At 41.6% G+C, this 57,108-nt stretch carries 61 protein-coding genes, 3 pseudogenes and 1 riboswitch (1 of these 65 only partly in view); of the genes and pseudogenes, 14 read left to right on the forward strand and 50 right to left on the reverse strand.

Features of this window, described 5'->3' with window-relative positions:
• Nucleotides 1-312: 312 nt before the first annotated feature.
• Both M3205_RS11295 and M3205_RS11300 read right to left on the reverse strand, forming a co-directional pair.
• On the reverse strand, nt 313-1,878 hold the full coding sequence (locus tag M3205_RS11295) for a PTS transporter subunit EIIC (protein ID WP_251170007.1): 1,566 nt from the start codon (nt 1,876-1,878) through the stop codon (nt 313-315).
• A gap of 98 nt (nt 1,879-1,976) precedes the next feature.
• On the reverse strand, nt 1,977-3,302 hold the full coding sequence (locus M3205_RS11300) for a 6-phospho-alpha-glucosidase (RefSeq protein WP_251170008.1): 1,326 nt from the start codon (nt 3,300-3,302) through the stop codon (nt 1,977-1,979).
• A 140-nt stretch (nt 3,303-3,442) separates the two neighbouring features.
• Between M3205_RS11300 and M3205_RS11305 the strand changes: the two genes are divergently transcribed.
• Nucleotides 3,443-4,252: a MurR/RpiR family transcriptional regulator gene (locus M3205_RS11305; protein ID WP_251170009.1), complete on the forward strand. Its 810-nt coding sequence runs from the start codon at nt 3,443-3,445 to the stop codon at nt 4,250-4,252.
• A gap of 55 nt (nt 4,253-4,307) precedes the next feature.
• Here M3205_RS11305 and M3205_RS11310 read toward each other — a convergent pair whose 3' ends face one another.
• Nucleotides 4,308-5,759 carry a serine hydrolase gene (locus tag M3205_RS11310; protein WP_251170010.1) on the reverse strand — a complete coding sequence of 484 codons (1,452 nt, stop codon included), beginning with the start codon at nt 5,757-5,759 and terminating at the stop codon, nt 4,308-4,310.
• A gap of 334 nt (nt 5,760-6,093) precedes the next feature.
• On the opposite strand from M3205_RS11310, the gene M3205_RS11315 reads away from it, so the two are divergent.
• Nucleotides 6,094-6,699 (forward strand): cupin domain-containing protein, encoded by a 606-nt coding sequence (locus M3205_RS11315; RefSeq protein ID WP_251170011.1) that lies wholly within the window; start codon nt 6,094-6,096, stop codon nt 6,697-6,699.
• A gap of 187 nt (nt 6,700-6,886) precedes the next feature.
• On the opposite strand, the gene M3205_RS11320 is transcribed toward M3205_RS11315, so the two are convergent.
• Nucleotides 6,887-7,291, reverse strand: a complete 405-nt coding sequence (locus tag M3205_RS11320) for a DUF4181 domain-containing protein (protein ID WP_251170012.1) — start codon at nt 7,289-7,291, stop codon at nt 6,887-6,889.
• 199 nt (nt 7,292-7,490) lie between these two features.
• On the opposite strand from M3205_RS11320, the gene M3205_RS11325 reads away from it, so the two are divergent.
• Nucleotides 7,491-7,946, forward strand: coding sequence for a YusW family protein (locus M3205_RS11325; RefSeq protein ID WP_251170013.1), 456 nt, complete (start codon nt 7,491-7,493; stop codon nt 7,944-7,946).
• A gap of 67 nt (nt 7,947-8,013) precedes the next feature.
• Here the strand turns inward: M3205_RS11325 and M3205_RS11330 are convergent, their stop codons facing one another.
• On the reverse strand, nt 8,014-8,721 hold the full coding sequence (locus M3205_RS11330; RefSeq protein ID WP_251170014.1) for a DNA alkylation repair protein: 708 nt from the start codon (nt 8,719-8,721) through the stop codon (nt 8,014-8,016).
• Nucleotides 8,722-8,879: 158 nt separating this feature from the next.
• Nucleotides 8,880-9,377, reverse strand: a complete 498-nt coding sequence (locus M3205_RS11335; protein WP_251170015.1) for a DUF6518 family protein — start codon at nt 9,375-9,377, stop codon at nt 8,880-8,882.
• Nucleotides 9,378-9,988: 611 nt separating this feature from the next.
• Here M3205_RS11335 and M3205_RS11340 point away from each other — a divergent pair.
• On the forward strand, nt 9,989-10,243 hold the full coding sequence (locus M3205_RS11340) for a YiaA/YiaB family inner membrane protein (RefSeq protein WP_251170016.1): 255 nt from the start codon (nt 9,989-9,991) through the stop codon (nt 10,241-10,243).
• A 51-nt stretch (nt 10,244-10,294) separates the two neighbouring features.
• On the opposite strand, the gene M3205_RS11345 is transcribed toward M3205_RS11340, so the two are convergent.
• Nucleotides 10,295-10,564, reverse strand: coding sequence for a hypothetical protein (locus tag M3205_RS11345; RefSeq protein WP_251170017.1), 270 nt, complete (start codon nt 10,562-10,564; stop codon nt 10,295-10,297).
• Between the two features lie 417 nt (nt 10,565-10,981).
• Between M3205_RS11345 and M3205_RS11350 the strand changes: the two are divergent.
• Nucleotides 10,982-11,179: pseudogene (locus M3205_RS11350) on the forward strand (DUF1259 domain-containing protein); the annotation flags it as partial.
• Between the two features lie 53 nt (nt 11,180-11,232).
• Here the strand turns inward: M3205_RS11350 and M3205_RS11355 are convergent.
• A complete protein-coding gene (locus M3205_RS11355) occupies nt 11,233-12,360 on the reverse strand; it encodes a bifunctional cystathionine gamma-lyase/homocysteine desulfhydrase (protein WP_251170018.1) in 1,128 nt (375 codons plus the stop codon).
• A complete protein-coding gene (locus M3205_RS11360; RefSeq protein ID WP_251170019.1) occupies nt 12,357-13,283 on the reverse strand; it encodes a PLP-dependent cysteine synthase family protein in 927 nt (308 codons plus the stop codon). Before M3205_RS11360 ends, M3205_RS11355 begins: the two co-directional genes overlap by 4 nt.
• A 219-nt stretch (nt 13,284-13,502) precedes the next feature.
• Here M3205_RS11360 and M3205_RS11365 point away from each other — a divergent pair, with 219 nt between their 5' ends.
• Both M3205_RS11365 and M3205_RS11370 read left to right on the forward strand, forming a co-directional pair.
• Entirely contained in the window at nt 13,503-14,138 is a 636-nt protein-coding gene (locus M3205_RS11365) for a class I SAM-dependent DNA methyltransferase (RefSeq protein WP_251170020.1), read from the forward strand.
• 213 nt (nt 14,139-14,351) lie between these two features.
• Nucleotides 14,352-15,371, forward strand: a complete 1,020-nt coding sequence (locus M3205_RS11370) for an aliphatic sulfonate ABC transporter substrate-binding protein (RefSeq protein WP_251170021.1) — start codon at nt 14,352-14,354, stop codon at nt 15,369-15,371.
• A 52-nt stretch (nt 15,372-15,423) separates the two neighbouring features.
• Here the strand turns inward: M3205_RS11370 and M3205_RS11375 are convergent, their stop codons facing one another.
• From M3205_RS11375 to M3205_RS11420, 10 genes are all read right to left on the reverse strand, one after another.
• On the reverse strand, nt 15,424-16,764 hold the full coding sequence (locus tag M3205_RS11375) for an LLM class flavin-dependent oxidoreductase (protein WP_251170022.1): 1,341 nt from the start codon (nt 16,762-16,764) through the stop codon (nt 15,424-15,426).
• A gap of 18 nt (nt 16,765-16,782) precedes the next feature.
• On the reverse strand, nt 16,783-17,637 hold the full coding sequence (locus M3205_RS11380; protein ID WP_396105609.1) for an ABC transporter permease: 855 nt from the start codon (nt 17,635-17,637) through the stop codon (nt 16,783-16,785).
• 11 nt (nt 17,638-17,648) lie between these two features.
• Nucleotides 17,649-18,419, reverse strand: coding sequence for an ABC transporter ATP-binding protein (locus tag M3205_RS11385; protein ID WP_251170023.1), 771 nt, complete (start codon nt 18,417-18,419; stop codon nt 17,649-17,651).
• A 219-nt stretch (nt 18,420-18,638) separates the two neighbouring features.
• Nucleotides 18,639-19,184 (reverse strand): NADPH-dependent FMN reductase, encoded by a 546-nt coding sequence (ssuE, locus tag M3205_RS11390; protein ID WP_251170024.1) that lies wholly within the window; start codon nt 19,182-19,184, stop codon nt 18,639-18,641.
• A gap of 79 nt (nt 19,185-19,263) precedes the next feature.
• A complete protein-coding gene (locus tag M3205_RS11395; RefSeq protein WP_251170025.1) occupies nt 19,264-19,419 on the reverse strand; it encodes a YezD family protein in 156 nt (51 codons plus the stop codon).
• Between the two features lie 28 nt (nt 19,420-19,447).
• Complete coding sequence (locus tag M3205_RS11400; protein WP_251170026.1) at nt 19,448-20,518, reverse strand: sulfate/molybdate ABC transporter ATP-binding protein; 1,071 nt, start codon at nt 20,516-20,518, stop codon at nt 19,448-19,450.
• A 27-nt stretch (nt 20,519-20,545) separates the two neighbouring features.
• Nucleotides 20,546-21,415 carry a sulfate ABC transporter permease subunit CysW gene (gene cysW, locus M3205_RS11405; protein WP_251170027.1) on the reverse strand — a complete coding sequence of 290 codons (870 nt, stop codon included), beginning with the start codon at nt 21,413-21,415 and terminating at the stop codon, nt 20,546-20,548.
• A gap of 66 nt (nt 21,416-21,481) precedes the next feature.
• Nucleotides 21,482-22,327 (reverse strand): sulfate ABC transporter permease subunit CysT, encoded by an 846-nt coding sequence (gene cysT, locus M3205_RS11410; protein WP_251170028.1) that lies wholly within the window; start codon nt 22,325-22,327, stop codon nt 21,482-21,484.
• Nucleotides 22,328-22,356: 29 nt separating this feature from the next.
• Nucleotides 22,357-23,415 (reverse strand): sulfate ABC transporter substrate-binding protein, encoded by a 1,059-nt coding sequence (locus tag M3205_RS11415; protein ID WP_251170029.1) that lies wholly within the window; start codon nt 23,413-23,415, stop codon nt 22,357-22,359.
• 330 nt (nt 23,416-23,745) lie between these two features.
• Nucleotides 23,746-23,916, reverse strand: coding sequence for a Fur-regulated basic protein FbpA (locus M3205_RS11420; RefSeq protein WP_251170030.1), 171 nt, complete (start codon nt 23,914-23,916; stop codon nt 23,746-23,748).
• Nucleotides 23,917-24,349: 433 nt separating this feature from the next.
• Between M3205_RS11420 and M3205_RS11425 the strand changes: the two genes are divergently transcribed.
• The 3 genes from M3205_RS11425 to M3205_RS11435 are packed head-to-tail and all read left to right on the forward strand — an operon-like array spanning nt 24,350 to nt 25,771.
• Entirely contained in the window at nt 24,350-24,778 is a 429-nt protein-coding gene (locus M3205_RS11425) for a MarR family winged helix-turn-helix transcriptional regulator (protein WP_251170031.1), read from the forward strand.
• A 36-nt stretch (nt 24,779-24,814) separates the two neighbouring features.
• Nucleotides 24,815-25,450: a nitroreductase family protein gene (locus M3205_RS11430; protein WP_251170032.1), complete on the forward strand. Its 636-nt coding sequence runs from the start codon at nt 24,815-24,817 to the stop codon at nt 25,448-25,450.
• 21 nt (nt 25,451-25,471) lie between these two features.
• On the forward strand, nt 25,472-25,771 hold the full coding sequence (locus tag M3205_RS11435) for a putative quinol monooxygenase (protein WP_251170033.1): 300 nt from the start codon (nt 25,472-25,474) through the stop codon (nt 25,769-25,771).
• 43 nt (nt 25,772-25,814) lie between these two features.
• Here M3205_RS11435 and M3205_RS11440 read toward each other — a convergent pair whose 3' ends face one another.
• Nucleotides 25,815-25,958 carry a hypothetical protein gene (locus tag M3205_RS11440; protein ID WP_251170034.1) on the reverse strand — a complete coding sequence of 48 codons (144 nt, stop codon included), beginning with the start codon at nt 25,956-25,958 and terminating at the stop codon, nt 25,815-25,817.
• 409 nt (nt 25,959-26,367) lie between these two features.
• On the opposite strand from M3205_RS11440, the gene M3205_RS11445 reads away from it, so the two are divergent.
• Complete coding sequence (locus tag M3205_RS11445; RefSeq protein ID WP_251170035.1) at nt 26,368-26,637, forward strand: hypothetical protein; 270 nt, start codon at nt 26,368-26,370, stop codon at nt 26,635-26,637.
• A 75-nt stretch (nt 26,638-26,712) separates the two neighbouring features.
• Here M3205_RS11445 and M3205_RS11450 read toward each other — a convergent pair whose 3' ends face one another.
• The 9 genes and pseudogenes from M3205_RS11450 to M3205_RS11490 all read right to left on the reverse strand — a co-directional run bounded on the left by M3205_RS11450 (nt 26,713) and on the right by M3205_RS11490 (nt 34,214).
• Nucleotides 26,713-26,868: a DUF1540 domain-containing protein gene (locus tag M3205_RS11450; RefSeq protein ID WP_251170036.1), complete on the reverse strand. Its 156-nt coding sequence runs from the start codon at nt 26,866-26,868 to the stop codon at nt 26,713-26,715.
• Between the two features lie 96 nt (nt 26,869-26,964).
• Nucleotides 26,965-27,065, reverse strand: a pseudogene (locus tag M3205_RS11455) (GNAT family N-acetyltransferase); the annotation flags it as partial.
• Nucleotides 27,066-27,275: 210 nt separating this feature from the next.
• The gene (locus M3205_RS11460) at nt 27,276-27,635 is read right to left on the reverse strand and encodes a hypothetical protein (protein ID WP_251170037.1); all 360 of its coding nucleotides are present in this window, start codon (nt 27,633-27,635) and stop codon (nt 27,276-27,278) included.
• Between the two features lie 119 nt (nt 27,636-27,754).
• Nucleotides 27,755-28,948, reverse strand: a complete 1,194-nt coding sequence (locus M3205_RS11465) for an ABC transporter permease (protein WP_251170038.1) — start codon at nt 28,946-28,948, stop codon at nt 27,755-27,757.
• Nucleotides 28,945-29,637, reverse strand: coding sequence for an ABC transporter ATP-binding protein (locus tag M3205_RS11470; protein ID WP_251170039.1), 693 nt, complete (start codon nt 29,635-29,637; stop codon nt 28,945-28,947). Before M3205_RS11470 ends, M3205_RS11465 begins: the two co-directional genes overlap by 4 nt.
• Nucleotides 29,634-30,752 (reverse strand): efflux RND transporter periplasmic adaptor subunit, encoded by a 1,119-nt coding sequence (locus M3205_RS11475; protein ID WP_251170040.1) that lies wholly within the window; start codon nt 30,750-30,752, stop codon nt 29,634-29,636. The genes M3205_RS11470 and M3205_RS11475 overlap by 4 nt, the downstream gene beginning before the upstream one ends.
• Complete coding sequence (gene yknW, locus M3205_RS11480) at nt 30,753-31,418, reverse strand: YknW family membrane protein (protein ID WP_251170041.1); 666 nt, start codon at nt 31,416-31,418, stop codon at nt 30,753-30,755.
• 116 nt (nt 31,419-31,534) lie between these two features.
• Nucleotides 31,535-32,869, reverse strand: coding sequence for a polysaccharide deacetylase family protein (locus M3205_RS11485; protein ID WP_251170042.1), 1,335 nt, complete (start codon nt 32,867-32,869; stop codon nt 31,535-31,537).
• A gap of 247 nt (nt 32,870-33,116) precedes the next feature.
• Complete coding sequence (locus M3205_RS11490) at nt 33,117-34,214, reverse strand: serine hydrolase (protein ID WP_251170077.1); 1,098 nt, start codon at nt 34,212-34,214, stop codon at nt 33,117-33,119.
• A gap of 284 nt (nt 34,215-34,498) precedes the next feature.
• On the opposite strand from M3205_RS11490, the gene M3205_RS25620 reads away from it, so the two are divergent.
• Complete coding sequence (locus tag M3205_RS25620; protein ID WP_285886263.1) at nt 34,499-34,630, forward strand: hypothetical protein; 132 nt, start codon at nt 34,499-34,501, stop codon at nt 34,628-34,630.
• A gap of 25 nt (nt 34,631-34,655) precedes the next feature.
• Here M3205_RS25620 and M3205_RS11495 read toward each other — a convergent pair whose 3' ends face one another.
• The 15 genes and pseudogenes from M3205_RS11495 to M3205_RS11565 all read right to left on the reverse strand — a co-directional run bounded on the left by M3205_RS11495 (nt 34,656) and on the right by M3205_RS11565 (nt 48,032).
• The gene (locus tag M3205_RS11495; RefSeq protein WP_251170043.1) at nt 34,656-35,015 is read right to left on the reverse strand and encodes a hypothetical protein; all 360 of its coding nucleotides are present in this window, start codon (nt 35,013-35,015) and stop codon (nt 34,656-34,658) included.
• A 547-nt stretch (nt 35,016-35,562) separates the two neighbouring features.
• A complete protein-coding gene (locus M3205_RS11500) occupies nt 35,563-36,066 on the reverse strand; it encodes a VOC family protein (protein ID WP_251170044.1) in 504 nt (167 codons plus the stop codon).
• Nucleotides 36,067-36,185: 119 nt separating this feature from the next.
• Nucleotides 36,186-37,205 carry a MoeB/ThiF family adenylyltransferase gene (locus M3205_RS11505; protein WP_251170045.1) on the reverse strand — a complete coding sequence of 340 codons (1,020 nt, stop codon included), beginning with the start codon at nt 37,203-37,205 and terminating at the stop codon, nt 36,186-36,188.
• On the reverse strand, nt 37,202-37,969 hold the full coding sequence (locus tag M3205_RS11510) for a thiazole synthase (RefSeq protein WP_251170046.1): 768 nt from the start codon (nt 37,967-37,969) through the stop codon (nt 37,202-37,204). Before M3205_RS11510 ends, M3205_RS11505 begins: the two co-directional genes overlap by 4 nt.
• Nucleotide 37,970: 1 nt before the next feature.
• Entirely contained in the window at nt 37,971-38,174 is a 204-nt protein-coding gene (gene thiS / locus M3205_RS11515) for a sulfur carrier protein ThiS (RefSeq protein ID WP_251170047.1), read from the reverse strand.
• Nucleotides 38,171-39,313 (reverse strand): glycine oxidase ThiO, encoded by a 1,143-nt coding sequence (gene thiO, locus M3205_RS11520; protein ID WP_251170048.1) that lies wholly within the window; start codon nt 39,311-39,313, stop codon nt 38,171-38,173. The genes thiS and thiO overlap by 4 nt, the downstream gene beginning before the upstream one ends.
• Nucleotides 39,310-39,918 carry a thiamine phosphate synthase gene (locus M3205_RS11525; protein WP_251170049.1) on the reverse strand — a complete coding sequence of 203 codons (609 nt, stop codon included), beginning with the start codon at nt 39,916-39,918 and terminating at the stop codon, nt 39,310-39,312. The genes thiO and M3205_RS11525 overlap by 4 nt, the downstream gene beginning before the upstream one ends.
• Nucleotides 39,914-40,237 (reverse strand): annotated as a pseudogene (locus M3205_RS11530) (phosphomethylpyrimidine synthase ThiC); the annotation flags it as partial. The gene M3205_RS11525 and the pseudogene M3205_RS11530, both read right to left, overlap by 5 nt.
• Before the next feature lie 128 nt (nt 40,238-40,365).
• Nucleotides 40,366-40,480: riboswitch (TPP riboswitch) on the reverse strand.
• 210 nt (nt 40,481-40,690) lie between these two features.
• Complete coding sequence (locus M3205_RS11535; RefSeq protein ID WP_251170050.1) at nt 40,691-40,975, reverse strand: hypothetical protein; 285 nt, start codon at nt 40,973-40,975, stop codon at nt 40,691-40,693.
• A 180-nt stretch (nt 40,976-41,155) separates the two neighbouring features.
• Nucleotides 41,156-42,577, reverse strand: coding sequence for an aldehyde dehydrogenase family protein (locus M3205_RS11540; protein WP_251170051.1), 1,422 nt, complete (start codon nt 42,575-42,577; stop codon nt 41,156-41,158).
• A gap of 36 nt (nt 42,578-42,613) precedes the next feature.
• Nucleotides 42,614-43,963, reverse strand: a complete 1,350-nt coding sequence (gene gabT, locus M3205_RS11545) for a 4-aminobutyrate--2-oxoglutarate transaminase (RefSeq protein ID WP_251170052.1) — start codon at nt 43,961-43,963, stop codon at nt 42,614-42,616.
• A gap of 42 nt (nt 43,964-44,005) precedes the next feature.
• Nucleotides 44,006-45,265 (reverse strand): peptidase, encoded by a 1,260-nt coding sequence (locus M3205_RS11550; RefSeq protein WP_251170078.1) that lies wholly within the window; start codon nt 45,263-45,265, stop codon nt 44,006-44,008.
• A gap of 44 nt (nt 45,266-45,309) precedes the next feature.
• Nucleotides 45,310-45,972, reverse strand: a complete 663-nt coding sequence (locus M3205_RS11555; protein ID WP_251170053.1) for a 3-oxoacid CoA-transferase subunit B — start codon at nt 45,970-45,972, stop codon at nt 45,310-45,312.
• Nucleotides 45,957-46,655: a CoA transferase subunit A gene (locus M3205_RS11560; RefSeq protein WP_251170054.1), complete on the reverse strand. Its 699-nt coding sequence runs from the start codon at nt 46,653-46,655 to the stop codon at nt 45,957-45,959. Before M3205_RS11560 ends, M3205_RS11555 begins: the two co-directional genes overlap by 16 nt.
• Nucleotides 46,656-46,670: 15 nt before the next feature.
• Nucleotides 46,671-48,032, reverse strand: a complete 1,362-nt coding sequence (locus M3205_RS11565; RefSeq protein ID WP_251170055.1) for an aspartate aminotransferase family protein — start codon at nt 48,030-48,032, stop codon at nt 46,671-46,673.
• A gap of 274 nt (nt 48,033-48,306) precedes the next feature.
• Between M3205_RS11565 and M3205_RS11570 the strand changes: the two genes are divergently transcribed.
• Nucleotides 48,307-49,947 (forward strand): PucR family transcriptional regulator, encoded by a 1,641-nt coding sequence (locus M3205_RS11570; RefSeq protein WP_251170056.1) that lies wholly within the window; start codon nt 48,307-48,309, stop codon nt 49,945-49,947.
• Nucleotides 49,948-49,990: 43 nt separating this feature from the next.
• Here M3205_RS11570 and ablB read toward each other — a convergent pair whose 3' ends face one another.
• The 5 genes from ablB to M3205_RS11595 all read right to left on the reverse strand — a co-directional run bounded on the left by ablB (nt 49,991) and on the right by M3205_RS11595 (nt 54,340).
• Nucleotides 49,991-50,803 carry a putative beta-lysine N-acetyltransferase gene (gene ablB, locus M3205_RS11575; protein WP_251170057.1) on the reverse strand — a complete coding sequence of 271 codons (813 nt, stop codon included), beginning with the start codon at nt 50,801-50,803 and terminating at the stop codon, nt 49,991-49,993.
• 14 nt (nt 50,804-50,817) lie between these two features.
• Nucleotides 50,818-51,594 (reverse strand): amino acid ABC transporter ATP-binding protein, encoded by a 777-nt coding sequence (locus M3205_RS11580; RefSeq protein ID WP_251170058.1) that lies wholly within the window; start codon nt 51,592-51,594, stop codon nt 50,818-50,820.
• Entirely contained in the window at nt 51,591-52,262 is a 672-nt protein-coding gene (locus M3205_RS11585) for an amino acid ABC transporter permease (protein ID WP_251170059.1), read from the reverse strand. Before M3205_RS11585 ends, M3205_RS11580 begins: the two co-directional genes overlap by 4 nt.
• 63 nt (nt 52,263-52,325) lie before the next feature.
• Nucleotides 52,326-53,123, reverse strand: coding sequence for a transporter substrate-binding domain-containing protein (locus M3205_RS11590; RefSeq protein ID WP_251170060.1), 798 nt, complete (start codon nt 53,121-53,123; stop codon nt 52,326-52,328).
• Between the two features lie 95 nt (nt 53,124-53,218).
• On the reverse strand, nt 53,219-54,340 hold the full coding sequence (locus tag M3205_RS11595; protein ID WP_251170061.1) for an NAD/NADP octopine/nopaline dehydrogenase family protein: 1,122 nt from the start codon (nt 54,338-54,340) through the stop codon (nt 53,219-53,221).
• Nucleotides 54,341-54,428: 88 nt separating this feature from the next.
• Between M3205_RS11595 and M3205_RS11600 the strand changes: the two genes are divergently transcribed.
• Nucleotides 54,429-56,051 carry a PucR family transcriptional regulator gene (locus M3205_RS11600; protein WP_251170062.1) on the forward strand — a complete coding sequence of 541 codons (1,623 nt, stop codon included), beginning with the start codon at nt 54,429-54,431 and terminating at the stop codon, nt 56,049-56,051.
• Between the two features lie 37 nt (nt 56,052-56,088).
• Here the strand turns inward: M3205_RS11600 and M3205_RS11605 are convergent, their stop codons facing one another.
• Nucleotides 56,089-57,108 carry the 3' portion of a Rossmann-fold NAD(P)-binding domain-containing protein gene (locus tag M3205_RS11605; RefSeq protein ID WP_251170063.1) on the reverse strand. It continues 66 nt past the right edge of the window, so 1,020 of the gene's 1,086 nt are visible here — the last part of the coding sequence; its start codon lies off the right edge, out of view — the gene reads right to left on this strand; the stop codon is at nt 56,089-56,091.

Raw genomic sequence — 57,108 nt, forward strand, 5'->3', positions numbered from 1 at the left:
GTAACTTAATTGTATCAGAAGTGGTCCTTATTTTTCTCAAAAACAATCAAAGCCGGTGACATTTTACTCGTCGTAAAATGTCACCGGCTTTTTCATTTCAGAGGTGGGTTTTGTCCCAGCCTCTTTTTGTTTACTATTTGTTTTACTTTTTGACGTTTTCTCCCTGTCAACCGAACCCGTTAAACTGATGTAGACAGGCTTTTTCATTACTAACATAAGTTCCGGCGATTAACTCAGGAATTCCCCTCTTGTCTTCTCTAAATATGATAATTGGGGTCTTTCCCTTGTAGCGCGGTTAAAAACGTTTTACTTTCAAGCTGACTTGTTTTTATCAATGATGTCTATGATCTGGTTCTTGAGTATTTCCGCAGTTGGTCCGAATATAGCTTGTACGCCGTTACCTACTTCCAATACTCCCTTTGCACCCAGCATTTTCAACTCGTCGTGATTTACTTTAGACTTGTCTTTCACACCGACTCTTAGTCTAGTGATACATGCATCAATATTATTGATATTTGATTCTCCTCCGAGTGCGGCCAAGACACTGTATGCCTGCTTATTTTTAGAACGGTCCTGGTAATCCTGCTTGGAGTAAAGTCTGTTTGAATCATCATCCCCGCGTCCTGGTGTCAGCAGGTTCCATTTGCTGATAGCAAAGCGGAATACGAAATAGTAAACGAATGACATCACAAGACCTGTAAGAATGACATACCACCATGGCTCGCCAACACCCGGCAGTATTCCAAATAAAGCAAAATCAATAACGCCTGCCCCGCCTGCATACCCGATGTTTACATCAAGTATGTACATAATCATAAATGACAATCCTGCCATCAAGGCATGGAATACATAAAGCAATGGTGCCACAAACAAGAATGTAAATTCAATTGGTTCTGTTATACCTGTCAGGAATGCTGTACCCGCTGCTGTCAGTAATAGTCCGCTAACTGCTTTTTTATTTTCAGGCTTGGACATATGGTACATAGCCAATGCAACTGCCGGCAATCCAAACAGGATGAATGGATATTTACCTGTCATAAAGCGGCCTGCTGTAATTTCAATCGCTGAGTTCACTTGTCTATCAGCTAGCTGTGCCATGTACATCGCTGTGTCACCCGAAACGACTGAACCAGCTAGAGTTGTATACGATCCTCCCACTTCTGAAAAGCGGATTGGAATATAGAAAATATGATGAAGTCCAAATGGAATAAGCGATCTTTCCACCAACCCATATAAGAACATATAGAATGGTGGGGTATTCGGTCCGGATAGCGCCTTACCAAGCGAGAAAATGCCATCCTGAACATATGGCCATACATAGGATAAAACCAAAGCAATGATAATTGAGACACCGGCTGTGATAATTGGAACAAAACGCGATCCGCCAAAGAACGACAGCATTTCAGGCATTTTGAAATCATGGTACTTTTGATATAAAGCGGCAGCAACGAAGCCCATTAAAATACCGCTGAAGACCCCAATTTGAAGGGTTGGAATCCCTAACTCTATCGTATTACCGGGAACTGAAGCATTTTCCGGCGTAATTCCAAGCACTATCCCGATTACCGTATGCATAACGACATATCCAACGAAGGCAGATATACTCGCCCCAGCCTTTCCGCCTGTCCAACTCCCGGCGATTCCTATCGCAAACAACACTCCAAGGTTTTTAAAGACTACGTTACCTGCTCCCTTCATCAATGAAGAAAAGGTGTGCCAGAAGCCACCATCCAAAAATGGCATGTACTCAATCAAATACGGCGACTGAAGCGTTGTCCCTATTCCTAATAATAATCCCGCTGCTGGTAAGAGAGAAATAACAACCATAAACGATTTTCCAATACGCTGAAAAAAGTCAAAATTGAGATATTTCTTCATATGGCTAACCTACCTTCCTATCGCCCATATAGTGTAAGCGGATACTCTGCTTGTTTTTATAATGCAGGGAAGTATGTCCTACTCCGTGCTAAATTACATCATTGAAGTTCTGGCCAATATTCTCGATTTGCTTCGATCAGTGCATCAAGCACTTCTCTTGCTTTTTCTGCCGATACCACGGTTCTGTTCAAGGTAAGGGCCTGTAGCGCTTTTTTGTAGGACCCCTCAATATAAGCTTCTACTGTAAGTTTCTCGTATGCGAACTGCCCCTCGATCAAGCCTTTGTAGAACGTTGGGATTTCACCTACGGCATAAGGGCGTGGCCCATTTATTGTAAGGCTGGCAGCGACCTCCACCATTGCATCGTTTGGTAAATTATCAACTATCCCATCATTCTTTAAAATAACTATAAAGTTGTCACCTTTATTATAGGCAATCGATTCTGCAACAATGAGGATGAATTCACCATGTGCGTCATTATGAACGACATTCGATTCTCTGGATGTACCAGCCTCGGTAACACGGCGGCATTCCTCAAAAACCCGTTTTTCACGTCCATTTATAACTTCATTTGCTCTTGTATAGTCAGGATTTAACTTCTTTAACACTTTATCAGGATACAGATAATATTGTAAATACGTGTTCGGCAGGTAATCCGGGAAGTCTCTTACCATCTGCTCTACCATCGCATAAGTCTCCAACCATGACTTATCTCGCTGTTCGTAATCAGCAGGTCGGAAGCCACCTTCTAAAATCAATTCTCTTAATTGAGGCAGCAGGTCATTGCCTTCTTTATCATAAAGATTTGTGAACCAGCCAAAGTGGTTAAGTCCAAAGTATACTGGATCAAAGTCCCTTGGGGTCAAACCAAGCAGCCTTCCATACGAACGCAGCAAGTTTTCCGGCTGGTCACAGATATTAAGGATTTTTTTATCCTCTGGAAAAATTCTTTGCAACGCATCTGCAACGATAGCAGCAGGATTTGTGTAGTTCAGAATCCATGCATTTTTAGCAACACTTCGTACATCGTTCACAAGTTCAACCATATCGTGAATCGATCTCATTCCATATGCAAATCCTCCAGGCCCGCATGTTTCCTGCCCAATTACTCCAAGGCTCATTGGAATCTTTTCATCCTTTTCACGCATGGAGTAGCCGCCGGTTCTCATCTGAACAAAGACAAAATCCAGGTCATCAGTAAAAGCTTCTTCTTTATTTGTTGTATATTTAAAATCAATTTCCGGATAATCTTCATTAAATAAAACCTTTGCATATTCCCCAATTACCTTCTGACGTTCTTCGTTTACATCCAGCATCACCAATCGATTGATCGGAAAACTCTTTTGACGAACACAGATGCTTTTAAGCAATCCAGGCGTCCAAGTACTCCCTCCGCCGACGATTAAAATGTTAAACTTTTTCATATGATCATCTCCTAGAAGAGTTTGTTATCGCTTTCATGGTTATCTTAACAAGTGATATTGTCTAACTTTCAAAAATTTCATTTTATGAAACTTTTTTATTTGTCTATAATGATAAAAAGGGATAAACGAGGAGCATCAAAATGTACAATTTCATTGCGAAACTACTAAACTTTATCGAGTCTTCAACAGACCATACCCATACAGAGATTGTTATCGCCGAGTTTATCATGCGAAGCGTACACCAGCTCCCGAGCATGTCCATCTATCAAGTAGCTGATGCATGCCATACTTCACCAGCGACCGTATCACGTTTTTGTAAAAAATTCGATAATATTTCTTTTAAGGAATTAAAGGAATATGCCAGAACTTATACAGAATTTAATGATAGTGAAGTGGATTACAAAAAAGTGGAAGCAAGCATTAATGAGGACCTTGTAGAAGATTACTTTGACAATGTGGCTGAATCATTAAAGGAAACAGCTGAATTGCTGCAATCAAAGGGATTGCTAAACATCGCAAAAAAAATCTATCAGGCTAAAAAAGTTTCTATATTCGGAGTGACATTCTCGCATTTACTTGCCCGTAATACCCAATTCAAATTTCTGCGTCTTGGAAAATACGCGACCGCTTACGGCAATCACGAAAACCAAATAACCGAGGCAAAATCTCTTACAACTAATGATCTGGCAATTGTAATCTCCTTTTCAGGAGAAACCAGATTCATTACTCAATTGGTAAAAGTTTTAATAGAGAGAAATATACCTATCGTCGCAATAACAAGCAACCCCGATTCCTTTCTGGCCAGAAATTCAAAGGAAATCCTCCAGCTGAGTAACCGCCGGATAGAAGCATATAAATCTCCAATATTAGAAGAAGTAAGTATGCTGGCAGTCATTAATTCAATCTATCTAGTCTATTCAGCTTTGATAAGTAGCATTGAGAATGAGTGATACAAGAGGACGATTCTTACTGTCATGAACACTAGAACCGTCCCTTGTTTATTCATCACCATGATTTTTTAAGAATTAAGCTAAACAGCAGCAGTCCATTGATGGCCAGGAGTATTACTGCTACTATAGTTAAAAGAGCAATATCAGGCGCAAAGACAGAGATGGAATGCCAAGGAAACGATGTGGTAAATGTGAAAAGAGGGATTAACACTGCTGATAGGCCGATAAATAGCACGCCTAAGAATAGTCTTGTTCCCTTTTTAAAATATTTCCGGATTCTGAATCTTTTCACTAAAAATATTGGAAGTATAACCAGCAACAAGATACATCCCAGCATAATGTATTGTATGGTTACACTATGATTAGGTACTTTTTCAGGTTCATCGTCATTTAATAGACTAACAATATGCTCCTTCAGATAGTAAAGACCCTCTTCCTCCAAAACATGATTCTTATTTGTCAAAATCACGCCGCCCCATCCGGTTTCCGGAATATAAAAGAATTCTGCATGCGAATCAGGGGTAGAGCCAGAATGCCAGATCAATTCTTTCGGGGTATCAGGATTGGAAATGCGAATTCCGTACCCATAATACCGGTCTTCACCTGTTTGGACCTGCGGTGTCTTAAATAAATCCAAAGTTTTATCACTAATAAAATGGTCCGGTCCATTTCCGCTTAATACTTTTACGAATTGGACCATATCTTCAGAGCTGGCCGTAATGTATCCGTAAGGTGCTCCAGCATCATCGTAGGCTACAAAACTTTTCACCGGAAATCCGAACCAGGATTGAAACCCTTTCAGGTAGCCCTTCTCATAAGCCCCCTTTTTATTAGCCGCAGTATATTTCATCCCTAAGGGGGCAAAAATCTGCTGCTCCATGTAATCGGCATAAGACATTCCCGTCAGTTCTTCAATCATCGCACCCAAGATTAAGAAATTGGCATTGCTGTATAGATGCTTTTCACCAGGTGCGGCAGTCAGTTCAACTTCTGACAATTTCTTGACTTGATTCTTAATAGCATCACTGCCAGTTAATTCTTTATCAGATAGTGCCAGCCCATCATAGGTGCTAAAGCCGCTTGTCTGCGCTAGCAATTGCGTCACTGTTATTTCGGCAGCTTTTCCATTTTTCAGTGTCAACCAGGGAAGATATTCTTGAATGCTGGCATCCAGGCTGATGGTTCCATTATCAGCTAACTTCATAATGGCCATTGCCGTTAACGATTTGCTTATGGAGCCAATTGTAAAAGGAGTTTGTTCTGTAACCTCCTCATCTGATTCTCCAGTAACTCCCCATGATTTTGAAAAAAACAGTTCATTATTACGGATGATGGCAACTGAAGCTCCCGGAACCTTATATTCATCCAGATAATCTTTAATTGCCTTCTCTATATTCATTTCTAATCCATTTTCAGCTGAAGCCGATTTTCCAAGAAAAACACTAAATGAAATGAACACATAAAGAACTGCTATTACCTTTAAAAATCTTGACCTTGAGACAGCCATATAACCTCTCCTCTATCAATGACCTTCTATCGTTAATATTAACTAATTTAATATTATTTTTATTTGGAAGGCTCTAAAATGAGCCTCAGTATGATTTTGCAGTAGTTCTTGAGGTGTAATAGGCTGGATTCTTACCACCAGAATAGATTTTGGAAAAGTGCAGGTTATTGCGAATTAATGAAGTGTATACACGGGGCAGACAGACAAACGAAAGCAGCAGGCCATACTTCCTTCATTGCTCGTCTTTTATTTCGTTACTGGGGTACATGCACTGGTTGTGGGCGAATGCATACTTTATATGAGACACTTATTTTCCCAGGAGGACTGAGCAGAAATGGTTAAATATTTAGATTACACCTCACCATCTTTAAATTACTTTTTTGATTTGAATAAAAGCACCCTGGTGAAAAAAGACAGCAGAAACTATATAAATGTAATGGGAATTCAGCAATTAAACACGCTGGAGGATGTCTCGCTACTTGACATCTATCTAAGCCAAAATAATGTAATAGAACCGCATTATCATCAAAATGCTGCTGAGTTGGTTTATTGTATATCCGGGGCAGCTACTGTATCATTGCTTAACCCATTCACCAAACAAATCCAGAACTATTACATTACACCCGGACAGGTAGCCAATGTCCCTCAAGGCTGGTGGCACTATGAGGTAGCACATACCGACGGCACTCATCTGCTGGCCATCTTCAATGCTCCTTCTCCGGAGGTCATCCTAGGATCTGATATTCTCAAATTAACACCTTCCAATATTATGGCGCACACTTATTGCATGGATGAAAAGCAATGGAAAAAGACCATAGCACCTGTCCAGCCTTCCAGCTTTATTGGGCCAACCAAAGACTGCAGCAGGAATGCTCAGGAACCAACCCTGCAATACCAATACAATCAGCCATATTTCCCACAGCAAATGTATTATTATTAAAGGCTGTTTTCGTATAAATTGTTGTTTTTCACTTGTAAATTTTGCCCGTTGATTGCAGCGAAAGGCACGAAGCGAACCCGCGGGGAGGAAATGCGTCTGCATTTCTGAGGATCAAGTGCCCACAGCGAAGATCAACTCATTAAATAAAATTAGGTTATAAAAAAACAACAAACATTGTGGGAACAGCCTAATAAAAAAATGCTGTTGTCACATAATAAGTAATCAAGACCATAAGTGGTGTCCAAGCCGCAAAAGCAAATTCCAGCATATGCTCGTTGGAATGACTGGCATATTTTCTGACCATAACCCCTCTGCAAATTCCTATTGCCAATACCAATAGCGCCAGCCACCAATGATAGGGTATCGGATTTAAAGAAATTTGTACACCATTCTCTTCAACCGTAATGCTTGCTGTAAAGATGCCTAAAATAAAGACAAACAGAATTAAAGCCTCTATTACCTTATGCTGTCTGTTAAACTTTTTGGTATACCTCCGCTTCTTTGGGATACTCCACTTCCTTTTCACCATTTTCTCCAAAGCAAAAGCACTGGAAAATAAAAGACAATATATAATAATAGCTAACCACTTCACTGTCACCCTTCTCCTCTCTATAACTTCTTACTCCCGCTATGATAATCATGAATTTTCCACCGAAATTCAAGATATGAAAGCACGGCATGCTAACCGACTTATTTCCAATTATATGAAAAACCATCCATTTTCAACAAGGTGATTGTTTCAGTAATAGTTGGGTACATTATAAACAACATCGTGATTAAGGAGGATTTTTATGAAACTAAAACTTATAATCTCTGCAACTCTATCTGCATTATTGCTAACAGCCTGCAATGATGAGAAAGTAGAAAATCCGCCTGAAAATGCACCTGCTAAAAATCAAAATAATGAAACTTCCGATGAGGCTTCATTTAATTTTACGAAATTTGACCTTGAGGTGGAGTACCAGGATAAACAAACTATTGATGTGGATTATGAAAATGAAAAAAACGGAATGGAAGCCGCATATCAGGATGACCTTGCTGATCAGAAGTTAACTTCTGATGAAGCGATGGAGAAGTTGACTCCAATTTTTGAGGGGCTATCGTTCGATCAAAATACAGAAGATCAAGAGGTCATTAAACAGGTTAAGGACGCATTTTCAGTAGATGACAACTACCAAAAATTCGAATTGGAAGTAAAATTCCCGGGTGGAATTGAAAAAGAATATTCAGAAACGAAAACTCAATAAAAATCAAAGGAGCTCAGAAGCCTTTTTCTTGAGCTCCTTTGACGTATGTATCCTACAAAAATTATTCTTAACAAATACAAGTCTTCCGCTTTAGCCCAACCCGGTCCTTTAATTCCACTCTCTCAATATATTCCTTGGCCAAGGGCACTTTACAGGCTGTATTTCCGACATCTACATGCACTTTCCCAATATGCTCAGCGACATTCTTTGCTTCCTCATTCAGCTCTGGCACATAAGAGCCCACCGATATCACAAAGCCATTCATAACATACCTTACCCTGTTCTTCTCTGCATGAATAGTATCTTTAACTTGTTCTAATAAAGTCCTTATTTCACTAATATGAAGCTCGTCATCAGGTGTGATGGACAAATAATTAGAATACGTGCTCCAGCCGCAGACAGAAACCATTTCATCCTCAGATTTGATCCACTCCCGGGCCAAATCAAGAGCATACTCACTTTCAGCTGCCACTTGGGCCACAGTATACTCCGCAATCATGTACCAATAGGCTTTTTCAGCCCATTCCTGTAAAGTCTCTTTTGTCATCAGCTTTGGATTGACAGATAGTCCTGCAAGATACATCGCATCATGATTTCCTGATTCATATAATTGAAGCGCGAGCTCGTGATCCTTCTTTACAAACTTCATCAGCTTTTTCAAATCTCCAACCTTTACACCAAAGAAAGGCTCCTTCGCCCCGTGATTCTTGAAAGTCCGCTTCGTCTGCTCTGTACCAAGCTCCTCAAGCTTTTGCATGATTTCTTCATAAGTCAAGATCCTCACCCTTTCAACCAATTACTTCCTAAACATTATTAGCCTTAATCCTTTACTTTAAGCCGATATTTTTATGTTCTTTAAGAACTGAATATCATAGGGATACAACCAGCCTGCTGCATGGTCATCACCCTGTTTAACAATCCACAGAAACAATGCTAACCGCAAAATAAACCCTTATTGAATGGAGTAAGTATATAGATAAAGCTAAAGCTTTCCCCAATAAGCAGGCTGATCGGCATAGCAGCACAAAACGCTGCACGCCACCCTTCCCCTCTCGCAAACCATATTGCATAGCCGCAAATAGGAGAAAGTAAGGCAATGCCTCCCCAAAATATAAATTGGGATTTAGGAAAAAATCCGAACAGAATCATAGAATACAAATAGTAAGCCGACAGCATCGCAGAAAAGAACGCTAAAACATGCAGACCGGCATCCTTTGGCGTTCGGCTCCAGGCTGCAAGCAAAGAAGCTGCTGCTATCCAGAATCCAAGCCCAGAGCCAATTAACCCCAAAACTGTGCCGTCCGTATATTTTGCAAGCAACCCTAACAAAGCCCCTGTCAGGAATATGACCAAAACCATACCCATTTTCCGCTTGAATGCCAATTGTTCTATATTTTTAGCCCTTACATACTCCAGACTTTTTATCAGCACATTTCATAAGCCTCCTATACAGTCGCCATAGTGCTAAATAAAACTGCATACAAAATAAATCTCAGGTCTATGAATCTATACTTCTCTTACCTTCCTGTAAACATAAATCATTTCATAGCTACCTATCTTCATACGAGTCTTCATTCCTTGCTTCAATTTTATGAGATGCCCTGCTGCCTTTCCTTATCAGACCATTATCCAAGTCATCGATTGGGGTAAAGTCGCTGCTTGAGATGCCTCTCCCGGACTTGAATAGGCGAAAAAGAATATAGATCATAAAACCTATTACAGCAATTAACAAAAGATAGAGAACTGTCCCCACCTCTAATCAATTATTTCTTAAGCGTCCCTATAACAAAAAATACCCCCAATAAAAGTAAACACAGAATAATTCCGGGAACAACTATATTAGACAACATATATGTACCTCCTTAGAAAAATACAAGCTTAGCAATCTCTGTTTTTCTAAACTTGTAATTAAAAAACAGTATAAAGCACTTATGGATATTTGTTTCATTTTTTTACAAAAATGGATATTTGTTAATTATCAAGAATAAATGTTACAGCTTTGCAAAAGGAAACGCAAATCGCTTAAAAAGGGGATTGAAACCATGCAAAAGTACAGAAGGAGAAACACGCCAGCTTTTACTTTTTTGGCCTACTTTACATTAATTGCCGGTGTTGGTTTGTTTCTAATCGGCCTCTATAATGCCGATATGCAACTCAATGAGAAAGGTTATTATATTGCGGTCATGCTCTTGGTTGCAGTTGGATCCATTCTGACCCAAAAAGTGACACGGGATAATGCTGAAGATGCGGAAATCCTGACAGAGCAAGAGCGCAGATCGGCTAAAATTGATCCATAACTAACTCGATCATGTTGAATAAACAAAGTGCCTGTTAGAGATGACAGGCACTTATTTTTCCCTTGTATCAAGCGGGATTTCATAATCCCTAAGCATCTCATAAAACGCACTTCTCTTCGCATACCAGTCTACATCCAAATGCAGCACAATTTTTTTATCCCCTTTTAAACTAACCTCAATCTGGACCGGAGTACCTCTCTTGTTTAACTGAGTGACTGATTCCACCTCTTCCCACGGATAACTTTCAACAGTTCTTATATTCGATGCGCTATTTATATGAATCCCTTTTTCGTCCACATAGGTATACACATCAAGAGACAACTAAAGTATGAAAAGAGACAAGCAGAACAAGAGAAGGGCTGCTAAAGTCAGCCATATTGAAGAATTTATCTCTCTGGAATACAAAAAAACTCCAGCGACAGCGAACAAAAGAAAAATCCCTGCACTAAAAATCACATATGATTGTTTATTGGTGCTAAATACTAAGAAGTATTGAGGATGAAAGTAGAATTTATGAATGAAGTTAACACAAATGATGCTAATGGGGATGACACTTAAAATGTAAATTAGGCTTAGGCTGAATAACTTAGGGATTAAACCTTTTTCATGAGCAAGCTGAATATTCATCACCTCTTTCGTTTTCCTTATATTACCACATACACACAATTATTTATATAGCCCATTTTGCGTTTTAATACTGCCAGAAATATTATTAGGGCAGGTTACTACTAATAAGACAAGGCTTTATGTCTGGGCAGGGTAGCCCTTATACAAAAGGAGGTTGATAGTTTTGCTGCTGCCATTATTAACCAGGGTATATCCGTTTCATCCGTACACAATGCGTGGCTATTCGATCAGCCCAGCCTCATTTACGTAGATATCCAAAATGTTGGTCATCCAATCAATTTTGCTAAGAAAGTCAGAAGAGCGGTTTAAGGCAAAACACACTCCATATAAATAACAAGCCCCATATAGAATGGGGCACTTTCTTATAGCGCTGACTGCAAGTCTTCAATTAAATCTGCCGCATCTTCCAGGCCAACTGATATGCGAATCAGCCCATCTGCAATTCCTAATTCCAGACGGCGCTCTCTCGGAATTGAGGCATGCGTCATTTTGGCCGGCAGGGAAATCAGGCTTTCCACCGCGCCCAAGCTTTCCGCAAGGGTAAAATATTTTACTTTTTTAAGCACCTCTTCTGCCTTTTCACCGCTGCCTGCATCAAATGAAATCATACCGCCAAATCCCCTGGCTTGCTTCGAATGAATTTCATGACCTTTATGATCTCTAAATCCTGGATAATAAACCTTGGAAACCTGCGGATGATCAGCAAGAAAGTCTGCCACTCTTTTCGCATTTTCTTCAATTTCTTCCATCCGAATGGCCAGTGTCCGAATTCCCCTGATTAACAGCCAGCTGTCCTGCGGCCCCAAAACAGCCCCAATTGAATTTTGGATAAAATGCATATCTTCTGCAAGCTGTTCAGAATTTACCACAACCAGCCCGGCAACCACATCACTATGTCCACCAATATATTTAGTAGCACTATGAAGAACGATATCAGCACCCAGTTCGATTGGATTTTGCCAGTATGGTGTACTGAATGTGTTATCCACAATCATGAGCAGGTTCTTGGACTTGGCCAGCTTGGAAATTTCGGCTAAATCAGTAATCTTCAGCAATGGATTTGTAGGAGTCTCGACATAGATGGCTTTTGTATTTTCCTGTATCGCCGCTTCCACCGCAGCCAGGTCGCTTGTATCCACAAAGGTAACTTCAATCTTATATTTCTTCAAAACCTTTGTTACTAAACGATAAGAGCCGCCATATACATCATCTGTAAAAATAACATGATCTCCTGTTGAAAATAAATGCATGACAGAAGAGATAGCTGCCATGCCGGAGCCGAAAGCGAAGCCGCGATAACCGCCTTCCAGATCCTTTATTAATTCCTCCAGTGCATGTCTAGTCGGATTTCCGGTTCTGGCGTACTCGTAAACGAAATTGCCCACACCATCTTGTTTAAAGGTACTAGCATGGTGGACAGGTATGGAGACTGCACCTGTATGTTCATCTCTGGAGATGCCTCCATGAATCATTTGTGTTTTCTTTCTCATTGTACATCCTCCTCATAAATAGATTTACTTAAATACCGCTCACTGCTGTCAGGAAAAATGGTCACGATATTTGTTCCAGACGGAGCACTTTCGGCTTCTTTCAACACTGCTTCAAAGGCAGCACCTGACGAACTTCCAACTAAGTATCCTTGCAGCAGCGCCAGCTCCTTCACTCGTTTGAACGCATCTTTATCTGATATGGTATGAATTGCGTCAAATAAACCCGGTTCCATAAACGGAGACAAAAACTCCATCCCAATTCCCTCAGTACGATGCGGTCCTGCCTTCCCTCCATTTAAAATGGAGCCTTCAGGTTCGACGATAACTGTCTTTATCTTTTGATTCTTCTCTTTAAGGTAATTGGCGCATCCCATGAACGTACCGCCAGTCCCAGCCCCAGCTGCAAAAATATCAATCTTCCCTTGCAGCGCTTTGTAAATTTCAGGTCCTAATGTTTCATAATACGTTTTGGGGTTATTTTCATTGCTGAATTGCTGAGGACTATAGGAATCAGGAATCTTCATGAGCAGTTCCTCAGCCTTCTTTATAGCACCTTCCATGCCTTCTTCAGTCGGTGTATTAATAACCTTAGCTCCTAGCGCTTTCATAAGATTCTGTTTTTCAACGCTGAATTTTTGAGGTACGACGCAGATGATTTTGATTTTCGTCCCAATAGCTGCAAGCGCTAAGCCTATGCCTGTATTCCCTGCAGTTGGTTCAATGACAGTCCCATCTTCCGGGAGAAGCCCTCCCTCTATCGCTGTCCGAATTAATTTTTGTCCTAACCGATCCTTTACACTGCCGCCAGGATTAAAATATTCAAGCTTCGCAAAAACATTTACCCCTTCCGGAATAGCATAATGGCTGATTTTCACAAGTGGGGTTTTCCCAATTAATTCTTTCACACTGCTGTAATAATTCATTGTCAGCACCTCTGTTTTTCACAAAGATTGTTTAGACTCTCCAATATATTGTTGGATATTATCTGCGTTTTATTTAATCCTTATTATTCCTACTCGTATAGTATGTTTTAACCGCGATTTTGTCAATTAAGAATTAAGAGATCCTGCGAGTTACCAAGCGATATCTTTATTCATAGTATACCAATAAGTATTATAAGAATTAAAAGGAGTGATTTTTCAATGGGCCGTGAATTTGTTGACTTGTTTGACCATTGGGCAGAATCCTATGATCAGGCTGTAACCGGTAAAGACCTTGAATATCATGAGGTGTTTTTGAATTATGAAAATATCCTTCAAGAAGTGGCCAATCTTGCAGATGGCAATGTAATTGAATTTGGTGCAGGCACAGGGAATTTGACACAAAAGCTTCTCGAAAAGGGCGCTAATGTAACTGGAATTGAACCCTCTGCCGCCATGAGGGATATTGCACGCAGTAAACTGCCTGATGTTCCAATGCTGAATGGTGATTTTCTGGACTTTCAAGTAAATGGGCCCGCAGATGCCCTCGTTAGTACTTACGCTTTCCACCACTTAAAGGACACCGAAAAAGCAGAAGCCATCAAAAAATACAGTTCTCTGCTTTCAAAGGGCGGCAAACTCATTTTTGCAGATACCATTTTTAAAAGTGAAGAGGTTAAACAGGATTTCATCAATGAGGCAAAAAGGGACCATTTTCTCAGTCTGGCACAGGACCTGGAAACTGAGTATTATACAACGATTCCTGTTTTGAAGGAGATCTTTCAATCCAATGGTTTTTCAGTCCAATTTAAACAGCTCAATCGGTTTGTTTGGCTCATATATGCTGTAAAACTATAAAATATAGTATTGTTCCCCTTTAAAACCGACTTGACAAATAGGAATTATAAGGATTAAAATATGGTTATTATTTAATTATTGCCGATCAGTCAGCTGAAGGCCCTGTGGAGTAGCGATTTGCTGCTCTGCAGGGCCTTTCTTTTTTATCGGGGAAAAAGGCAGGTGAAACCATTAAATTTTGTTTTCACTTTTAAAAATTAGGGGGAATGGAAAATGGAAAGCTGGAAGCATGTAAAGTATTTTATAATTTTTGTATTGATGATCGGTCTGCTGTCAGGCTGCCAAGCCCAATCAGCGAGCACCGGCAGTAAAGCTGAGGATGAAAAGAATAATAAGGCTCTAACAGTTACAATAGGAATCCAGCAAAGCATATGGCCAATTCTATTAGCCAAGCACAAGGGCTGGTTTGAAGAAGAATTTGAGAAAACAGGAGTAAAAGTAAAATGGGCGGAATTCCAAAGCGGCCCTTCTTACTTTGAAGCAATTGCCTCCAACCGCATTGACTTTGGCCGGGTTGGAAATATTCCAGTGCTTGCAGGACAAAGCGGCGGAATTAATTTTAAGGAAATTGCTGTAGCCAGTACAGGAGAAAAAGGCGACTCACTTCTGGTGCCTAAAGATAGCCCTATTACTTCGGTGAAGGATCTAAAAGGCAAAAAAGTGGCGGTTGCTAAAGGAAGCAGTGCATATGGCCTCCTCTACCGCCTGCTGGAAAAGGAAAACATCAAGCCCTCAGAATTGGAAATTATCCAGCTTCAGCCTGATGAAGCACAGCCGGCATTTGAAACAGGGAAAGTGGATGCATGGGCCATCTGGGAACCTTATCAATCCATTCAAGTAGTCAAAAACGGAGCAAAAGTCATCGCAAATGGAGAAACGATCGGAACCTTCAGTCCCGGATTCCAAATTGTCCGTACACAGTTCGCAAAAGAACATCCTGAACTAGTAGAACTTTATCTTAAGGTTACGGAGAAAGCAACAAGATGGCAGCTTGAAAACAAAGATGAAGCAATCGAAATTTATGCAGAGCTGAAAAATACGGATAAAGAAATAATTGAGAGAGTGCTGGAAAACTCCGTACCGGTCAACACACCAATAAGGCAGGAAATTGTGGAGACCCAGCAGGAATCTGCTGCACTACTATTAGAATTGGGAGGACTCAACAAAGAAATAGATGTTTCAGAAGTTGTTGATAACTCATATATCGAGAAAGTCTTAAAAGAATATAAATAACTCAAAGTGAAGAACCCCGCTCACCTTAACCGGAGCGGGGTTCTTCTTTAGCCTATCCTGCAGGATGAAAATTTTGAGCTTTGTCCGGAAAAGGCAGCCCAAGATTGCCCCTTAGTGTTTCACTTGTATATTCCGTTCTAAAATGGCCCCTATCTTGAAGGATAGGAATAACGTATTGAACAAAATCTGAAAAGCCTTCACTCATTAACTGGGGCATAATGTTAAAACCGTCAGCCCCCCCATTTTCAAACCATAGCTGAAGTTCATCCGCTACCTGCTCAGCCGTCCCTGCAATCGTATAATGCCCCCTGCCTCCTGCAAGTCTGAGAAGCAATTGTCTAATGGTAAGTTTCTCTTTTTCAGCCAGATCCCGAATAAGCTTAGTTCGGCTTTGATGCCCTTGAATCTCTTGGATTTCCGGCAGTTCAGGCAGAGGGCCATCCAGCGGATAGCCTGTTAAGTCAATGCCAATGCGATTGGAAAGCTGTAAAAGACTATACTCTGGATTGGTCAAATGATGCAGCTCAGCCTCTTTTTCTTTGGCTGCTTCTTCTGTTTCTCCTATAATAGGGCAAACGCCCGGCAAGATGATAAGGTTCTCCGGATTTCGGCCAAACTCGGCAGCCCTTGTTTTTAAAGATTTGTAAAATGCTCGTGCGTCAGAAAGTGACTGCTGTGCTGTAAAAACCACTTCAGCGAATTGAGCTGCGAAATCAATACCGGTTTTGGAGGAGCCAGCCTGTACAATGACAGGCTGCCCCTGAGGTGATCTCGGGCTGTTTAACGGGCCCCTTACCGAATAGCAGCTGCCTTTGTGGTTAATTTCATGGACTTTATCACTCAAGGAATATATGCCTGCTTCCTTATCCTTTATTAACGCTCCTTCTTCCCAGCTGTCCCATAATTTCTTTGTGACTTCCACAAATTCTTTCGCGCGCTCATAGCGCTCCTTGTGTGCCGGTATTTTCTCCAGGTTAAAGTTATTGGCCTCCGCATCTGTTCCTGATGTGACGACATTCCAGCCTGCACGGCCTTTACTTAGATGATCCAGTGAAGAAAACTTTCTGGCCACATTGAAAGGCTCATTAAAAGTAGTCGAGACTGTTCCAATCAGTCCAATTTTTTTAGTTGCAGCAGACAAGGCTGATAATAGAGTGAGAGGTTCAAAGCCTCCTCCGCCAAGCTCACCATATTTGACTGCTCTTGTTGACACCGAATACCTGTCTGACAGAAAGATAGAATCCAGCTTTGCTTCTTCTGCTTTTTGAGCAATTTCCATATAATAATTTATATCATGTGCCCGCTCAGGGTCTGATGAAGGGTGCCTCCAAGCTGCCTCATGATGTCCCATGCTTGTTAAAAATAAATTCAGGTGCATTTTACGATTTCCCATTCTCCCAGCCTCCATTATTTAGCCTTTATAGCTCTCCCGCCATTTAAGCCATCTTCTTTCGAAATACCTTACAAACGAGTCTGAAGCCTTTCCAAATACTGCGAAAATAATAATCCCTACAAATACAACTGTTGTTTGTGAAAACTGCCGGGCATCCGTAATTAAATACCCGATACCTTCACTTGACCCCATGAGTTCTGCAGCAACGAGCGCCAGCCATGCTGCGCCTAATGCAAGACGAAGCCCAAGCAGGATATTTGGCAGGGCTGAAGGAAGGATCAAATTCGTGATTTGCTTCCATCTGCTGAATTCAAGGACTTTGGCAACATCGAATAATTTGGCATCCACACTGCGTATGCCAAGGAAAGCATTAACATAGAGCGGAAAGAATGCTCCTTTTGCTATAAGAAGCACCTTAGAGACTTCACCAAAACCAAACCACAAGATAAACAGCGGAATGACGGCAAGAGTCGGAATGGTCCGAAGCATTTGCAGTGTCGGATCCAGCGTATGCTCCACCTTACTGGAAAAGCCAACAGCTAATCCCGCAATCAGTCCAAGGGTTCCTCCAATGAGGAATCCTCCCACTGCCCGCAAAAAGCTTACTTGAAAATGATAAAGTAGATTACCTGCAGTCAGCAGCTCGATAAATGAGCTGAAAATGCTGCTTGGCCTTGGCAGGAGAGTTTCCGAGATTAGCTGATAATATCCGGCAAATTCCCACATAAGCAGAACAAGCAGCGGAAAAATCATCCCTCTAAAGAACACACTCCATTTATTATCCCTTATTCCCTTCAGCTCTTTTAATCTCAATTTCGATTTCCCTTGCACTAATATCCTCGGTTGTGCCCAGCCTGCTTTATTATTCAATATTTACACCTCCGCTAGATTCCTGCTCTATCCATTAATTCAAGTTCATCTGCTTTTTCAAATTCATTCAAAATAAGATGACGGAATTCCTGAAACGTCTTATTTGATTTTTTCCTTGGATGCGGTAAATTGATTTTCACCACTTTTTGAATAGAGCCTGGTCTTGCATTCATAATGACTACCCGATCCGCCAGATAAATAGCTTCATCTATGTCATGGGTAACAAAAAGCATAGTAGTCTTATTCTCATGCCAAATATCAAGCAGCACCTCCTGCATATGCGATCTCGTGAACGCATCAAGAGCACCAAAAGGCTCATCCAGCAGCAATACCTTTGGATTGCGCAGCAGGGCACGAGCTATGGCCGCCCTCTGCGCCATCCCTCCCGAAAGCTCTCTTGGATACGCTTTGGCGAACCCCTCCAGCTTCACCAGCTGAATTAATTCTTTCACCTTATCTCTCACTTCTTTATTTCTTAATGTAAAGTTGGAAGCGATGTTCTTCTCTACCGTTTGCCAGGGAAATAGCCTGGGCTCCTGAAATATAAAGCCTTTATCAATACTGGGGCCTTTTACTTCCTTTCCGTCAATCTCGACAATGCCTTCCGCATCATTATCCAGACCCGCTATGATTTTTAGAAGTGTGCTTTTCCCGCATCCGCTGGGACCTATAACCGTAATTAATTCACCATTTTCAACAGCTAAATGAATATCCTTTAAAGCCTGAACTTCCCCTTTTTCCGAAAGAAAAGTCTTGCTTAAATCACGGATTTCTAAAAAAGCCATTTAAAATCTCCCTCCTTTAATAGTTTCACTGTAAGTACAAATAAAAGGCTCTTTTTTGTTTATGGATTATGCCCGTTGATTTCCGCTCCAATCAACTCAGCAAACTGTTCAAAGGTGTGAAAAAAGCATCAAACTATACGAAAACAGCCAATAAAAAAGACACGTTCTATGAAAATAGAAATCGTGTCTTCTCCGGGGGACCGGTCGAATGACTGTCTGCTATAACAGGGTTTTGGTATTTTGGGAGATGTCTATTAGCTGTCCAAGCTGATCTGTAATTCTTTCATGCAGTTCCTCATTTTTTATAGGGTTTTCGAAATCCTCTTTATACACATATCGATCGGTGAGATACACCCCCTTTAGAATGGTCTGGGCACTTAGCGCAGCCAATAACGGCTTCAAGGAATAATCAATTGCCAACAGATGGGCGGAGCTTCCTCCCACCATTAATGGAAATACAGGCTTATCTTTAAAAGCGTCCTGGGGCAGAATATCCAGCAATGCTTTCAGGGCCCCTGTATATGCAGCTTTATATACCGGAGAAACAATAAGAATGCCGCTTGCCTCCTTGATCTCTTCAGAAAGCTTTTTAATTGAAGGATCATCATACCGCCCTTCAATCAAAACATCGGCCGGAAAATCAAGTACAGAATATACTCTTACGGTAACCCCTCTTTTTGCAGATTCTTTCCGAAGATAGTTTACAAGTATGGAAGACCGTGAAACAGCAGATGGACTTCCCGATATAGCAACAAAATTACTCATGACCATCATCCCCTTTCTTTTCCAAAACACTATCCAATAATACCTATGGGTAAACTAGGAATAAAACCAAAAATATACATCATCTTTTCCCATTATTAGATTCCACCCGTATTTTTTCCGTTATCTCTACTTGTGCCACTTTCCCTGCATGAAGGGTAATGACTACTGACCCATAATCAATATCCTTAATAGAAGATAAAATATACTTTTCATACTCAGTCGTAATTTTTGCCATTGTACCCTTACTCCCTTCTTTAATTAAATTAAATGATAAAATCATCAGGTATGAAAATTTTGAGCTGCTTCGGTTTAATGAATACAACTTCTCCTTCTTTTAATCCAAGCCTGTGATACTTTTCTTTTGGGATTTCTGCCTCAAGATACTCATTGGTATCTTTCCTGACAAGTTCTATTTGTACGATTGGGCCTACAATATGCAAGTGGGATATAGCTGCAGGTACTGCATCATTAGAACCTTCCCTGCTGATGCCGATATCATGCGGCCTTGCATAGCCTACTGCCTCCAGGTTATCTGAACCTGCCCAATCCGGAATTTCCAAGGCTACTTCACCTTGCCTGAGCTTTCCATTTTTCAGCCTTCCCCTGAATAGATTCACACTCCCTAAAAAGTCATATACAAAAGGGGTCTGGGGATTATCATATACTTCTTCCGGTGTTCCCACTTGCTCGATTTTCCCCTGATTCATCACGACAATCTTATCAGCAACATCCAATGCCTCTTCCTGATCATGTGTAACAAATATGCTTGAAATCTGGAATTCGTCATGGAGTCTTCTCAGCCACCTTCTCAGCTCTTTTCTGACCTTCGCATCAAGAGCTCCAAATGGTTCATCCAATAAAAGAACCTTAGGTTCAACGGCCAAAGCCCTTGCAAGTGCAACCCTCTGCCTCTGTCCCCCTGATAGCTGAGCAGGATAGCGGTTTGCCAGATCTTTCAGCTTTACAAGCTCCAGCAGTTCATAAACTTTGCTCTCAATTTCTTTTTTGCCAGGCCGCTCTTTCCTTGGCCTTACTTTCAGCCCATAAGCGACATTATCAAAAACGGTCATATGGCGAAACAGTGCATAGTGCTGGAAGACAAACCCAACTTTTCGTTCTTTAGCATTAATGGCGGTAATGTTCTCACTGTCAAAAAATATAGTACCCTGGTCAGCTGCTTCCAAGCCGGCAATAATCCGCAGCAGGGAGGTCTTTCCCGAACCGGAAGGACCTAATAAAGCTACCAGCTCTCCTTTCTGGATTTCAAGATTTATATTTTCCAACGCCTGAAATGTTCCAAAAGCTTTGGAAACGGAATTTATCACAATACTCATTCTGAATTCCCCTAACTTTTATGATTTCTATGCTGTTTCTTTTTTCCCATGCCATTCCAGAATGTTTTTTATAATAAGTGTGAAAATGGCCATTATCGACATTAAAGAAGCAACAGCAAACGCAGCAGCAAATTGATATTCGCCGTATAGAATCTCGATATGCAGAGGCATTGTATTGGTGAGGCCTCTTATATGACCGGATACGACAGAAACTGCCCCAAACTCGCCAATCGCACGCGCATTACAGAGAATCATGCCGTAAAGAAGCGCCCATTTGATATTAGGCATAGTTACATGCCAAAATGTCTTCCATCCCCCTGCACCAAGAGTGATTGATGCTTCCTCTTCTGCTGTTCCCTGTGCCTGCATCAGCGGAATCAGTTCCCTGGCGATAAAGGGAATTGTTACAAAGATTGTCGCAAGAACAATACCAGGCACTGCAAAAATAATCTTGATATCTCTCTCAAAAAGCCATTCCCCGAAAAGCCCCTGAGAGCCGAACAGCAAAACGAAAATTAAACCGGCAATGACTGGAGAGACTGCGAAAGGAAGGTCAATCAGCGTAATAAGCAGGTTCTTCCCTTTAAAGTGAAACTTTGTAATAGCCCAGGCCGCCATGATGCCAAAGAATGCATTCAGCGGAACAGCAATAATGGCTACCAATAGCGTCAGCTTAATCGCAGATAATGCATCCGGGTTCGTAATGGCCTCCAGATAGACCGTGAGCCCCTTTTCAAAAGCCTGAACAAAAACCGTGACTAGCGGCAAAATCAGAAACAACCCCAGAAATATTAAAGCAATACTGATTAACAGCCATTGAACCCATACAGGATCCTTTGCTTCTCTCGAGCTCTTAAGCGGAGCGTTACTAAGATTCAATGGTATATTCCCGCCCATATCATTACCTCTTTCTTATTAGAATGAACAAAGCCGAAAAAAAACTTAAAACTGAGTCATCCAAGCCTACTGTGACATAAACTTTCTGTTCGTCCACCATTGAATAAGGTTGATAATTAATAACAGCAAAAACGACGCGACCAGCATGACAGCGGCAATAGCTGTAGCACCTGCATAGTCATATTGCTCAAGTTTTGTCATTATCAGCAGTGGCGTAATTTCCGTTTTCATGGGCATATTTCCCGAGATAAAAACGACTGACCCATATTCCCCGAGAGACCTTGCAAAAGCAAGAGTGAACCCTGCCAGTGCTGCCGGCAGCAATTCCGGGAAAATGACTTTTCTAAAAGTCTGAAAACGGCTTGCTCCGAGTGAGGCAGATGCATCCTCCACCTCTTTTTCAAGACTTTGCAGAACCGGCTGTACCATTCTTACCACGAAGGGAAGCCCGATAAAAGTCAGCGCAATTACCACCCCGATCGGCGTAAAAGCCACCTTGAACCCCAGCAGACTTCCAATCCATCCATTAGGTGCGTATACAGTTGTCAATGCAATGCCTGCAACTGCCGTTGGAAGAGCAAAGGGCAAATCTACAAGAGCATCAATGATTTTCTTTCCCGGAAAGGAATATCTGACCATAACCCATGCCAGGAGAACACCAAATACCATATTTATTAAACCCGCTGCCAAGGACGCACCAAAGCTCAGCTTGTAGGAGGCCATAACTCTTGGATCCATCACCGTGCTCCAGAATGCGGACCATCCCATTTTCGAACTATAAAAAATGATCATGGACAGCGGCAATAAAACTAAAATACTAAGGTAAAGCATCGTGTACCCCAGTGTTAAGCCGAAACCCGGAAGTACACTATATTTTTTGAATTCTGTTCCTTTCGCTTTCCTCAACTCCATCACCTGAACCCTCTCATTCTCATGCTGTTTTATTGGAGGTAGATCTCATCAAACGTTCCGCCATCATTAAAGTGTGTTTCCTGTGCTTTTTGCCACCCTCCGAATTCTTCATCTACTGTAACGAATTCAATATCAGCAAACTGATCGGCGTATTTTTTCAGCACTTCCGTGTTTCTCGGTCTATAATAGTTCTTTGCTGCAATTTCCTGTCCGGTTTCGCTGTATAAATACTTTACATAAGCTTCTGCTGCAGCGGCGGTTCCTTTTTTCTCGACTATTTTATCGACTACAGCAACAGGCGGCTCCGCAAGAATACTAATCGATGGATTCACAATTTCAAATTTGTCTTTGCCCAGCTCATTGATAGATAAATAGGCTTCATTTTCCCAGGCTATGAGAACATCTCCGATTTCCCGCTGAACAAATGTATTGGTTGAATCGCGGGCTCCTGAATCAAGAACTTCCACATTCTTATACAAATTTTTCACAAAATCTTTGATCTGCTTTTCTTCTCCATTAAACTGCTTGCTCGCATAAGCCCACGCCGCAAGATAGTTCCACCTTGCACCTCCTGATGTTTTTGGATTAGGTGTGATAACCGAAACATCATCCCTGATCAGGTCATCCCAATCTTGAATATTTTTGGGATTCCCTTTTCGAACCAAAAAGACAATGGTGGAAGTATAAGGTGTAGAATTATCATCCAGCCTCTTCTGCCACTCTTTATCGAGGATTCCCCTTTTATTGGCTATTTCATCAATATCATAGGCAAGCGCCAAGGTGACAACATCCGCCTGAAGCCCGTCAATAACAGCTCTTGCCTGCTTTCCGGAACCTCCATGTGACTGCTGAATCTTTACATCCTGCCCTGTCTCTTCCTTCCAGTAGTTGATAAACTCCTGATTGTACTCCTGATAAAGCTCCCGTGTCGGATCATAGGAAACATTCAGCAGTTCAATTGGATCCTTTCCTGAGCTGCCTTCATCTCCCGCTTTTCCACTGCTCTCCTGACTGCATCCTGTAATAGAAGACAATGCCAGCAAACCAGCGGCCCATAAACCTATAAAAGTATTTTTCTTTCTGCCCATCCAAGATCTCCCCTTTTGATTGTCTTTTAAAAGGCTCTTTTCGTATAAATTGTTGTTTTTCGTTTATCAATGTTGTCCGTTGATTTCCGTTCCAGGATGCTCGCTTTCCACGGGGCGGGCGGTGAGCCTCCTCGACGCTACGCGTCTGTGGGGTCTCACCTGTCCCGCTACTCCCGTAGGAGTCTCGCACCCTCCACTACAATCAACTCAGTAAATATAATATAAATAGCAACAAACTTTGCGAAAACAGCCTTATAAAAAAAGACCGCATGCTTAGTCCATAAGCAGCGGCCTTCAGTTTATCTGATCAGCTCAATATATTTATATATATCAATCGTTTTCTCCCAGCATGGTCATGCAATTCGCGTATTCGCGCTCAAGGTCAGATAAGGTTAACTCAAACAAATGACGCTCACCTATCTCGTAGACTCCGGCGCTTATCAGACTATTTATTAAATATCTCTTTCTGTCTTCAACTGCCTTTCTTAGATACTTTGACATCTAACTCCCTCCCTGATTTACTCAATCAATAGCTCTCTTTGCAGCAAGTGCTTTTGGTTGACCAATCAGCGACAAAGCATAATTTCTGTAAACAACTCCAGCAGCAGATAACAAATACCTACAAAACACAGTGATTTACTCGGAATAAAGAGATAAAAAAGGCCCTCAAGTTCTTGTGGAACGAAAGGGCCTTTGGTTTTCCAATCGGCAAGTAATTAGAAATTCTTGTTAGAAATGAATTTACAATGAATTATTAGAAAAGTCAATCCTTTTTTTTTGTTTTTTTCAAATGGGCTCCCTTTTATGCTTGCTTTAAGGCAGCTAACAGCACTGTTGATATACCTTGAGCTAATTTGTTTGACTTAAAAAATTTTTTATCTTATAGTAATTGACGTATCAATCATTGACCCATCAATTATAAGGCGGGGATGCAGTGTTTAATTGTTTAAAGGAAGAAGAACTTATTGCGGCCCGGCTATTTGAGCTCAGTAAGCAGACAATGCCAAAGTTTGAGCGCTGTACCGGCATCAGCCAATCTCGGCTTGAGATTCTTCGGGAGCTTTTTGAAGCGGAGGAAATTACGCAGCGTGAGCTTCAGAAGAAAGTGAATATCGATCATGCTGCTGTCACAAGACATCTTAAGCAACTGGAAGAAAAGGGCATGGTGATCCGCAGGAAAAACCCTGAAGATAACCGCTTTACTTATGTCAGTTTGACAGAGGAAGGCAAAGCCAAGATTGCTGCCTACTGCGAGGAAAAGCACCGATTTATTTCCAAAATCCTGAACGGCTTTTCGGAAAATGAGCGAAGCACACTATTAAATTTGCTCACACGCATCCAGGAAAATGTAGATAAAATGTAATTTTTACATCCAGAAAAACATAAAGGAGAGTTCATCATGATTAAAACGATTAACAATGACTTTAAAGAAATCAGCACAGGCCGACGTTCCATCCGTAATTATGACCCAACTGTGAAAATCAGCAGAGAAGAAATGGCTGAAATCCTGGAAGAAGCTTCTTTAGCTCCTTCATCTGTAAACCTGCAGCCTTGGCGCTTTGTTGTCATTGATTCAAAAGAAGGCAAAGAAACACTGGCACCGCTCGCAAAATTCAATCAGAGACAAGTTGAAACATCAGCGGCCGTCATTGCTGTTTTTGTTGATATGAAAAGTGAAGCGTTTATTGAAAAAATTTATGATACAGCTGTTGAAAAAGGATATATGCCTGCGGAAGTAAGAGATCAGCAGGTGCCATCCATCAAGGGCTATTTTGAAAATATGACATTTGAGCAAAAGAAAGAAATGAATCTGATTGATGCCGGACTCGTATCCATGCAGCTAATGCTTGCTGCACGTGCCCATGGCTATGATACTAATCCAATTGGCGGGTATGAAAAAGACCAGATTGCCGAAGCGTTTGATTTGGACAAGGAACGCTACTATCCTGTCATGCTAATCTCCATCGGGAAAGCCGCTGATCAAGGCTACAAATCGGTCCGCCTGCCTGTTGAAGATATTACAGAGTGGAAATAACTCATAAAGGAGAAATCAAACATGATTATTATTCATGCTGGCTTCCATATACAAACTGATAAAGAAGAGGAATTCCTTGTTGAAATGCGTCCGCTGATCGAGGCTTCCAGAGCAGAAGGAGGCAATATCTCTTATGACCTTGTAAAAGATACAGAAAAAGCGGGTGCCTATACTATGGTGGAATTGTGGAAGGATATGGACGCTGTCAAGTTCCACAACCAGACTGAACATTTTACATCCTTTACGGCAAAAGCACCTGAGTATTTTGCTGCCCCTCCTCAGGTGGAAGTTTATGATGCAAAACCTGTAGATAAAAAATAAATGATAGAACGCTTGGGAAAGCAGATCCCAAGCGTTTATCATTTTAATGCTTTTGATTCTCTTTATGATCATGATAAGCAATGAGAATGACTTCTTCTCCTTTTTCCTCACTTAATCGCTTTTCCAGATTATGCACCTGTTGCAGATCCCCCTCGGACAAATTTGCAAATTGATATTCTTTATCCATTTCTAATCACCTTTCCCGTTGTAGATACCTAAAGTTTGTGTTTACCCAGCATTTTTATACACATAAAAAGCCCGGGAATCTTCCCCGGACTTCCTTCTTCCTATTAAATTCCCAAAATGGCAATTGTTATGCCTGCTAACACCAGGCTCAGCAACAAAGACATGCCCCAATGCTTCTTTTCCGTCATCTTGAACAACACATTCATTACGGAACTGATTGCAAGAAAAATAAAGAAAACAAATAAAAAAATTATAAACTCCTTTATTGATTAACCTGCCTTCTGCCCTGTTTTGCAATTCATTATATTATATTATTCCAGTAGTTACGCAAATAGTTTTCAGTTATTTTTTCTATGGAAAGGCCATATATAATATATTGATTCAGCAAAAAAAGGGGAGGATGCGGTCATATGCCAGCGAAGCAAATTCGTTTACGGAGAATTCAAAGCCTTGCTCATGACATTATGCTAGAAATGAACTCAAAGGAAGACCATTCGAAGAATGAATCATACAGAACAGTCATTGATCACTTATCACGTGCGATAGGGGAACTATCTGATCCTTCTGGTGACTATTCATTGGACTATGTAGAAGAAAAAGTAGGCACTGCCCATTATAAAATATTTAAAAACATGAAAAAGCTGACTCCGCTTCGAAAAACAAAAGAATCAGCATGGTAAATTTTTTGAATGAAACTGATAATTATTATCAATAATAAATAGCAGGAAGGTAACCAGATCGGTTACCCTTTTGGCTTACATTCCCGGCTCAAACGTTTTACAGTCTGTTTCTTTGCTGTTGGAAGCATGCTTGCCTTTATGGCTGACAACATAAATAGCATCTGCAGAGCACTTATTTCCCTGTTCCCAATAAGTGCAGTTATTTACTTCACAAAGAACATCTTTAGCCATATATATCACCTCCTGGCCATATTTTCTTCAAATCAGGATGGTGATATACATGGCCCTTTATTTAGCTGAATACCATTCTTCCTTCAAAATCGCATATTAATATTCATCCCACCACTCATTTCCATGTGGAATACACTTTTTGAAAAAGTCATGCCAATTTTCTCCATCACACGGTAAGACGGAGGGTTCTCGGGCTGGATTTTTTACCCCCTATTCAGCTGTGTTTTAATCCTATGTATGTTCGTTGATTTCAGCTGGATTTCCTTTAAAAAAGCTGAGCGCACAGAATTTTTTTTATCCGCACAGAAAATACAGCTATCCGCATAGAAAAAATATTATGCGCACATATTTCTCGGCTATGCGCACAAAAATTTACCCGGCAAGCTATTTAATCTGATATTCATCATTTAGGCGAATACATCTTCATCTCTATCAAGAATTGGCTGTGCATGACAGGTTACCAGCCCATTGGCAATCACTTCATCAATCCACTGGCTATCCAGAATTTCAGCAGCCTCCACAATAGGATGCCAAGCCTCATCGACCGATCTGAAGCGGACACTTTCAGCTTCCATATGATCTCTGCAAAAATCAAGAAAATCCCGCATGCCTGCTTCCACCAGGACAAACCGATCTGAATCAGCTACCACCAGGACGCCTTTTCGCTCCAAATGCTCAACCACATTTGAAAACATTCGGCAATTTTGTTCTCCATCTGTTCTAACCTCAAAGTGCAATTCCTGCACTACACAAGCATTACAGCTCATTTAAGCACATCCCATAGCATGATCGTTGGTTAGACTATATTACCAGATTAAGGATAGCCCACGTACTATAAAAACAAAAAGACCACCCCGGCCTCAGCCAAAGATAGCCTCTTAAAAAATCATTCATACCGCAAAGATTCAATCGGACTCAGCCTTGAGGCTTTATTAGCCGGAAGCAGTCCAAATATAATGCCGATCGCCATTGAGAAGAATAGGGCTCCTGCCACGACCTGCCACGAAATGAGCGATGGCCAGCCCGCAAAGAATGAAATGAGAGTCGCCGAGCCCCAGCCCAGCAGGATCCCCAGCAATCCGCCAATTAAGGTCAGGGTCACAGATTCGATTAGAAACTGTCCCATGATTTGTCCCCTGGTCGCTCCGAGAGCTTTACGGATGCCGATTTCCCTCGTTCGTTCTGTTACAGAGACGAGCATGATATTCATGACGCCAATTCCGCCGACAAACAGCGAGATGCCTGCAATACTCCCGATGATTAACGTCATGACCTTTGTTATCTGGCCGATCCCTTCTGCCATTTCTTCCATGTTGATGACCATATAAGATTCTTCTGTATTGTGCATCTTGTTAAGTAAGCTGGCAGCCTTCTTTCCAGCTGTCTGAAGCTGATCAGCGGAATCTGCCTGAAGCGTCACCTGGGTAAAGTCACTCTTCCCATAAATAGTCTGCCATGTTTTCGTAGGCACATAGATCTCCATAACACCGAATGAAAAGAGCCCTGTCGGCTTTTCCATGACGCCAATAATCTCAATCGGCTGGTTTCCAATTCGGATCACTTCACCAATCGGTGACTTGCCGTCAAAGAACTCCTCCTGCATGGAAAAGCTGACAAGTCCCACCCTGCGTCCGCCAAGGAAATCGGCAGCCGTGAAGGATCGCCCTTTTTCCAGGTTCACATTGTTCAGCTCAAAATATGCAGGACCTACTCCTGTCGTTGAAGTCTCTGCAGTCTCTTCTCCATATGAAGCCTGTGAAAACTGTGAGCTTGAAGCAACTACCCGTTTAACCTCTGGAATCTGCTCCAGTGCTTTGATATCTTCACTGTCAAAAGGAGCTTCATTAAATATGTTCGGATTTGCCTGAATCTCCTCTTCAGAAGGCTGATAAAATAATTCCACTGTATTGCCCGGGCCTGTCAGCTGCGTCTTCAGCATCGCTTCCCCACCCTGGCCGATGGCAACTACAATGATGACCGCCCCAACACCAATAATGATTCCGATCATGGTTAATATAGATCTCATTTTATGCGCCTTCAATGAGCTGAGGGCCATTTTGATATTTTCTAAAAAGCTCATACAGGCGCCCCCCTCCGGGAAGGTTCTGCGTTCACGATCATCCCGTCCCTCACCATAATCGTATGATGAGCATATTCTGCTATTTCAGGTTCATGTGTTACCATTACAACCGTTGCTCCTTCATGGTTCAGCTCACTGAACAGCTCCATAATGGAGGCGCTTGTTTTCGTATCGAGGGCACCTGTTGGTTCATCCGCCAAGATGATTTTCGGCTCATTCACAATCGCCCGGGCGATGGCAACCCGCTGCTTTTGACCTCCTGATAAGGCATTGGGCAGATGGTCCATCCGCTCAGCCAGACCCACTTTAACCAGCGCTGCTTCTGCCCGTTCCAATCGTTCCTTTTTGGAAAGGCCGCTGTAAATCATCGGAAGCTCCACATTTTGAATAGCCGTCAGCCTCGGAAGCAGATGAAACTGCTGAAACACAAACCCAATCGACTGATTTCTGACCTTAGCCATCTCTGCTTCCGAGTAATGGGATATATTCTCCCCATCCAGTTCATATATTCCTTTTGTCGGCAGATCAAGGCATCCAATAATATTCATAAGTGTGGATTTGCCCGATCCGGATGGTCCCATAATGGCTACAGAGTCACCTTGCTCAATGCTTAGGTTAATTCCTTTTAATACTTCAATGCTTTCTTTTCCAGCCTGATAGGACTTGGTTATGCCTCTTAAGCTGATCATTCCGCATCCACTTCCACGCCGTCCTTCAGCTGATCTGATGGATTCGTAATGATTAGATCCTTCTCTTCAAGTCCGCCTGTTATCTCGATTTTATCTCCGGAAGCAACACCAGTTTCCACTTCCTGTTTGTAGCTTTTCTGATCCCTGACCACGAATACATATACACTGCTGTCTCCCGTTATCACTGCGTTTGCAGGAACAGTGAGTGCCTTCTTTTTATCCGTCTCGATTTCCATTATGAGCTGAAAACCTGGTTTCAAGGACATCTCCTTCACCGAAGTCTCCACCCGATACTGCGGCGCACTATTTTCGGCAGGGTTTATTGCCTGATTCTCTTCAGGCATGTCAGCCACTTCGCTGACTTCACCCTTCCATTCCTCTCCAGGAACTGCATCGGAACGGAGGGTCACTTTCTGCCCCTCTTTGACCTTCAATGAATCGAATTCTGAAAGAAGACCCGATGCTAAAGTTGCTCTCAGATCTCCAATATAAATGACTGGCTTTCCTGCTGATGATGGGTCGGATGACGCTGCTTTATTAACCTGGAGCACCACACCATCCATCGTACTCTTAACCTCTAATTCTTCCAGGCGCTTTTCAATATCCTTCTTCTGCAGAAGCACCTGGCTTAATTCCAGATTCGCCAATCTCTTTTCCAGCTTTAGCTGATCTCTTTCAGGCTGTATCTGTTTTTCAGCTTCTTTTTTTCCAGCCTGTTTGCGCAGTTCCTTTTCCTTTTCACCCAGCTCACCTTCCTGTTTTTCCAGCTGATTGATTTTTAGATAACTTGATTCAGCCTGGAGTTTAACCTTTTCCAGTTCAAGGGCTAAAGTCTGCTCATCATACCTGGCCAGAACCTCTCCTTTTTTGACTGAATCCCCCACATCCACAAGAAATTCCTTTATTTCGCCTTTTTCGGGAGAAGCATATATCTTCTGTTCATTCACCAGCTTCACAGTTCCGGGTATCATTATCTGTTCTGTTATTTCTTCCTGCACCGGATGGGCGGTATTTACTTCAGGTCCTTTCGCGAATGCCTGCCTGTAGATGCTCACTCCAGCCATCAGTAAAACCAAAGCCGTCACTCCGATGGCAATCCAAACCTTCTTCTTCATTTAAACACCAGTCATTCCTGAGAGCGTAGTGCTGAGTAAGGTAAATAGAATGCCAATAATGAAGAACCCAATCGCAATTCCCCAAGCCCAGCCTTTTGATAATCCTGCCACCCGATGAAGTCCTATCGCCGTGATAACGGTCTGCCAAATGCTGAATAATTCAAAAGAACCTAAGACTCCTGGCTTCTCGCTATTTATCAGACCTGCTAAGCTGGTAATAAAAATATCCGGATTTCCGCCGATTGCAGCTCTCAATGCCATGTTAAGGATAAGTCCCAAACCGCCAATCACAATAATATAGACATTCATAGAGAATAGCTGTTTAAACGTCGCATCAGATCCAGCAATCTTTGTGAAAATCATATAGATAGCACTGGAAATCAGCGCCACAAATACCGGAGTGAAAATACCTGTAATTGCAACTCCGGCTCTGGCAAACATCATCACCATTTCGGCTTCTGCACCACTCATCCCTTCGAGGTCCAGATATGAAGCATCCATCGACATTGCCAATAAAACAGTGCCGATTGCATAAATAATACTCACCAATATGAGCGGCACCCAAATCTTCGGATTCTGGCGGATCCGGTCAAACTGCTCCCCCGGACTCCATATCATCCCTAGTAAACTAGGCTTTTCACTGCTCGTTTTTACTACCTCTTCCATATAGAACACTCCTATTCTAGTTAAAAATAATTCCTCTATGCATTACGGAATCATATAGAAAAGGTTTCAAAAATTTACATTTTCATCCTAATAATATGGGGCGGTTCTCATGTTCTTCATTGTAAAAGCTTATTCGCACCTGGCCGGGAAGGATCAAAAACTCGTTCAACATCAAAAAAATCTTTTAATACCTCACTTTGTCCAGTTAACGCTGCACGCATACGGATCCCGTCTAAATTTATGCGTGCTTGCCTGAAGTAATCCGGTCCTATTTGAGACCAAGAAGTGCTTGATGCATCAACATTGGCATAATAAGCAAAACCCATGCTTTTCAATAAATCATATTTTGCACCTGAATACCGGTGCCAGTCCCCAATATCGCTGCCAAACGCGAAAATAATGGTGTTTACAGGTCCTGTAATCGGTTCAACCTCTCGCTTCCATTTAAGCAGATCTCTTTCTAAATGTTCTATAGATACCTTCCCTGCATCAAGGTGTCCCCACGTATGTGAAGCAAACGTCCACCCCTTCTGCTTCATTACATTTGCTACTTTTTTCGCCTGCTGCTGATCTTTTTTAATGTTTGGATTAGGTTTTTCACTATTCGGGCCATAGGAGCTCTCCGAAGTGCGATATCCCAATACCCCGTTATATCCGGTTAATGCAATAATTCCTTTTGATCCCTTATAGGAAAAATCCGGGTGCTGCTCAACAAAGTCATCCACGATGGGAACCAGGTCATACGATCCATGAATGGCTTCTCCTTTGTCATTTAGATAAGTATTTGTGATATTTCCATTAGCATCAATCGTTAAATTTTTGGGGAATCCGTCTCCCATCATATACTCATAATAACTGACATCATCCTGGGACAGCACCAATGGTTTTTTATCAGGAGGCAATAAAATATCCTGATAAACCATTTCCCCCTCTGAATTGGTTTTTGCAATATCCTCAAGATTTACAAGGATATATCCTCTTTTGTATAATTCGTTTAAGATTTTTTTACATTCATCAATAGTTACCATGTAATCCTGATAGCCTTGAGTCATACTGTCACCATCAAATGCCTTAGAAGCATCTGCAATCAATGAGTGGAAAAATAAATGAGGAATCTTGCTGTTATCATGCCATTTGACGAGATGATTTCTTTGTTTTTCATAATCATCTAAAGCTCTCTGTATGTCTTTATCACCAGAAATACCTGCTTGCTTTAATAATGTAATAGCTTTTTCGTAATCGTATTGTTGGGATGAAACCTTAGCCTCGGCTAACAGCTTTTCTTTCTCTTCCCTGGTCTTGCTGGGGATGGCCCTTTTTTCAAGGCCGCTTTCCTGACTGGAGTGATAGGTTACCAACGCGGCTGTGTCTGCTGATAATTTTAAGCCCTGACAGCCTGCCATAATAAAGAGACTGAGCATAGCCCCTATCAAAGCAAAATTCTTTCTCATTTTAAGGCACTCCTTTGTGATTGATAAGTGTATTTTCTTCGTATAAGAGGGTGCCGCTAAGTTTGTGGAGTTAAAAAAACCCTCTCGTTTATTAGACGAGAGACCTTCTTTTTTTGTTTCTGTATTTATAAAACCAGGAAATTTCTCCCCTAATATCATACCTGCACAGCTATTGAACGAATTCTCTTTTCATACTTCCTATGTAAAAAAACATTCGCTATTAACAACGAATGCTTTTTCTAAGATTTTAATTCAGCTTCTCCCTTACAGAGTTGCGGAATTTGCTATTTGTCAGAAATTCCAGCTGGAAACTGTTCATATTCCTTGAAAGTACCTTAAATTCAGCATTATTTAAATCATTTGCAAAAAATGCCATCTCGGTGCGGTTGCCCTCTTTATCAGTTGCATACATGCTGATAGTGAAAACAAAGGCTGTTGATCCGCCCTTTTGCCCTGCATGCCGAAGCCATTCCCGATTGCTGGGATTTTTCATCAGCTGCTCCAAAACCGGGTCCAAATAAGAATGGACTTCTTTTGAAAGGGAGTTTTTACTGTTCAATTGCCTCATAAGATCTGCATAATCGCCAGCTGAAGCCCGCGGAAGCCTGTCGGACCAGATTCTTTGAAAGTCCATATCAAGAACCTTTACTGCTTTCGCCTTCTCCCTCTCATTAGGAGGCTGGCTTTCCCATTTTTGATGGATCTCTATAGCCCTAGTTCGATACTCCTCCAAAGTCATGCCCTTCAATTCATTAAGTGCCTCTTCTTTTGTGAATCCCTCCTCCTCCATCAGCTCCATCGGGATATAAAGGGCACTGACAATCGGATACATCTTTTCATGACTGGGAAGCTTAAGTTCGTCTGCAAGTTCATTTACATTTTCAATTCCCAGGACATTCAGCAGGAAATCTGTATTTGCATTCGAGCTATACGCAATCATTCCATTTGCCACTTCGCTTAGTGGGACACTCTCCGCCTCTTCTGAAAGACTATCAATCCAAGCCTGATGCGCTCCGCCATCTGTTTTAGGAACATAGTATGTTTCCAGGGTCTTTAAATCGACTTTTTCTTTGGGGTCTATTTTTCCTGACTCTGCCTGGCGTGCATATTCAATGGCCACAATAATTTTAACTGTGCTGGCTAAAGGAAGCGGAACATCCTCATTGATATTGACCCAGTCTTCATCATTATGCCGAATAACCAAAGCCATATTCTCTGTGTTCTTGTGTTCCTGAACATATCCGATAATCGACTCAGGATCACCGCTGCTTTTCCCCTTTAGATACACAAATATGGCCAAAGCTGCTGCCAGAATAAGAACGATTATGACGATTATCCTAAACATCTTCAAAAAAGAAACACTCCCTGATTACGCTTTACTTTTAAATACGATAAGCAATCATGAAAGTTTCATTATTTTGGAAAAAACAAATGAATTTTTAATTCCGGCTCTTAAACACAGATTTTGCTTGTAGATTGGGATCTATAGCAAATTCAATCAAACGTTTGATTGAACAAAAAAGTCTATTTTAGTTAATGTTAAAAACATAATCACAGGGCATAGCCTCATAAAAAGGATGCAAACTAAAAACGCAGATAATTTCATGGGTTTTAAGGAGGTGAAATATCATGGAAAAGAATAAGAAAAGCCGTTCAGAACATAAAAATAATGCACTTCCGAAAGATCCGGAATTCATGGATGACAGAGAGAATGGTCTCGAAAGAATCGCTTTAAAAGCCCAAAGAGACCATACTAAGTAAGCCATACGGGACAGTTAAACTGTCCCTATTTCCTCCTATCCTGTCGGCCAAAATGCATGTGGAATACTTTTTGCGGGGTAATATCCTCTTCTATATTGTCTATGAATGGCTTCTTAACCTCATCCATAAGGAGCCTCTCCAGTTCTATGAGCCTTTTAGGTCCGAATCCTGTTAATTTTTCGATGATAATCACCTTAAACACTTCATATTGCTTATACATTCGAATGCTTCCATAACCAGTTCTTTTCGTTTTTCCTATGGTAAAATCAAATTCATATTTCTGTTCAATATAGGAGGAAACCTCTGGAAGTCCCAAGTTCTCGTATAAAGACGGAAATTGATGATGGACAGGAGGATCGGTAAACCGTATGGAATCAATGTGCATAACCCCTCTCCTCTCAGTGTTTACATTAATTATCTCCCATTAGGAGCGGATTAACGCGGGATTATTTTTCCCGGCATGGGCTGATAAACTTCATGTGATTCAAGTTGAAACAAAGGAGTTTTTAATATGATCAATAAATTTGGCAAAGTCACAGTATACGTTGAGAACAGGAGCAGGCAAAAGACTTTTGGCTGAATAAAATGGGGTTTGTGCTCAAGTTCGAGCCGCCTATGGGCCCAAATACATCCTGGATTGAAGTTGGACCAAGCGATGATGAGATTACGACTCTGGTACTTTATTGAAAGGCTGCGATGGAACAGCAAAACCCGTCTGCTGTTGCCCACCAATCCATCCTATTCAGCACAAATGCTATTGAAGCTGCCTATGAACAAATGAAACAGAATGGCGTGGAAGTTGAGATATGCTAAATATGCCTTTTGGAACCATGTTTCCGTTTAAAGACCAGGATGGGAATAGCTACTTATTTAGAGAGGATAAGTAATTACTAAAAGGCCAGTCTTTGAAATGGTAGAGGACAGGTCTTTTTTTAGCCTTCAAATGCTTTCTTTAAAGTCTCCAAATCAATCTTAGATTCCATTTGAAGCAATGCCTTCATTACCCTCTCGCTTTTTTCAGAATCAGGGCTGCTGATCATTTCCCCTAACTCTGCAGGTACAACCTGCCAGGAAACACCAAACCTATCTTTAAGCCAGCCGCAATTCTGTGCCTTCTCGTCCCCGCCTTCACTGAGCTTTTCCCAATAGTAGTCAATTTCTTCTTGATTCTCACAATTGACAATTAAAGAAATAGCCTCATTAAACTTAAATTGTTGCCCGCCATTCAGTGCAGCAAACTCCTGTCCCTCCAGCTGAAACTTCACTGTCATAACCTTTCCCTCTGTCACGCCGCTATGTTCGTGCCTTTCATTTCCATAGCGGGTAATCTGGATGACAGCTGAGTTCTTAAAAATCGAAGTATAAAAGTTTGCCGCCTCTTCAGCTTCTGTGTTGAACCATAAATTTGGGGTGATTTTTTGGATTTTATGTTCCATGCTATCAACTCCTGCTTATATATTGTCCTCTCTTCCATTTTAGCCTATTTTTCATTTTTATATTGATGAATTCCTATTAATCAATAAAGCCTGCCGCGCTCAGCGGCAGGCACAGCTCTTTATCCCAGAAAACGATGATACAGGTTCTTTGCCTGCAGAATGTCATTTACCCCGTGCACCAGCACTCTTCCATCCTTAAATACAACCACTCTGGCTTCATCAACCGAAAATGAGAGTAAATAGGGGTTTTCCTCTATACTTATTCCTTGAGCTGCCAGGGATTTTTCCAAATACGCAACATCTACAGCGTGGAGGGCTGACGGCCGGATTTGAACGGTATCCCTTCCGCAAAGCAGAGCTGTTTTTGTCTGGTTTCTATAGTCCAGGAATGGATAAACTGGATCCGTGCCGCATGATTCACACTGCGGATTCTTTAAGGAAGAAACTTTAACAGAACTGAATTGATTTCTCCATATATCAAAAGAAACAAGTGTCCCGCGTAAGGAATCAAAGTCTTCTGCCAATATCTTTAATGCTTCAGCTGACTGTTGAGCCGCAACCATTTGAATCGCTGGCTGAATCACACCAGCGATATCGCAAGTGGCTCCTCCCAATGGCAATTTGTCCATCAGGCAATGCAGGCAGGGTGACTCCCCAGGGAGAATGGTATAGCTTAAACCATAGCTCCCCACACAGCCGCCATATATCCAGGGGATCCGGAATTTTTGAGAAATATCATTGATCAGGAAGCGAATGTCAAAATTATCTGTTGAGTCAATGATTAAATCAACACCTTTTATCAGCTCTTCCAGTTCCTGTATACCTACATCCATAATGCGCGGGTTAATTTTCACCTCTGAATTGATGGATTTCAGGCGTTTAGCTGCTGCGATCGCTTTGGGCACTTTTCGGATTGCATCTTCTTCACAATATAGCTGCTGGCGCTGCAGGTTACTCCACTCCACATAATCCCGATCGGCAATGGTTAATTGGCCGATGCCTGCCCTGGTGAGCGTTTCTGCATTTGTCGCCCCTAACGCACCAGCTCCTATAATCAAGGCGTGTTTTTTCATTAGCTTTAGCTGTCCGTCTTTACCAATCGGAGTAAATAACATTTGGCGGGAGTATCGTTCCTTCAACTAAAGACCGTTCCTTCCTCCGGACTGCTTGCTGTTGCATAACGTTTTTTGGGCATCCGTCCTGCTTCATATCCCAGCCTGCCTGCTTCAATAGCGAGTTTCATAGCTTTTGCCATTTTGACAGGATCATCTGCAGAGGAGACAGCCGTATTTAATAACACTCCATCTGCCCCCAGCTCCATTGCCAATGCCGCATCTGCCGGGCTCCCAATTCCAGCATCCACAATAATCGGCACAGCAGCCTGCTCTGTAATAAATTGAAGATTATTAGGATTAATAATTCCCTGCCCTGACCCGATTGGCGAAGCACATGGCATAACCGCATGACAGCCTAGTTCTTCAAGCTTTCGGGCAAGGACGACATCATCAGAAGTATAGGGAAGAACGATAAATCCCTCATCTAATAGTATCTCCGCTGCTCTTATGGTTTCGATTGGATCTGGAAGAAGTGTTTTGCTGCATCCAATCACCTCAACCTTAATCATGTCACAGAGCCCCGAAGCTCTGGATAACCTTGCTATTCGCACAGCCTCCTCAGCCGTACTCGCCCCTGCCGTATTAGGGAGTAATTTATATTTCTTTAAATCCAGCTTTTCTAAAAAGTTGGGCTGATTTGCTTCAAAAATGTTCATACGGCGTACGGCAAACGTAAGCACTTCTGTTTCTGAAGCTTCTACAGCTTCCTTTTGCACATCAAAGTTTGGATATTTTCCGGTTCCAAGCAGCAGCCGGGAGCTAAATTCATATGGTCCAATTTTCAACAAATCATCCGCCTCCTACAAAATGTACAATTTCGATTCGATCTCCATCTGACAAAATCGTTTCAGCATACACGGATTTGTCCAAAATATGCTGGTTTATCTCGACAATCACTACCTTTTTCTCCAGCTGAAAGTGTTGAAGCAAAAGGGAAACTGAGTGAACTAACTTCGGCAGCTCCACAGCATTACCATTAATGACGATATTCACATAACCACCCCTTTCGATGAATGGCCTATATATTCAACGCGGGACAACACAAACGGGTTAGGCCGCTCCGCCCTGCCTTCAAGGATGTCTGCCATCAGCTCTCCTGTTGCCGGAGCAAGGAGGATCCCATTGCGGAAATGTCCCGCTGCGATATATAACCCGTCAATGGCTGGATGCTGTCCCAAAAAAGGTTTCCCATCAGCCGATTGCGGGCGAATTCCTGTCCATGCTCGTTCCCATTCTGCATTCGCAATATCCGGGACCAGATTTTGAGCCCTTTCCATCAGCAGAGATATACCCTCAACAGTCACCTTTTCATCAAATGAATGGGGCTTAACTGTCGCCCCAACTACCAGTCTCCCATTTTGCTTCGGGACGATATAACATCCATGGGAAAAGATCGTCCCCTGTACAAGAGGCTTTTCAACCTTGACCGAGAAACACTCACCTTTAACCGGAATAATGGGCAGCACAATGCCCGTTTTTTCAAGAATCTCCCTGCTCCAAGCACCGGAAGCAACGATAACGGAATCTGCCAGAAACTCTCCCTGGCTGGTTCTGACCCCATACACCCTTTCATCATTTAAAATAAAATCTGTCACATGGGTATATTCATAAATTTCTGCTCCGAGAGCCATAGAAGCTTTTGCAAAGGCAAGGGACAATTCATATGCCTGTACCTGTCCATCATTCGGTATATACATCGCCCCCCTTAATTTTGCTGATACGAATGGTTCACGTTTAACCAGATCATCCATCGAAAGCCATTCTGCCACCTCACCCGCTTTTTGCTGGCTTTCTATTAACCTTTTGTAACTCACCTCTTCTTCTATATTAGCTGCCACTTTATATACACCCTTATTTTGATAGCCAATATGCACTTGTGATAAGTCTTCCAGTTCAGGAATCAGACTCCGGTACATGGAGCGGCTTTTGCATGCGAGCTGGAACAGCGGGCCGTCTTCGGTCAATTCCGTTTGCACTCCTAAAATTCCAGCAGCCGCCCCTGAGGCCTTGCCGGCTATTTTCCCTTTATCCAAAACAGCCACTTTATACCCTCTTTTTGCCAGTTGAAAAGCAATAGAGCTGCCATTAATGCCTCCGCCGGCTATAACGGCATCAAACTTTTTCCTCATCATATCCCCTCCTCATTTAACATTTTTGAAAAGAGCTTTGCTGCCTCTGAAGGCTCCTTTGCCTGCAATATCCCTGACATGATAGCAATGCCGTCGGCCCCTGCCTGCAGTACTTCCGGTACGTTCTCTGGTTTAATGCCTCCAATTGCCAAAACCGGAATGTCCACTGCCTTTTTTAGATTCTCCAAAGACCCCGTCCCCCTTGGCGGGACTCCCTTCTTGGAGTCTGTTTCAAATATGTGCCCATACAGGACATAATCAGCACCTTGCTTGGCAGCCTCTTCAGCAGTCTCCAATGAATGTACAGAACAGCCAACAGGTAAATCCGGAAAACTCGTTTTTACAATATCAGCCGGCAGACTGTGATAAGCAAGATGCACACCTGCTTTCAGTGCCCAGGCAACATCTGCACGATCATTTATTATGATCTTTTTAACAGGAACACCCTTTTTAAGAAGGAGCTCGGCTGCTTCATATAGCTCCCTTGAGGTTCGATGTTTTTCCCTTAAGTGAAAGCGATCCGTAAAGGGTTCCAGTTTAGCTGCCAATTCAGCGAAGGCTTTTGGAGTCAGCTTTCCATCAGAAATAACGTGCAGCTGTTTTTTCATAGCGGAATCCGTTATCCTCGGGCTTAATCTCCCGACCATCATACTCTTCAACACCCCCGCGTTCCTGAATCCACCGGTTTATCAGAGCGGGAAGCCCAGTTTTTAGATCTGCCGAGTATTGAGGATCTGTATAAGGACCGCTCGTATCATAAACGCGAACCGGCTCATTTATTTGCTGGCCAAAACTTCCGGTGGTGGGACTTAATTCTATCTCCCGCATCGGAACCTTGATATCCGGTCTAGATCCTTCCACATAGATTTTTTTGTTGCCAGCAAAGCTCGACATAATAGAAATGCTTTCCTGATTTAAAGCAGTCATTGATCATCTCTCCTTTATTAAAAAATATAAGGACGAGACCTGGAACCGAGGTAGTGCAACATATGTAAAAAAGCCGGTCCACATAATGATGGACCGGCTTAACCGCAGATGTCTTTGCACAAAGAAACCTTTGCACATTCTAACTTCCCCACGCTGGTATAATCCAGATCAGGTCCAAAGAGTCAAGAAACTTTAGCGCGTTTCTTTCTCAGCCCAAGCTATTGGGCACCCCTAGTTATTGCTATTTAATTCTATTGTAGTATACATAATTCTGAAAACAAATAAAAGGGATTTCTATAATGAGTAGGAAAAAGCTTCTGCTTTTTCCCGCTAGATCACTTGTATTCCTGCAGCTGAATACTCCACGGCTTAGACATTCAAATTCTTGAAAAAACATACAAAAACGCCTGCCATTAGCAGACGTTTTCTCCATTTTTTAGATATGTTTCTTCATTAGTTCTCTTCAGAACCTCCATCGTTCATATCCATATCACTTTCATCCATGTTCTCTTCATCCTGTGGTGATTCTTCATTCATGCCAGGCTCCTCCATATCAGACTCCTCTGATGTTCCGGGATCCTGCATTTCACCATCACCATTATTGTTTTCTTCCATTTGATTATCTTCCATTTCCACATCTTCCGTTTCCGGCGGGGGCTCCTGTTCATCTGCTCCGCACCCTGCCAACAATAATCCTGCACCCAATGGGACTGAAAGTAAAAGCTTCTTATACTTCATATGTTGTCATCTCCTTTGGCAGTATTATGTTTCTTTAATAGTTTCATTCCCTGATTCTCTTTATATAAACATAATCTGCCGTTGACTTGGAATTTCTATTTTAGTCCCAACTTTAATAGTTCCTAATTTAAAAGACCCTTGCCCACATTTGAATGAAATAGCTGCGAGCAGGGTCTTTCTTTATTTTTTAATCACCACAAGCTTTAGTTCAGTCATTTCTTCAATCGCGTACTTTACACCTTCTCTGCCTATGCCGCTTTCTTTAACACCTCCGTATGGCATATGGTCGACACGGTATGTAGGAATATCATTGATGATAACTCCGCCTACTTCCAGCCGATCCGCAGCCTCCATTGCAGAATGGATATCATTTGTATAAATTCCGGCCTGTAACCCATACCTCGAATCATTAACTAATTCAATTGCTTCAGCGACAGAAGAAATCTTATTTATCACAGCAACTGGCGCAAATGCTTCCTGGCAGGAAACTTTGCTTTCAGCCTTAACATTGATCAAAACAGTTGGATGCAGTATATTTCCTTCCCTTTCGCCTCCGCATAAAACTTCAGCGCCATGTTCCTTCGCCTCTTCTATCCAATCAAGTGAACGGTCCACATCCCCAGGCGAAATAAGAGCTGAAATATCGGTATCTGCTTTTAGAGGATCCCCCAGTTTTAACGCTTTTGTTTTCTCTGCAAATTTTTCTATAAACCCCTCATACAGATCTTCGTGAACATACATCCTCTGTAATGAGATGCACACCTGGCCGGCATTTGAAAACGCTCCGCCAACTGCCCGCTCAATAATCGGATCAATATCCACGTTTTTATCTACTATAAGCGCTGAGTTAGATCCCAGTTCTAGCGTCACCTTTTTCAGTCCTGCTTTGCTGCGGATACCTATTCCAACCTTCGGGCTTCCAGTAAACGTGATTTTTTTCACACGATCATCTTTTACAAGCTGGCTGCCGACAGTGCTTCCGCATCCGCTGATAATGTTGAGGGCGCCACCCGGAAGCCCCGCTTTTTCCAGAAGCTCACCGACAAAATAGGCACTTAATGGTGTCTGCGAGGCAGGCTTCAGCACGATGGTGTTGCCTGCAGCAATGGCCGGCCCTACCTTATGTGCCACCAGATTCATCGGGAAATTAAAAGGGGTAATTGCTGCAACAATCCCAATTGGCTTCCGGACTGTATAGGCAATTCGATCCTCCCCCCCTGGAACGGCATCCATCGGGATAGTCTCTCCATGAATTCTCCTTGCCTCTTCAGCAGCAAGCTTATAGGTCATGATCGTGCGGGCCACTTCTCCTTTTGCGGTTGAAATGGGTTTTGAGGACTCAAGGGCAATTATTTCTGCACACTTCTCCTCATTTTCTTTTAGCAAGAACACCAGGTTTTCCAGTATGGCTGCACGTTCGAAAGCGGGCATTCCTGCCATCTCTTCGCGTGCTCCCTCAGCAGCCTGGAGCGCCTTTTCAATCTCTTCTTGATCAGCTGCCGCAACCTCAGCTATTTGCTCCCCGGAATACGGGGAGTATAAAGGCTTATATTCTTTAGCTTCTACAGACTTCCCGCCGATAAAAAGGTGCTGTCTTTTCATATTACCCTCCCTTTCTACACTTCAATTTCCCGGCTTTTAACCAAGGCAAAGCTCTAAAATAATTTCTTCAATAACATCCAGGCCTTCAATTAACTGCTCATCAGTGATGACAAGAGGGCTTAAAATCCGTAAAACATTACCATAAAGCCCTGCACTCATTACGATAACACCACGTCTATTTGCTTCCTGTATTATTTTTGCAGTCAATTCTTTATCAGGTTCTTTTGTATCCGGGTCTTTAACAAGCTCCACGGATGTCATTGCTCCCAATGTACGGATATCCCCAATAGCAGGGACTTTCTCCTGAAGGTCTGAAAACCTTTGTACGATTCTTTCTCCGATGTGAATGGCCCTTTCCGGCAGCTTTTCTTCTTCCATCATTTTAATTACTTCAAGTGCAGCCACACAACCTAGCGGGCTTCCTCCGTAGGTTCCGCCAATCTCCCCTGGATTTGGTGCATCCATTATCTCAGAACGCCCGGTTACGGCACTGATTGGGAGGCCGGCTGCAATGGATTTAGACATAGTCATGATGTCCGGTATCACATCAAAATGCTCCATGGCGAACATCTTTCCAGTCCTTCCGAAACCTGTTTGGACTTCATCCGCTATAAAAAGGATGCCGTTTTCCGCGCAAATCCTTTTCACTTCCTGGATAAAGCGCTTGGATGGAATAACAAAACCGCCTTCGCCCTGCACGGGCTCCATAATCACAGCAGCAATCTCCTCAGCAGGGACCTCCCTTAAAAAGAAATCTGAAAACTGATTAATGATCTCTTGGTCGACATCCTCGGAAGTCCACCCCTTTGGAGCACGATAATAATAAGGATAGGGCATTTTATATGTATCAGGAGCAAATGGCCCAAACCCCAATTTGTATGGCTTAACCTTGCTGGTTAGTGACATCGCCATATAGGTTCTTCCATGGAATCCTCGTTCAAATGAAATAATGCCTTTTCTGCCTGTATATTTGCGGGCAATTTTTATGGCATTCTCCACCGCTTCAGCCCCGCTGTTCAAAAAGAAGGTCTTTTTGCTATGTTTCCCCGGCGTGATTTCATTCAGTTTTTCAGCCAAAGCCACATATGGCTCATACATCATGACATGGAAGCATGGATGAATATATTTATCCATTTGTTCCTTTAGCGCCTCCACTACTCTTGGCGGGCAATGGCCTGCGTTAAGAGAGCCAATGGCACCTGCAAAATCTATGAATGTATTGCCATCTATGTCTGTTATTAATGCGCCCTCAGCTTTTTCGGCAAAAGAAGGCACAGTATTAAATGGTCCTCGGGGTACTTCCTTCTCTCTTCTGAGCAAAAGTTCAGATGCTTTCGGACCAGGAATCGGAGTTTTAAGGTTAATAGATTTCATTTTTAATGTCATTGGGATATCCTCCGTCTCTTCTTCTGTCTATTTTTATTTCTTTTACACTTCCGTCCCACACCAGTCAATTAGTGTCATAGCAATGATTTCAGCAGCTTCAAAGACCTTATCAAGGTGGATATACTCATTTGGGAAATGCGCCACTTCTGTTACACCAGGGCCAAACACAATAGCCGGAGTAGTCCCCACCTCAGTCAAAAGACCACCGTCTGTACCCCAAGGAGAAGCTTCCACTGCCGGGTCTTCATCTTTTACATTTCTGAAATTCCTGACAAGTGTGTTCATTAATTCGTGTCCCACATCAATTGAACCTGGAAGCCAGCGTGCACCAAACCATTCAAGCTCAGGAGGATGTTCCTTGAACCAGTCATCCTTTTCTACTAAACTCTTTATCCAATCTTCCATTTCTTTCTTAGCCTGTTTAATCGTCTCCTCTGGTGAAACCCCCATCCGCCCTTCGATCTTCACCAGATCTGCTACAGATGATGGCCAATCTCCGCCTTCAATCCGGCCCACATTAATAGGGATTGGAATTGGAATATTTTTATAAAGGGGGTCAGATACCCGTTCGTTTCTCTTTTTTTCCAATTGACTGATATGATTCAGTACAATGGTGCTTTTATCGATTGCACTTACCCCTTCATAGCGTGTTCCGCCATGTGCTGAACGTCCTTTAATATGAATGCGGAACCACATCGACCCTTGCTGCTTCGGAAAGATTTTCATATTGGTAGGCTCCGGAATAATGGCAGCATCCGCTTTATAGCCTTTTAAAATTCCAGCAAGCGTTCCAGCGCCGCCGCTCTCCTCCTCAATAACACTCTGGAAAATGACATCCCCTTTTAAGCGGACACCCAGAGAATTCAAGGATTGCATCGCCAAGATTAGCGAAACATTCCCTCCCTTCATGTCCGTAACTCCCCGCCCATACATCTTGCCGTCCATTATTTTTCCGCTGTATGGATCGTCATTCCATTGATCCCTGTCTCCCTCTGGCACAACATCAATATGGCCATTCAGAATAATGGAACGCCCTCCTCCTGTTCCTTTTAATACACCAACCACATTAGGACTGCCTTCAAACTGGCTGCGTGAAGAAGCGAAATATGGGTTCTTAACAAGTTCACTGCCATCAGGCTCCCAGACATCCACCTTGATGCCTATTTTTTCCAGTTCTTCTGCCACAACCTTTTGTGCCTCACGCTCCTTCCCCTGTGTACTGTCCAACTGAACCAGCTTCTGTAGTAACTTAGTTCCCTGTTCACGATTATTATCAAGCCATTGATGAATTTGTTCTTTCATTGAAACGATCGCTTCAGTCACTCCTTCTCACTCCTCTTGAAAAGTTAAATAAAAATTGCCAAATCATCTGAAACCTGGAGTTCTGCTTCAGTATTTTCAAGTACTTCTTTAACTGTGTAAGGGCTCATTACTTCTTTTAAAAGAAGGCCTTCTTCTGTTACTTCAATGACCGCCATGTCTGTGATGATTAAATTGACACATTTCTTTGCTGTTAAAGGCAGGCTGCATTTCTTAAGAATTTTCGGGTCGCCATTTTTATTGATATGGTTCATAACCACGATCACTTTTTTTGCTTTATTCGCCAGCTCCATGGCACCGCCGATTCCCGGGACCCTTTTGCCCGGTACAATCCAATTGGCCAGATCCCCCTGCTCATCGACTTCCAATCCGCCAAGTATCGTGATATCCAAGTAGCCGGATCGAATAATACCAAAAGCAGTTGCACTGTCAAAATAAGAAGCACCTGGAACTAATGTGACAGGGAAGCCTCCTGCATTGCAGAGCATTTCATCTTCAAAGCCCTTTTCAGGAGACTCCCCCATTCCGAGAATTCCATTTTCCGCATGAAACATGACATGAATCTCTTCCGGGATATGATTGGAAACAAGTGATGGAATGCCAATCCCTAAATTCACAATCATTCCATCCTTTATTTCGTTCGCTGCCCGTCTTGCAATCTGGTTCCTCACATCTACTCCCACGCCCACTTCCAATTCACTCCTTCACTTGGAATCACCAAATCAACAAACACGCCCGGTGTGACGATACACTCGGGATCCAGCTCACCAGGGCCGACTATCTCATCAGCCTCCGCAATGGTGAACTCTCCAGCCATCGCCACCAAAGGGTTCGTATTTCTGGCACTTTTGTCATAAATCAGGTTGCCATAAATATCGGCCTTTTTCGCATGAACAATGGATACATCCGCTTTCAGCGGCAATTCTAATAAAAATTCCTTCTCATTTACAGTAACCTTTTGTTTCCCTTCCTCAACCATGCTTCCAAGACCGATATCTGTAAGAATTCCTTCAATCCCGACTCCGCCCGCGCGGATTCTCTCAGCCAGAATTCCCTGAGGTGAAAACTCTACATCCATTTCTCCTGTAGCCATAAGCTGGCCCGCAGCCGGATTTGATCCAATATGCGATGCTATTAATTTCTTCGCCCGTCTTCTGCTGACTAATTTCCCAATACCAATTTCAGGAAAACCAGCATCGTTTCCAATCAAAGTCAGTTCCTTCACCCCTTTTTCATAGATTCCCTGGATGAGTGTCGGCGGGTTGCCAACTCCCCCGAATCCTCCATACATTAAAATACTTTGATCATGGATGCGGGAAAGGGCTTCTTTCAATGTACCGACTTTGCCGGCATTCCTTATAGTTTTCTTCATCGTTTTCCACCCTTCCTAAAGTGCTTTATATCTATTTAAGTTCACTTCATTCTGAATTTCGGTCATAGTTTCAAAGAAAATATCAATCAGCTTATCTATTTCATGCCTTTGGATGGTCAGAGGCGGAGATATAATAACAGCGTCTCCATCTCCCCCCTCTATTCCAGCTGAAGAAGGATAAATAAGCAGCCCCTTATCCCGGGCTTTATTTACAATCATGTTGGTAAGAGATAACTCTTTACTGAAGGGAAACTTAGTAAATACATCTGAGACAAATTCAATCCCGACCATTAACCCTTTGCCCCTTATCTCGCCGATAAACGGAAAATTCCTCTGCCTATTCCTAAGCTGATCCAATAAATACACACCATTTTCTGCACCTTTTTCGACTAATCCGTGCTTTTCTATATAATTCAAAACGGCCAGTGAAACAGCTGCAGACTGTGGATTTGCACTATAGGTATGTCCGCTCATAATCGAGCCGGACCCCTGTATAATCGGTTCCATTACCTTATCACTGACAAGGGTGGCCGCCATTGGTGTATACCCGGCACTCATACCTTTCCCAAGCGTGATGATGTCAGGTTTTACTCCCCAATGCTCCATCGCAAACATTTTCCCTGTCCGCCCTATGCCTGTCATAACCTCATCAGCAATAAATAATATATTATGAAAATCACAGATTTCTTTTATTCTTTGGTAATAGCCTTCTGGTGGGACTATCACTCCGCCAGAAGCACCGACAATGGGCTCTGCAATAAAAGCCGCAATACTTTCCGCTCCATACCGTTGAATTGCCGTGTGCAGTTCTGTTGCGCAGGACATCTGGCACCCCGGGTACATTTCATTAAATGGACACCGGTAGCAATTAGGGGCTGAAACGGCAGGATTCTCATCAAGCAGCGAATGGAATCTTTTCCGTCTTTCAGCATGGCCGGAAAGCGATAAAGCCCCCATGGTTATTCCGTGATAGCTCGTCCAGCGTGAAATCACTCTGTTTCTACGGTATTCACCCTTCTCCTGCCAGTGCTGGATGGCTATTTTCATGGCTGTTTCCGTTGCTTCCGACCCGCTGTTTACAAAAAAAGAGCTATAATTTTCCTCGTTTCCAAAGGCCAGTTCATTCAGTTTTTCTGCAAGTTTCTCTGCAGGTTCCGATGTCATTTGTGAACGATAAACAAACGATACCTTTTGCGCCTGTTTGTACATGGCTTCAACAACTTCCTCAACCGCATGGCCAATGCTCGCTGTCACAGCGCCAGATGACCCGTCCAAATATTGCTTACCTTGATCATCATAAAGATAGACACCCTGCCCATACACAGCTTTAGGGTATTCAGCCCTATGCACCGGTTTAATTAGAAATGAACGTTTCATACTGCATTCTCCTTTTGTTGGTTTAACAGTTAGGCCAAATGTTATTTATCCATATCTTAATTCAAAATTCAGACATTTTATATTCTCCAAACCCATATAAATTTAAGCTGTTTTATTATACAATCAGTACAATAAAATAAATTTAACACTTGCGGCCATCTAACCTTTCAATCCTATTTATCAAAAGCCATTTACCGAGCTATCAATTTTTACATTAAAAGGATTTTAATTGTACAAAACACACTAAACATAATATGGTAAAGGAATGGTTGTCTTGAGTATCAGCATCTATGAGGCACTGAATCTTCCGGTAATGAAAAATACAAAACTTGCTGCGGGGTATAATGGTGTTACGAATATCATTAAATGGGTCACTATTGTTGAAGTCATTGAAGATATCAATCGTCTCCAAGAAGGGGAATTCCTCATTACGACCGGCTATGGACTAAAGGATAACAGCAGAGAATTCGAACGGCTCCTGTCAATGAAGAAACTTTCCGGGGCAGCTATATATACAGGTTTTTACTTAGACTACATTCCTCAGTCTTTTATAGATATCGCAAATGAAAACGATTTGCCGTTAATTGAACTGCCAACGGAAATCAATTTTTCCATCATCACAAAAAGCATCCTAGAGCAAATCCTGAATAAACAAATGGAAATGATCTCTTTTTCCCTGGATACCCATAAGAAATTAACACAGCTGGTTCTGCAAAATAAGGGGCAAAATATCATTTCCGATACCCTTTCAGAGCTGACCGGATCTTCGATATTTGTTATGAATGAAGCTAGCGAAGTCACTTATTTTGTTAAAGCCCATAATGACCTGAAATTTGACGGAGATAAATTATCCGTCAAAAAAAGCGACTTGCCGTATCAGGAACTTTCTTCGGATTGTCAGGAAAAAAGGAAGCCTATCGAATTAGATTATGAAGATTTTAAGGTCCTTTTTTATCCGATTATTGCAAATGAAAAAGAGTATGGCTGTCTAATCGCTTTCAAGGAACTTGAAGAATGGCAAGAATTGCATCTTAATGCCATTGAGCATGCTGCAACTGTCTATGCCATCGAATATTTAAAGGAAGATGCAGTCATGCAGACGCAAATTAGGCTTCGCGGAGAATTTTTAGAAGAATTAATTAATAAAAACTTTCAAACCTCTTCCATCGCTCTTGAACGCGGAAAAAAATTAGGGTATGACTTATCCATTAACCAGGCAGTTCTGCATATTAAAATAGGTAAATTCCTGGATAGCCTTGAACACAGGAAAAGCATGGATTCTCTATATAGCCACGCTGTTATGACATTGGAAAAACTCGGACGGCAATTTATTGTCCGCGAACGACTGGATGGTTTAATCATTCTTTTTGAAGTAAGGCAAGAAGACAAAAAAAACTTGAAGCAGGACAGCCTTGAGGCTGCAGAACTGCTTCTTAACAGGTGGAGAATTAAAAATCCCGACATCCCCCTGGTGATTGGAGTGGGTAAATCTTACTCGGATATCAATCAATTGAGCCATAGTGCAGCCGAAGCAAATTATGCAGCGGACCTGGCCCATCTTCTTTTATGCCCCAAATATATCATCCATTACGATGATTTGGGCACATTTCATCTCCTGATCCAGATGAAGGAAATGGGATTGAGCCTTAAGGATTTTTACGAGGAGCATATTGGGGAACTGCTGAAGAAAAGCAAGCAAGGAATCAATCTCATTGAAACGCTGGAAGCCTATTTTAAAAATAACCTTAATTTACAAAGTACATCAGAAGAACTATTTATCCACCGCCACACGCTTAAATACCGATTAAACCTTATTCAAACCCGAAGCGGCTATGATTTAAATTCAGCAGATGAAAGGCTGAAATTACAGATTGCCTTTGCAGCTTATAAGCTTGAGCAATATTATCAGAATTAAAATAGGGCCAGGCAATTGCAGTGAATTGCCTGGCCCTTTTCTATTAAAAACTTTTTGTCCAAATATTCATATCCTCATAGCCTGAGGAAATAACACAGTTGTTAACGAGTGTACCCTCATATTGGTATCCAAGCCGCTTAACGGTCAAGTTCATTCCATGAGATTGTGCCCTGGTTAACGAAAATAACGTTTGAACTCCATTTTCTTTTAGCCTTTTTTCCAATTCAAGAATAATAGAATATATTAAGCGGTTGCCGCGGAAGTCTGGATCTGTTGCACAATCGGTAACCTCTGCACAGTTAAATTCCTCCATGACCATAGCCGAAGCTGCAGATACGATTTTCCCATTATGCCTGATTGCTGTAAAAAAGTAATCTTTGCCCATCACTTGCTTTAAATAGTCTGGATCATGAACATCTGTTGGATAATATTTAAATACCTTTTTGTACAAGGCAGCCAATTCATCTGCATCTTTCTCAGTAACTTCAATCATTTCAAAGTCCTCTTTTAAAATAACCTTTGAAATCTCCTTACTGTCACTAACAGCCGCTTTTAGAATTCCCTGGTTCTCATCAAAGGCAGAGCTTTCCTTCCTAGTTGATTTCGGATATTTTGCAAAGATTTGCCCATCCTTCCCGTGGAAAAAACCGCTTATCTTGCCTTCCATAATATATCCATTTTCTCTAAATCGTCCCGCATGTTCAGGCAAAGTATATACGATTACTTTGCTTGGATAGTATTCTTTTTCCAAGGAAGATATATGCTTCACACTAGACTCATCTGCCTTAACAATATAACTGACAATTCGGTCGTTATATTTGTCAACTTCAAACTTATTTCCCAGACAAATATTCACGTATACTAAACCTCCTAAGAAAGAGCATTCAGGAAAGAGCGGAGCCTTTCGTTTTCTTTGTTTTCAAAGATTTCTTTCGGTGTCCCCTGTAATGCCAGCTTTCCTTGTTCCATAAAGCAAATACGGTCTGCTACTTCTCTGGCAAAACCCATTTCATGTGTTACACAAATCATAGTCATTCCCTCGTTAGCCAGGCTTTTCATAACCTGTAAAACCTCTCCGATCAATTCCGGATCAAGAGCAGAAGTTGGTTCATCAAACAGCATAACCTTGGGTTTTACGGCAAGAGCACGGGCAATTGCCACCCTCTGCTGCTGGCCACCGGAGAGCATTTGAGGATAAACGTCCTTCTTTTCAAGTAAACCCACTTTTTCCAATAAACTCTGGGAATACTCCTTTACTTCATCCTTATCCCGTTTGGCCACGTTAATGGGTGCGCACATTAAGTTCTCAAGAACAGTCATATGGGGAAAAAGATTAAATTGCTGGAATACCATTCCGATTTCCTGCCTGATCTTATTGATATCTGTTTTATCGCTGTTTACTTGAGTATCATTGAGGAAAATCGCTCCATCCGTTGGAATTTCAAGTAAATTAATGCATCGAAGCAAAGTACTTTTCCCGGATCCGCTTGAGCCAATTATGACTACTACTTCTCCTTTATTGACTTCAAGAGATACATCCTTCAGGACCTCGAGATCTCCAAAGCTCTTCCGCAAATTATTTATCTTAATTAATGCCTCAGAAGGAACAGTTTCCTTAGCCCCTGCTTGGTTTGCTAATGCATTCATGCAGCACTCCTCCTTTCACCGACCGATAGTTTTCGCTCCATTACACCAAGAAGTTTGGAAAGTGAATAAGTCATTGTAAAATAAATGATGGATGTGACCACAAAGAACTCAAGGAACGCAAAGTTAACACTGGCGAACCTTTCAGTACTATGCATTAGCTCATTTGCTGTGATAACAGAACACAGGGATGAATTTTTCAATGTAATAATAAACTGATTGCCCAATGGAGGTAAGCTCACCCGTAAAGCCTGAGGCATGATAACTTTTTTCATTGCCATAAAGTAACTCATTCCAAGTGACCTTGCAGCTTCCATCTGACCAAAAGGAATAGATGAGATGCTCCCACGGAAAATTTCAGAAACATAGGAACCTGCGTATATGCCAAGCCCCAGTACCGAGGCGGAGAAAGCACTTAAGCTTAAACCTAATTCAGGCAATACATAGTAAACAAGATATAACTGGACAAGCAACGGAACTCCGCGAATAAAAGCGATATAGCCATCGGAAATTTTTTGAAGAACTTTATATTTTGATATTTTCATAAGCGCTGAAATTCCTCCAATGATAATTGAAGCTATAATAGCCAGCGCAGATATTTCAATTGTTAAAAGGGTTGCTTCCAATAAAAATGGTATATATTTAGCTACTAATGAAAAGTCGAAAGTCATAATTTTCCCCCAATCCTGCTGTTAAAATAATCTGTGTTTATTCTTAGCGGATATGAATAATGATTACCGTATATCAATTCCAAACCATTTTTCACTGATTTCTGTGTAGGTTCCATCTTCTTTCATTTCGTCAATAATTTTTTGGATTTCTTCTGTTAACTCAGGATTATCCTTTCTGATTGCGATGCCAACCTCATCTACAAAAAGACTTTCATCGGCAATTTTGTATGGGTATCCTTTTGTTTTTATCGCATAAGCAGACATAAGCTTGTCCGAAATAACTGCCTCAAGACGGCCATTGCCCATATCAGTAAAGGCATCTGCTCCGGCACTATAGGTTTTCACATCTGCTCCTAATTCAATAGCCTTTTCTTCAAAGGTTGTGCCTAGTCCTACACCAACAGTTACACCATCAAGATCTTTACCTTTATTGATTTTTGAGTTTTCCGGAACAATGATTGCCCCTCCAGACGTGTAGTAATGGACAAAATCCACTTTTTCCTTTCTTTCATCTGTAATGGATAAACTCCCTAGGATAATGTCATATTTCTTAGTTAATAAGCCCGTGATAATGGCATCCCACTCGGTTGTCACAGGTTTAAACTCTACCCCCAGCCGTTTTGCAATCTCTTTAGAGATATCAACATCAAAACCGTCTAATTCATTTTTATCGTTGATATAGTTGAATGGAGGATACTTCCCGCCCATAGCAACAGTTAAGATTTCTTTTTCCTTGATTTTTTCTACCATATTTCCGGAGCCCTCAGCTTTTCCGGAACTCGAGTCTGAACCGCATCCCGCTAAAATAACCATTAATGCCAGCAATAAGATTGATAATAACCTACTCTTTTTAATTAGCATTTATCATTTCCCCTTTTCCAAATTTCATTTCTTGAACTAATTATAGAATTTTCAGATAAATCAAACCATCAACATTTCCCTAAAAAACCGAATGTTTATTTATCCAAATGTATAAAAAGACCATCCCCCTCTTTCAAATAAGTATTTAATTGGCCAATGGTCATATCGTGAATCCCCATGGATTTCAAAGTTCTTCCACTTTCCAGGAAGTCCTGACCTAATAAATAGGAGGCCATTGTAATGCTCGATTCTGTTAACCTTACATCGACTCCTGTTTTTTTGGCTAATTCAAACCAAGGGACCAATCCATAGGGTACATCCTCTGTCAGATAACGATGATCCAATTCTTCCGGACCTTTGGCTGTAAGATGCGGACTAGTAGAAATCATTTCATGCCAGTTTGAATTTGAAGTGACATAACCTGTATTCATTACCCGTTCCAAGTATGGAATTACATTAAGTCCAAGAGACTTTCCTACTCTGATTCTCTCTTCATCAAGTTTTTCAAGTACACCGGCAATTCTTGAAGTTACCCCCTCTTGAAAGTGATAATACTCTCCCTTTGCCCGTTCAATTGTGCCCGCATTAAACAGACATGGAAGAACGTTCAACACAGGATTTCCATTATGAAAACCAACTTCCAGGACATTTTCAGCAGGCTTCACCTTTGGGTAAAGCTTACTAAATGCATCAACAAATACAGAGTTTTGTGCTGATGGAAAGGCCGAAGCCCAAATTTGCTTCACATATAATTTAATATGGACTGCTGACTCTCCATTCATCTTTCGGCAGGCATAAGGAAGCGTGTTCGTTTCCGCTAATATATAACGGGCCTTTACCCCTTGTTCTTTAAATATCTTATTAAAGCAAAGGCTTCCACCTGTGTATCCCGGAATAAGCACGATGATTTGATTATCTCTGATATAAGGCGATATCATCTCTGCAATTCTTTCATGTGAAGCAGAATGCGAGATTACAAGGATTATATCTGCAGCAGTAACAGCCTTTTGTAAATTGGTTTCGATATCAGGTGCATGAGCTATCCCTGAAATTTCACCAGTCATTTTTATTTTTCCGGATTCTATCAGCGGAAAGAGATTTGACTGATACTCTGGAAGCTCATAGATAGTAACATCAAAGCCTTTTAGCTTTAAATCGCCGGCTGCAGCATACCCTCCATGACCTGCTCCGATGATTGTAATTTTACTATAATCCAAAAGTTTCACCTTCCTTTCGAATGAGTATTACCCTATAATGTATTCTAATAATAACCTAAACTGCAAATCTGATTGGAGGTACCTTCGTGTGATAAACTTACGAGAGATGTTAGCGCTTCCAATACTCAACAGCTCCAATCTTATATCAGGCAATAAAGGATTAAGCAAACCTGTCAGATGGCTGACCATCCTCGAACTGCTTGATGATATAGACAAGCTTGAGAGGGGGGAAGTTCTTTTAACGACTGCCTTTGATTTATCTTCCAATGAAGAAATGAAAAAGAATTTAATCAAGAAGCTGCATGATCAGGGCGTCTCTGGAATCATTATTCAAACCGGGTATTATTTGGAGGAAATCCCTCACGAAATGGCTGTTCAAAGCAATCATTACAACTTTCCTATTCTAGAACTCCCCAAAACTGTTTCTTTTTCAGAAATCACAAAGGTAGTCCATAAACATATCCTAAATAAACAATTTGAAGAAATTCACTTTTCAGAAGAAATGTATCGCAAATTTACTGATATCGCTGTAAATAACCAAGGGCTGCTGCCGATCGCAAAGGCTATGGGCACTTTAATTAAAGGACATATCAGTATTTTCGATATACACATGAATGAACTTTGTTCTGTCATTTCTTCTGATCCCAAATTGAATTTACCAGATAACTTCTGTCGCGAAATTCTATACCAATATAGGGAACAAGAAGACAATTCACCTTTAAGAACCTCTGCAAAATTAGAATTTGAACATAATTCTGTTCTGATTGTGCCTGTTAATTCCAAAAATGATATATTCGGTTATATTGTTGGAGTAAAAGCTGACGCCTTCAATGATCTAGAAGAAATCGCTGTCCAGCATGCTTCAACAATATCAGCTTTGGAGTTTATTAAACTTTCAAGCCTTGAAGAAAAAGATAATCAGCTGAAATCAGATTTTCTTGAGCTTGTCCTGACAGGCAATTACACAGATGAGCTTACAATTTATTCAAAAGGTGAGGCATTGGGGTATAAAATCGGTTCTCATGACACATGTGTCGCTATCATTAAATTAGATGAATATGATCAACTTTCTTCCAAAGAAAGTGCAAGGATTGATAGAAAGCTTCAGCAGCTCCTTATGAAGAGACTCCAGGACAATGCTTTTAAAACTTTATTTAAAAAGTTAAATGGCCACTTTGTTATTCTCATCACCAGGGAAGCGTCCATCAAAGTGAATATTACCGATGTCCTTACTGCTGTTCAGTTTGAGGTTCAGTCTTTGTACGATACTACCCTTTCGATTGGGATCGGGAATTACTATAATGACTACAGCGAATATCGTTTCTCCTACAAGGAGGCCCAGGAATCTCTGTTCATAATTGATTCCGTCTGGAAAAATAACAAATGCATACACCATAAGGATTTAGGATTATATAAACTGTTGCTCCCTCTGCTCCAGGATAAGCAGCTAATTAATAACTTTCACAAAAATGTCCTCAATGATCTTATTAATGATAAGGAATTACTGGAAACATTAAGAGTTTACTTGGAGGATCTGAAAATAAACGAATCCTCTCAAAAGTTATTTATCCATCGGCATACGTTAAAATACCGGATTAAAAAAATTGAGACGATCACACAGCGCAAAATTTCCAATTTTCATGACCGGATCGAGCTGGAACTTGCTTTAATTATTCATAACATGCTGGATAAAGACACTGACAGCCAATAAAATCCTGATAGAAGGATTATTTCCTTCTATCAGACCGCTATCTTGAAACCATTACATGTTCTTCAAAGTAGCTGATGGTTGCCCTGGCTAATGCCCTTTCTATCTTATCATCAGAATTTGCTTGGGGGTTACACCCTTTATTCAATAGTACATTTATGAACGGCCAGATTTTCTCTCCATACACCTCCATGCATTCCTTTGCCATAACACTTGGCCAAGCATTGCAGCTAATAGCTGTCCTTCTATTAGCAGTATTGATGACTGAAGGTATTTTTTTTTCCCATTCTATTTCATCCGGCTGGAAAATAAATTTGTCGATATTTCCATGCGGCAGTCCTTCAATAGCTTTTTGTTGAATTCCATCTTTTTGAATTTCATATGGATCTGCTGTTAAGTCCAAGACCACAGCACTCTCTGGAAGCACTTCAAGCCATTCATTTGGAATAATAACCAATTTAGCATCCGGCCTTCTCGTTGCATCGATTAACAAATCAGTCTTTCCAAGAATTTCTTTTATCGAATCAGGAAATTTTGTAACTTCTTTTTCTAAAAACTCAATGGTTACACCTTTTGCCCCCGCTGCCTCAAACCCTTGATTGGTATACTCCTGAAAAGAATACCTTGCCGCCTGAAATCCTAAATTGCCCATCCCAAGAATAGACACTTTAAGAGCTTTTCCCTTAAATTGAGCAGCATTCTTCTTGAGCTCATTAAAGGCAGTATGAACTCCCCCTAAAGCCGTCATTTCATACGAGACAACTAAGCGTCTATAGAAATCATCCACAATGGAATCTAAAGAAAAACTATTAATATGGTTTTCTTTTAATTTCTCAAGTAAAGCTGGCCTTGTCTCATAATGAAGCATGGATAGTAGCCCTGAGGAAGGATTCATCAGTTCCAACGACTCAATTTCAGGAACCCGGATAACAACAATTAGATTCTGTTTAAAGACTGTGTTCCGATCCACAAACTTTAGATCACTGTTAACTCTCAGATAATCTTCCTCTGAGTATCCCAGCTTTTTGCCATAGCCTATTTCAAGAAAAACCTGCACATT

The sequence above is a fragment of the Cytobacillus firmus genome, assembly GCF_023715565.1.
GTDB lineage: Bacteria > Bacillota > Bacilli > Bacillales > Cytobacillaceae > Cytobacillus > Cytobacillus firmus_C.

Excerpts from the sequence above, each read along its gene's own strand:
- M3205_RS11580 (WP_251170058.1), bottom strand. The coding sequence starts at position 51,594 with ATGAATGCATTAGCAAACCAAGCAGGGGCTAAGGAAACTGTTCCTTCT.
- M3205_RS11470 (WP_251170039.1), bottom strand. The coding sequence starts at position 29,637 with ATGATCAGCTTAAGAGGCATAACCAAGTCCTATCAGGCTGGAAAAGAA.
- M3205_RS11340 (WP_251170016.1), top strand. The coding sequence starts at position 9,989 with ATGCAAAAGTACAGAAGGAGAAACACGCCAGCTTTTACTTTTTTGGCC.
- M3205_RS11370 (WP_251170021.1), top strand. The coding sequence starts at position 14,352 with ATGGAAAGCTGGAAGCATGTAAAGTATTTTATAATTTTTGTATTGATG.
- M3205_RS11590 (WP_251170060.1), bottom strand. The coding sequence starts at position 53,123 with ATGCTAATTAAAAAGAGTAGGTTATTATCAATCTTATTGCTGGCATTA.
- M3205_RS11550 (WP_251170078.1), bottom strand. The coding sequence starts at position 45,265 with ATGAAAGAACAAATTCATCAATGGCTTGATAATAATCGTGAACAGGGA.
- ssuE (WP_251170024.1), bottom strand. The coding sequence starts at position 19,184 with ATGAGTAATTTTGTTGCTATATCGGGAAGTCCATCTGCTGTTTCACGG.
- M3205_RS11295 (WP_251170007.1), bottom strand. The coding sequence starts at position 1,878 with ATGAAGAAATATCTCAATTTTGACTTTTTTCAGCGTATTGGAAAATCG.
- M3205_RS11495 (WP_251170043.1), bottom strand. The coding sequence starts at position 35,015 with ATGCACATTGATTCCATACGGTTTACCGATCCTCCTGTCCATCATCAA.
- M3205_RS11475 (WP_251170040.1), bottom strand. The coding sequence starts at position 30,752 with ATGAAGAAGAAGGTTTGGATTGCCATCGGAGTGACGGCTTTGGTTTTA.
- M3205_RS11465 (WP_251170038.1), bottom strand. The coding sequence starts at position 28,948 with ATGAGCTTTTTAGAAAATATCAAAATGGCCCTCAGCTCATTGAAGGCG.
- M3205_RS11325 (WP_251170013.1), top strand. The coding sequence starts at position 7,491 with ATGAAACTAAAACTTATAATCTCTGCAACTCTATCTGCATTATTGCTA.
- M3205_RS11300 (WP_251170008.1), bottom strand. The coding sequence starts at position 3,302 with ATGAAAAAGTTTAACATTTTAATCGTCGGCGGAGGGAGTACTTGGACG.
- M3205_RS11355 (WP_251170018.1), bottom strand. The coding sequence starts at position 12,360 with ATGAGAAAGAAAACACAAATGATTCATGGAGGCATCTCCAGAGATGAA.
- M3205_RS11430 (WP_251170032.1), top strand. The coding sequence starts at position 24,815 with ATGATTAAAACGATTAACAATGACTTTAAAGAAATCAGCACAGGCCGA.
- M3205_RS11415 (WP_251170029.1), bottom strand. The coding sequence starts at position 23,415 with ATGGGCAGAAAGAAAAATACTTTTATAGGTTTATGGGCCGCTGGTTTG.
- M3205_RS11375 (WP_251170022.1), bottom strand. The coding sequence starts at position 16,764 with ATGGGAAATCGTAAAATGCACCTGAATTTATTTTTAACAAGCATGGGA.
- M3205_RS11485 (WP_251170042.1), bottom strand. The coding sequence starts at position 32,869 with ATGAGAAAGAATTTTGCTTTGATAGGGGCTATGCTCAGTCTCTTTATT.
- yknW (WP_251170041.1), bottom strand. The coding sequence starts at position 31,418 with ATGGAAGAGGTAGTAAAAACGAGCAGTGAAAAGCCTAGTTTACTAGGG.
- M3205_RS11420 (WP_251170030.1), bottom strand. The coding sequence starts at position 23,916 with ATGTCAAAGTATCTAAGAAAGGCAGTTGAAGACAGAAAGAGATATTTA.
- thiO (WP_251170048.1), bottom strand. The coding sequence starts at position 39,313 with ATGATGAGGAAAAAGTTTGATGCCGTTATAGCCGGCGGAGGCATTAAT.
- M3205_RS11525 (WP_251170049.1), bottom strand. The coding sequence starts at position 39,918 with ATGAAAAAACAGCTGCACGTTATTTCTGATGGAAAGCTGACTCCAAAA.
- M3205_RS11395 (WP_251170025.1), bottom strand. The coding sequence starts at position 19,419 with ATGGCAAAAATTACGACTGAGTATGAAAAGTATATTTTATCTTCTATT.
- M3205_RS11565 (WP_251170055.1), bottom strand. The coding sequence starts at position 48,032 with ATGAAACGTTCATTTCTAATTAAACCGGTGCATAGGGCTGAATACCCT.
- M3205_RS11445 (WP_251170035.1), top strand. The coding sequence starts at position 26,368 with ATGCCAGCGAAGCAAATTCGTTTACGGAGAATTCAAAGCCTTGCTCAT.
- M3205_RS11310 (WP_251170010.1), bottom strand. The coding sequence starts at position 5,759 with ATGGCTGTCTCAAGGTCAAGATTTTTAAAGGTAATAGCAGTTCTTTAT.
- M3205_RS11450 (WP_251170036.1), bottom strand. The coding sequence starts at position 26,868 with ATGGCTAAAGATGTTCTTTGTGAAGTAAATAACTGCACTTATTGGGAA.
- M3205_RS11585 (WP_251170059.1), bottom strand. The coding sequence starts at position 52,262 with ATGACTTTCGACTTTTCATTAGTAGCTAAATATATACCATTTTTATTG.
- M3205_RS11315 (WP_251170011.1), top strand. The coding sequence starts at position 6,094 with ATGGTTAAATATTTAGATTACACCTCACCATCTTTAAATTACTTTTTT.
- M3205_RS25620 (WP_285886263.1), top strand. The coding sequence starts at position 34,499 with ATGGAAAAGAATAAGAAAAGCCGTTCAGAACATAAAAATAATGCACTT.
- M3205_RS11435 (WP_251170033.1), top strand. The coding sequence starts at position 25,472 with ATGATTATTATTCATGCTGGCTTCCATATACAAACTGATAAAGAAGAG.
- M3205_RS11560 (WP_251170054.1), bottom strand. The coding sequence starts at position 46,655 with ATGAAGAAAACTATAAGGAATGCCGGCAAAGTCGGTACATTGAAAGAA.
- M3205_RS11400 (WP_251170026.1), bottom strand. The coding sequence starts at position 20,518 with ATGAGTATTGTGATAAATTCCGTTTCCAAAGCTTTTGGAACATTTCAG.
- cysW (WP_251170027.1), bottom strand. The coding sequence starts at position 21,415 with ATGGGCGGGAATATACCATTGAATCTTAGTAACGCTCCGCTTAAGAGC.
- M3205_RS11460 (WP_251170037.1), bottom strand. The coding sequence starts at position 27,635 with ATGAGCTGTAATGCTTGTGTAGTGCAGGAATTGCACTTTGAGGTTAGA.
- cysT (WP_251170028.1), bottom strand. The coding sequence starts at position 22,327 with ATGGAGTTGAGGAAAGCGAAAGGAACAGAATTCAAAAAATATAGTGTA.
- M3205_RS11540 (WP_251170051.1), bottom strand. The coding sequence starts at position 42,577 with ATGAAAAGACAGCACCTTTTTATCGGCGGGAAGTCTGTAGAAGCTAAA.
- M3205_RS11490 (WP_251170077.1), bottom strand. The coding sequence starts at position 34,214 with ATGTTTAGGATAATCGTCATAATCGTTCTTATTCTGGCAGCAGCTTTG.
- M3205_RS11305 (WP_251170009.1), top strand. The coding sequence starts at position 3,443 with ATGTACAATTTCATTGCGAAACTACTAAACTTTATCGAGTCTTCAACA.
- gabT (WP_251170052.1), bottom strand. The coding sequence starts at position 43,963 with ATGACATTAAAAATGAAATCTATTAACCTTAAAACTCCGATTCCTGGT.
- M3205_RS11385 (WP_251170023.1), bottom strand. The coding sequence starts at position 18,419 with ATGGCTTTTTTAGAAATCCGTGATTTAAGCAAGACTTTTCTTTCGGAA.
- M3205_RS11535 (WP_251170050.1), bottom strand. The coding sequence starts at position 40,975 with ATGAAGTATAAGAAGCTTTTACTTTCAGTCCCATTGGGTGCAGGATTA.
- M3205_RS11365 (WP_251170020.1), top strand. The coding sequence starts at position 13,503 with ATGGGCCGTGAATTTGTTGACTTGTTTGACCATTGGGCAGAATCCTAT.
- M3205_RS11440 (WP_251170034.1), bottom strand. The coding sequence starts at position 25,958 with ATGGATAAAGAATATCAATTTGCAAATTTGTCCGAGGGGGATCTGCAA.
- M3205_RS11360 (WP_251170019.1), bottom strand. The coding sequence starts at position 13,283 with ATGAATTATTACAGCAGTGTGAAAGAATTAATTGGGAAAACCCCACTT.
- M3205_RS11500 (WP_251170044.1), bottom strand. The coding sequence starts at position 36,066 with ATGGAACATAAAATCCAAAAAATCACCCCAAATTTATGGTTCAACACA.